The organism is Streptomyces sp. NPDC005648, assembly GCF_040605395.1.
GTDB lineage: Bacteria > Actinomycetota > Actinomycetes > Streptomycetales > Streptomycetaceae > Streptomyces.
This window is the reverse complement of sequence record NZ_JBEXCS010000015.1, coordinates 54,855-111,424: the sequence shown is the minus strand read 5'-3', so window position 1 is coordinate 111,424 and position 56,570 is coordinate 54,855. Positions and strand designations below refer to the sequence as shown.

The following is a 56,570-nucleotide window of genomic DNA, read 5'->3' as shown; positions in this document are numbered from 1 at the left end:
GTCACAGCCCTGCCCTGCGTCTCGCTCGCCGCCTCACCAGCCCGTGTCATACCCACCCCCGTCGTCCTACCTGATCCAACGCCGGCCACCCTCTTGATCGTTCCGCCCCGCCACCCTGAGATCACCCTGAGCCGCACCCTGACACACCCCAGGAACCTCGCGCACCGACACCCGGGTCCTCGACCGCCGTCTCCAGCAAGGGATGCGGGCACGGACGCCGCGGCCGGAGCAGACGCGGGCCCGACAGCGAACCCGCACACCCCCGCCCGCTCCCGGAACACACCCGGCGGCGCCGGGCCTCGCCCCGGTCACCCGGATCCCCCGCGACACCCGGCGCGTCCACGCCCCCCGTGGGCTCCGTTGTCTCTCCGTCATCCGGACCCCAGCGGGGGTGCCGGCCTGCCGCCCGCGTCCAGGTAGGCCTGGGGCGGGTTGAGGCGTTGGCCCGGGAAGCCGCCCTTCTCGTACTTGAGGAGTTTCCTCGCCTTCTCCGGGTCCGTCTCGCCCTCGCCGTACGCCGGGCAGAGGGGCGCGATGGGGCAGGCGCCGCATGCCGGCTTGCGAGCGTGGCAGATGCGGCGGCCGTGCCAGATCACATGGTGCGAGAGGTCCGTCCAGTCGCTCTTGGGGAAGAGCGCTCCCACGGCCGCCTCGATCTTGTCCGGGTCCGTCTCGGCGGTCCACTGCCAGCGCCGCACGAGCCGCTGGAAGTGCGTGTCCACGGTGATGCCGGGGCGCCCGAACGCGTTGCCGAGCACCACGAACGCGGTCTTGCGGCCGACGCCGGGCAGCTTGACGAGGTCCTCCAGCCTGCCGGGCACCTCACCGTCGAACAGCTCCACCAGCGCCTTCGACAGCCCTATCACCGACTTGGTCTTGGCCCGGAAGAAACCGGTCGGCCGGAGGATCTCCTCGACCTCCTCCGGGTTGGCCGCGGCGAGGTCCTCGGGGGTGGGGTACTTGGCGAACAGGGAAGGTGTCGTCTGGTTGACCCTGAGGTCGGTGGTCTGGGCGGACAGGACCGTGGCGACAACCAGCTGGAAGGGGTTCTCGAAGTCCAACTCGGGGTGCGCGTAAGGGAAGACCTCGGCGAGTTCGCGGTTGATACGGCGGGCGCGGCGCACGAGAGCGGTCCGCGACTCGCCCTTCGGCGGCGCGGCGACGGCCTTCGCGGCGGAGGCGCCCTTCACGGCCGCCGTGGCCTTCTTCGGAGCGGCCACCGCCTTTTTGACGGCGGCCGTCTTTTTCACAGCCGCCTTCTTCGTCACGGCCTTCTTCACCGCATCGCCTTTTGTCGTTTTTGCCGGTTTCTTTCCGCCACCGGAGTCTTGTTCGCCCACAGCGGAATCACGACGTACAACCACCCGCCCAGCCCCCTTGGCCTGTGCTCTCACCGGCGATTTGGACACCCGGCCAGCCTAAAGCCCCCCACTGACATCCGCCCCGGACCCAGAAGATCAGCCCCCAATTGGACCCCTGCCGCTTACCTCGGGACATGTGTGCGGCATCCTTGTGACAGATCACACTGTTTGGACCGTCCGGCAAAATGGGGAGCACGGTCCCCTGGTACGAAGGGGAAGCAAGATCCCCTGAGCAGGTCGACAAGGAGAGAACTCGTGGACGACGTTCTGCGGCGGAACCCGCTCTTCGCGGCGCTCGACGACGAGCAGGCCGCGGAGCTCCGCGCCTCCATGAGTGAGGTGACCCTCGCGCGCGGCGACTCGCTGTTCCACGAGGGCGACCCCGGTGACCGGCTGTACGTCGTCACCGAGGGCAAGGTCAAGCTGCACCGGACCTCGCCCGACGGGCGCGAGAACATGCTCGCCGTCGTCGGCCCCGGTGAGCTGATCGGCGAGCTGTCGCTCTTCGACCCCGGCCCGCGTACGGCCACGGCCACGGCGCTGACCGAGGTCAAGCTGCTGGGCCTCGGCCACGGCGACCTCCAGCCCTGGCTGAACGTCCGCCCCGAGGTCGCCGGCGCCCTGCTGCGCGCCGTCGCACGACGCCTGCGCAAGACCAACGACCAGATGTCCGACCTGGTCTTCTCGGACGTCCCCGGCCGGGTCGCCCGCGCCCTGCTGGACCTGTCCCGCCGCTTCGGCGTGCAGTCCGAGGAGGGCATCCACGTCGTCCACGACCTCACGCAGGAGGAGCTGGCCCAGCTGGTCGGCGCCTCACGCGAGACGGTCAACAAGGCGCTGGCCGACTTCGCGCAGCGGGGATGGCTCCGCCTGGAGGCACGGGCCGTCATCCTTCTGGACGTCGAACGACTGGCCAAGCGCTCGCGCTGACGTCGTTCCCGGAGCTCCGCTGCTGTAGTTGAGCCATGTCCGAAAGCGTGCCTTCCAAAGGTCTCGACCCCCAGGGCTACCTCGAGCGCGAAGGCTCTCTGGGCCGCGTCCCGCACGCCTTCCGCCCCGTCGTCGCCGCCGCCCGTGACCAGGTGCTCGGTCTCTTCGGCGCGCGGCTGCACAGCGCGTACCTGTACGGGTCGGTTCCGCGGGGCACCGCGCGCGTGGGGCGGAGCGATCTCGATCTGCTCGTCGCCCTGTACGAGGAGCCGAGCGACGCGGACCGGGAGGGCGTACGCGCGTTCGAGGAGGCGCTCGACAAGCTGTTCCCGCAGATCGACGGGGTCGGCACGCTGCTGTACGGGCGGGACCGGCTGCTGAGCGACATCGAGACGTACGACCTCGGATGGTTCGTCGCCTGTCTGTGCACGCCGTTGCTCGGGGAGGACCTCGCCGAGTACCTGCCCCGCTACCGGCCCGACACGCGGCTGGCCCGCGAGACCAACGGGGACCTCGCCCTGCTGCTGCCCCGCTGGCGGGAACGGATCGCCGGGGCCGAGGACGGCGACGCGGCCCGGCGGCCGATGGTGCGGTTCATGTCCCGGCATCTCGTGCGCACCGGGTTCACCCTGGTCATGCCCCGCTGGAACGGCTGGACCAGTGACCTGGCGGAGATGGCGGAGGCGTTCGGCGCGTACTACCCGCAGCGGGCCGAACAGATGAGCGCGGCGGCCGTACGGGGCTACGAGCCGACCGGTGACGCCGCCGTGCTGCGTTCCTACGTCGAGGACCTCGGGCCGTGGCTCGCCGACGAGTACGCGCGCGTGCACGGCGTGAAGGCCCCCAGGCCCGAGCGGTAGACCCCGGAGAAGCGCCAGGGCCAGGGCCGACCGGAAGGGCTAGATCAGGCCGTGCTCCTCCAGGTAGTCCAGTTGTGCCCGTACCGACAGCTCCGCCGCCGGCCACAGGGCGCGGTCCACGTCCGCGTACACGTGGGCGACGACCTGGGACGGGGTGCGGTGGCCGTCCTCGACCGCCGTCTCGACCTGGGCCAGGCGGTGGGCGCGGTGGGCGAGGTAGAACTCGACGGCGCCCTGGGCGTCCTCCAGGACGGGGCCGTGGCCGGGGAGCACCGTATGCACGCCGTCGTCGACGGTCAGCGAGCGCAGCCGTCGTAGCGAGTCCAGATAGTCGCCCAGGCGGCCGTCGGGATGCGCCACGACCGTCGTGCCGCGGCCGAGGACGGTGTCGCCGGTCAGAACGGCCTGATCGGCCGGGAGATGGAAGCACAGGGAGTCCGAGGTGTGCCCCGGTGTCGGGACCGCCCTCAGCTCCAGGCCGCCGACCGTGACCACGTCGCCCGCGCCCAGGCCCTCGTCGCCGAGCCGCAGCGCCGGGTCCAGGGCCCGCACCTTGGTCGCCGTCAGCTCGGCGAAGCGGGCGGCACCCTCCGCGTGGTCCGGGTGGCCGTGGGTGAGGAGGGTGAGGGCGATACGCCTGCCGGCCTTCTCGGCCGTGTCGACGACAGTGCGCAGATGCCCCTCGTCCAGCGGACCGGGGTCGACCACGACCGCCAGGCCGGAGTCCGGCTCGGCGAGGATCCAGGTGTTGGTGCCGTCGAGCGTCATCACCGAGGCGTTGGGCGCCAGGACGTTGACGGCCCGGGGGGTGGCGGGGCCCGTGAGAACCCCGCCCCTCGGGCGGCCTGGGAGAGCTGCTGCGTCGGTCATGCGGAGGCTCCACCGGTCGGAGGGGCGGTCGGGGCGTCGGTCGGAGGGGCGGTCGCGGCATCGGTCGGGATGTGTTTGGTGAACTCGTCGTGGCCCGGCCAGGTCAGCACGATCCGGCCGTCCTCCAGGCGGGCCCGCGCCAGTACGGGGGTCATGTCGCGGCCGGGGGCGGCGGCGAGCGCCTCCCCGGCGGTGGCGTACGCGGCCAGCTGACGCAGCGTGGCGATCGTGGGCGGCATCATCGTCAATTCGCCCTTGTCATAGCCGTCGGCGGCCTCCTGGGGGCGGATCCACACCGTGCGGTCGGCCTCCGTGGAGGCGTTGCGGGTGCGCTGGCCGTGCGGAAGGGCGGCGACGAAGAACCAGGTGTCGTAGCGGCGCGACTCGAACTCCGGGGTGATCCAGCGGGTCCAGGCGCCCAGCAGGTCCGACCGCAGGACCAGGCCCCTGCGGTCGAGGAACTCGGCGAAGGAGAGCTCCCGGGCGGCGACGGCCGCCCGGTCCGCCTCCCAGTCCTCGCCCGTGGTGTCGTCGACCACGGAGTCGGCGGAGGAACCGGCGAGCAGGACGCCCGCCTCCTCGTACGTCTCCCGTACGGCCGCGCAGACGATCGCCTGGGCCTCCCGCTCGTCGACACCCAGCCGCTCGGCCCACCACGCGCGCGTGGGGCCCGCCCAGCGGATGTGGTGCTCGTCGTCGCGGGGGTCCACGCCACCGCCCGGATACGCGTACGCGCCTCCGGCGAAGGCCATGGAGGCGCGTCTGCGCAGCATGTGGACGAAGGGACCGGAGTCGGTGTCCTTCAGGAGCATGACGGTGGCCGCGCGCCGGGGGGCGACCGGAGTGAGGGTGCCCTCCGCCAGCGCACGGATGCGTTCCGGCCAGTCCTGCGGAAACCACTGCCCATTCGCCATGGGCGGAGGCTATCCCGTGGTGCGCGAATGTTCGAGAGGTGCCCGGTGGCCGTACTGCCCGGTGGCCGTACCAGGGACTACGCCTCGGTCAGCTCCACCTGGATCTCCACCTCGACGGGCGCGTCCAGGGGCAGCACCGCCACGCCGACGGCGCTGCGCGCGTGCACGCCCTTGTCGCCGAGGACCGCGCCGAGCAGCTCGCTCGCGCCGTTGACCACTCCGGGCTGACCGGTGAAGTCCACGGCGGAGGCGACGAAGCCGACGACCTTCACCACGCGCGCGATGCGGTCCAGGTCACCGGTGACGGACTTCACGGCGGCCAGGGCGTTCAGCGCACAGGTGCGGGCCAGGTCCTTGGCCTCCTCCGCGGTGACCTCGGCGCCGACCTTGCCGGTGACGGGCAGCTTGCCGTCCACCATGGGGAGCTGGCCGGAGGTGTACACGTAGGAACCCGTCCGCACGGCCGGCTGGTAGGCGGCCAGCGGCGGCACGACCTCCGGCAGGGTCAGGCCGAGTTCGGCGAGCTTCGCCTCGACCGCGCCCATTACGGCTTCTCCCGCTTCAGGTAGGCCACCAGCTGCTCGGGGTTGTTCGGCCCGGGCACGACCTGGACGAGCTCCCAGCCGTCCTCGCCCCAGGTGTCCAGGATCTGCTTCGTCGCGTGGACGAGCAGCGGCACGGTCGCGTATTCCCACTTCTTGGTCATGTGGCCGACTCTAGCCCCTGGTCGCGCACGTTCCGTGGCCGAGTTGTCCACAGGCTGCCGCGTGATCGGCACAGGGACTGGTTAGGCTCGAAGACGTGAGCAGGCTCCAGGTCGTCAGCGGCAAGGGCGGGACCGGAAAGACCACGGTCGCCGCCGCCCTCGCGCTGGCCCTCGCGACCGAGGGGAAGCGGACGCTTCTCGTCGAGGTCGAGGGGCGCCAGGGCATCGCGCAGCTCTTCGAAACGGAAGCGCTGCCCTACGAGGAGCGGAAGATCGCCGTCGCTCCAGGGGGCGGGGAGGTGTACGCCCTCGCCATCGACCCCGAACTGGCCCTTCTGGACTACCTCCAGATGTTCTACAAGCTCGGGGGCGCCGGCAGAGCCCTGAAGAAACTCGGCGCGATCGACTTCGCCACCACCGTCGCGCCGGGCCTCAGGGACGTCCTGCTGACCGGCAAGGCGTGCGAGGCGGTACGCAGGAAGGAGAAGAGCGGACGGTTCGCCTACGACTACGTCGTGATGGACGCCCCGCCGACGGGCCGTATCACCCGCTTCCTGAACGTCAACGACGAGGTGGCCGGCCTCGCGAAGATAGGGCCGATACACAATCAGGCACAGGCCGTGATGCGGGTGCTGAAGTCGGCCGAGACGGCCGTGCACCTGGTGACGCTGCTCGAGGAGATGCCGGTCCAGGAGACCGCCGACGGCATCGCCGAACTGCGCGCCGCGAAGCTGCCGGTGGGACGGATCATCGTCAACATGGTGCGTCCCGAGGTGTTGGACGGGGCGGACCTGGAACTCGTAGGGGACGTGCCGCGTTCCTCCGTCGCGAAGGCACTGTCGGCGGCGGGGCTGGGCGGGGCGCGGCGGGGCGGCAACGCCGAGAAGCTGGTGGACCCGCTGCTGAGGCAGGCCGAGGAGTACGCCGAGCGGTACGCGCTGGAGCAGGAACAGCGCTCGGTGCTCGGCGGGTTGGACCTGCCGCTGCACGAACTGCCGCTGCTCGCCGAGGGCATGGACCTGGCGGGCCTGTACGAGCTGGCCACGGAGCTGCGGAAGCAGGGGATGTCATGAGCCCGAACCCGGACCGTGCGCAGCACGGCCTGTCCTCCGCACGCGTGCTCGACGTCGACCCGTTGATCGACGACCCGGGGACCCGGATCGTGGTGTGCTGCGGCTCGGGCGGTGTGGGCAAGACCACCACGGCGGCGGCGCTCGGGCTCAGGGCCGCCGAGCGCGGGCGCAAGGTGGTCGTCCTGACCATCGACCCGGCCCGCCGGCTCGCCCAGTCCATGGGCATCGACTCGCTGGACAACACCCCGCGCCGGGTGAAGGACGTCGAGGGCGACGGCGAACTGCACGCCATGATGCTCGACATGAAGCGCACCTTCGACGAGATCGTCGAGGCGCACGCGGACCGCGAGCGGGCGGCCGCCATCCTGTCGAACCCCTTCTACCAGTCGCTCTCCGCGGGCTTCGCCGGCACGCAGGAGTACATGGCGATGGAGAAGCTGGGCCAGCTGCGCGCGCGGGACGAGTGGGACCTGATCGTCGTGGACACCCCGCCCTCCCGCTCGGCGCTGGACTTCCTTGACGCGCCCAAGCGGCTCGGCTCGTTCCTCGACGGCCGGCTGATCCGGCTGCTGACGGCGCCGGCCAAGCTCGGCGGCCGGGCCGGAATGAAGTTCCTGAACGTCGGGATGTCGATGATGACCGGCACTCTCGGCAAGCTGCTGGGCGGCCAGCTCCTCAAGGACGTCCAGACGTTCGTGGCCGCGATGGACACCACCTTCGGCGGCTTCCGCACCCGCGCGGACGCCACGTACAAGCTGCTGCAGGCGCCCGGGACGGCGTTCCTGGTGGTCGCGGCGCCGGAGCGGGACGCACTCAGGGAGGCCGCGTACTTCGTGGAGCGGCTCGCGGCCGAGGACATGCCGCTCGCCGGACTGGTGCTCAACCGGGTCCACGGCAGCGGCGCCGACCAGCTGTCGGCCGAGCGTGCGCTCGCCGCCGCGGAAAATCTTGTGGAGCCCCGCATTGTCGATCAGGACGGCGGGAAAGCTGGACTTCGTAACTCTCCCGACACGTACGGCAGTTCAGAATCTCCCGCATCCGGGCCCGCAGAGCCCGCCGATACCGACGCCCCCCGGCCCACCGCGTCCGCCGCGTCCGAGACCAACTCCCCCGGTCCGGACGCCGAGGACCAGGGCGTGGACCGGCTCACGGCAGGCCTGTTGAGGCTGCACGCCGAACGTATGCGGCTGCTCTCGCGCGAGCAGCGCACGCGTGACCGCTTCACCGCGCTCCACCCCGAGGTGGCGGTGGCCGAAGTAGCCGCGCTGCCCGGTGATGTGCACGACCTCGCGGGGCTGCGGAACATCGGTGACCGGCTCGCGGCCAACCGGCCGGAGCTGCCCGAATCCGTCGTCGACTGAGCCGAGGGGTGCCCTCAGCTCACCGCCGCGTAGTTCTCGTACACCTCGTCGTCGTCGAGCGGCAGGATGCCCACGCCGCGTTCGTATTCCACCCGAGCCGTCTCAAGGAGCCGGCGCCAGGAGGTCACGGTGGGCCGCCTGCGCAGCAGTGCGCGGCGCTCCCGCTCCGTCATGCCTCCCCACACGCCGAACTCGACGCGATTGTCCAGCGCGTCAGCCAGGCATTCGGTGCGTACCGGACATCCGGTGCACACCGCCTTGGCCCTGTTCTGCGCTGCTCCCTGAACGAACAGTTCATCCGGATCGGTAGTGCGGCAGGCGGCCTGCGCACTCCAGTCGGTTACCCAGCCCATACCGGCGCCGTCCTCTCCCGAATCGAGGCTCCCCCACGGCGGCAGCGGCATATTCACCGCCGCCAGTTGAGGACGTTACGGAAGGTGGGCACAGCGCAACACCCCCAGCGGGCCCAATCTTGAATGGCCCGAACGGACTATGCGTAAGCGGCAGATCACCCGGGGGAGTGAGCTGGCGACATGCGTGACTTTCCCGGCAAACCGGGACAGTTCCATGGAGTCACAACGGACACCACCCGACACACAAGGCGGATTCGGACACGTCCCCCTCAAAAAAATCGGGGAACCTCCGGAACGATTCGGGGTCGCCGGACGTATTGATACGTGGTCCTACTGCTGTGACAGTTGAGAGCAGCTTAGGCCAAGGCATATACGCGTGTCCGGCGATTGAGAACGTAGGCTGCCCTCATGCCAAAGAAGCGCTCGGGCGGTGGTCTGTCCTCAACTCAGCAGGCCGCCAAGTTCCTCGGTGTCAGTGTGCTCGCCGGTGCCGTCATGGCCGGGATCGCGCTGCCCGCCTTCGGCGCGCTCGGCCTGGCGGCCAAGGGGTCGGTGGAGAGCTTCGACGAGCTCCCGGCCAACCTCAAGACGCCGCCGCTGAGCCAGCGCACCACCATCCTCGACGCCGACGGCGGCCAGATCGCAACGGTGTACTCGCGCGACCGTACGGTCGTCCCCCTCAAGGACATGTCGCCGTACATGCAGAAGGCGATCGTCGCGATCGAGGACGCGCGCTTCTACAAGCACGGCGCGATCGACCTGAAGGGCGTCCTGCGCGCCCTCAACAAGAACGCGCAGAGCGGCGGGGTGTCCCAGGGCGCCTCCACGCTCACCCAGCAGCTCGTGAAGAACGTCGCGATCGAGGAGGCCGGCGACGACCCGACGAAGGTCGCCGAGGCCACCCAGCAGACGATCGGCCGCAAGATCAAGGAGCTGAAGTACGCGATCCAGCTCGAGGAAGAGCTCGGCAAGAAGAAGATCCTCGAGAACTACCTGAACATCACGTTCTTCGGCGAGCAGGCCTACGGTGTCGAGGCCGCCTCCCAGCGCTACTTCTCCAAGCACGCCAAGGACCTCAACGTCCAGCAGGCGGCCCTGCTGGCGGGCATCGTCCAGTCCCCGAGCCGCTACGACCCGGTCAACGACGCCACGGAGGCCACCAAGCGCCGTAACGTCGTGCTGCAGCGCATGGCGGACCTCGGCGACATCTCCCAGGCGGAGGCCGACACGGCCAAGAAGACACCGCTGGGCCTGAACCCGAGCCAGCCGAAGAACGGCTGCATCACCGCCGTGAAGGGCGCCGGGTTCTTCTGCGACTACGTCCGCGAGGTCTTCCTCACCGACCCGATCTTCGGCAAGACCAGGGAGGCTCGGGCCAAGGTCTGGAACCAGGGCGGTCTGACGATCCGTACCACCCTCGACCCGCAGTCCCAGAAGTCGGTCCAGGCGTCGATCAAGGAGCACGTCTACAAGACCGACGCCGTGGCCACGGCCGCGACCATCGTCGAGCCCGGCACCGGCAAGATCCTCGCGATGGGCCAGTCGCGGCCGTACGGCTTCGGGAAGCACGAGACGCAGATCAACCTGTCGGTGAACCAGGCCTCGGGCGGCGGCGCGGGCTACCAGCCCGGTTCGACGTTCAAGCCGATCGTGGCCGCGGCCGCCATCGAGGGCGGCACACCGGCGACCCAGTCGTACTCCTCGCCGTACAAGATGAACTACCCGAGCCCGGTCTCCATCTGTGACGGCAAGCAGTGGCGGGACGACCCGTACAAGCCGACCGAGCTCACGAACGAGAGCGAGTCGGAGCACGGGCCGTACAGCATGAAGCAGGCGACGGCGAAGTCGGTCAACACCTACTACGTGCAGCTGATCAGCGACATCGGTATCTGCCCGGTCATCGAGATGGCCAAGAAGATGGGCGTGGAGCGCGCGGACGGCGCGAAGATGCGGCAGGCGCCCTCCATCGCGCTCGGCACCCAGGAGATGTCACCGCTGACGATGGCGAACGCGTACGCGACCTTCGCCTCGCGCGGCATGTACTGCACGCCGGTCGCCATCGAGTCCATCAGCCAGCGGATCGGCGACAAGACGAAGTCCCTGGAAGTCCCGAAGTCGACCTGCTCGCGCGCGATGTCGGAGAAGACCGCCGACACCGTGACGACGCTGCTCAAGGGCGTGGTCGAGGACGGTACCGGTCAGCAGGCCGGCCTCAGCGACCGCCCGAGCGCCGGTAAGACCGGTACCACGGACAACCGCTACGCCGCCTGGTTCGTCGGCTTCACCCCGAACATGGCGGGCGCTGTCTGGGTCGGCGACCCGTCCCACAAGCGCCAGATGAAGAACATCAGCATCGGCGGCGTCTGGAACGAGAAGGTCTACGGCGGTCAGGTCCCGGGCCCGATCTGGCGCGACATGATGACCGGCGCCCTCGACGGCAGGCCGGTGGAGCAGTTCAACCTCGTCAACATCCCCGACGGCAACAAGGGCAAGGGGAACGGCAACGACGACGGCAACAACGGCGGCAACAACGGCAACACCGACGGCGGCCTGACCAACGGCGGCAACGACACGGCCGGCACCGGCTTCCCGTCCCCCACCTTCTCCTTCCCGGACAACCTGTTCCAGGGCACGAGCAACGGGAACGGCAACGGGAACGGCGGCCGCAGGGGCTAGTCGCCCTCCGGCACGAGCGGACCTGATGCGGACGGCACACTGTCACGCGAGGACGTGGAGCAGGTCCTCGCGACGGAGACGGGCAACGGGCACGGCAACGGCCTGTTGTTCGGGCTCCGCGAGGCGGACAGCCGTACGCGGGCCGTCGTCCGCTTCTCCCGCCTCTACCGGCGCTCCGCCTCCCTCCTCGGCCCCGCCCAGACCATGGCCGACCGCTGCTTCACGGTCGGCCTCCCGACGACGGCGGCCAAGCGAGGACAGGTCCGCGTCGTGGCGCATGGGGCGGGCGAGTCTTGTACGGCGGTGGCGGCGACGGGGCTTGAGGGAAGGGGCGGGGCGGAGGGTGCTCGAGGGAGCCGGGGCGGGGTGCGAATGTCGGCCTGAGAGCGGGCCCGGTTGCCGTACGGCTGTGTCACAGTCGTCGTATAGCTGATCAGTTGCCGTATGGCCGATCAGTTGCCGTACGGCCGACCAGTTGCCGTATTGGCCGAGCAGTCGGCGTAGTAGTCCCTCAGTCGGCCAACTGCTTCTTCACCGCGGCGGCGACACGCCCGCCCTCGGCCAGGCCGGCCACCTTCGGGTTCACGATCTTCATGACGGCGCCCATGGCCCGCGGCCCCTCGGCACCCGCGGCCTTCGCCTCCTCGACGGCGGCGGCGACGATCCCGCCCAGCTCCTCGTCGCTCAGCTGCTTGGGCAGGTACTCGGCGAGCACCTCGCCCTCCGCCTTCTCCCGCTCGGCGCTCTCGGCGCGACCACCCTGCGCGAAGGCGTCAGCCGCCTCGCGACGCTTCTTCGCCTCCTTGCCGATCACCGTGAGCACCTCGTCGTCGGAGAGTTCGCGCTTCGTCTTGCCCGCGACCTCCTCCTTGGTGATCGCGGCGAGCGTCAGCCGGAGCGTCGAGGAGCGGAGCTCGTTGCGCTCCTTGATCGCGGCGTTGAGGTCTTCCTGCAGCTTCGACTTGAGCGTGGTGGTCATGGGTTTGATTGTCGCAGGTGCGGATGGGCCGATGCCCGCCGATTTACGGGCGGGACCTGAGGGGTGGTGTGGCAGAGGCCCCTGCCCCTGTTTTGAGGGACCGTGGGGCTCGGGGGCCCTGTCCGGTCTGACACGATGGAAGTATGCGCGCTCGATACGGAGTACCTCTGGGGATCGCGGCGGCCGGCGCCGCCGGTGTGGCTTACGCGGCGGGTTTCGAGGCCCGTTCCTTCCGGCTGCGACGGGTGACGGTCCCCGTCCTCCCCGACGGGATGCGCCCGCTGCGTGTCCTGCAGGTCTCCGACATCCACATGGTGAGCGGCCAGCGCAAGAAGCAGCGCTGGCTGCGCTCGCTGGCCGGGCTGCGCCCCGACTTCGTGATCAACACGGGCGACAACCTGTCCGACCCCGAGGGCGTTCCGGAGGTCCTGGACGCGCTGGGCCCGCTGATGGAGTTCCCCGGCGCGTATGTCTTCGGCTCGAACGACTACTACGGCCCCCGGTTCCGCAACCCGGCCCGCTACCTGGTGGAGAAGGCCGTCGGCCGCCATGGTCTGAACGGCAACCCGCCGGTCGTCGGCGCGATCCACAACCCGTGGGAGGACCTGCGGGACGGCTTCGACGCGGCGGGCTGGCTCAACCTGACGAACACGCGGGGCACGCTGAAGATCGAGGGCGCGTCGGTGGAGCTGACCGGCCTGGACGACCCGCACATCAAGCGCGACCGGTACCACGAGGTGGCGGGTGGTCCGTCCGGATCGTCGGACTTCTCGATGGGGGTCGTGCACGCGCCGTATCTACGCGTCCTGGACTCGTACGCGGCCGACGGCTACCCCCTGATCCTCGCCGGCCACACCCACGGCGGCCAGCTCTGCATCCCTTTCTACGGCGCTCTGGTCACCAACTGCGACCTGGACACGGAAAGGGTGAAGGGGCTGTCACGGCACACGGCGGAGGGTCGGACGTCGTACCTCCACGTATCAGCGGGCTGCGGCACGAACCGCTTCACACCGGTGCGGTTCGCCTGTCCGCCTGAGGTGACGTTGTTGACGTTGGTGGGGCGGGGGAAGTGAGGGGCGGGGAGTAGGCCCAGGCCCGGCAATAGGGGGCGGCGACGACCGTAGCCGCGAGCGCCGGCGCACGCGATGACCGTAGTCGTGGGGCGCGGGGGCGGGTCGTTTGCGCTGCATGCCGGATGCCGAGCGTTGCCGGGGTGTCCGCTCTAGCCGTGGGGCCACAGAACCGCACGATCAACCCGCACGGGTCGCCCCCACGATTAACCCGCACGGCTCGCCCGCCTCGCCCGATATGCCCCCTATGTCTACCTTGGGGTCATGACCGCCCCGATACCCAGGGACATCCCGGACCTCCCCGCGGTCCCGGGCGTGCCCGCGCTGCTGCCCTCTCCCGTCCCCGCCACGGCGGTGGTGGCCCCCGTACGACGCCCCCTGACCGCGATCTTCCGCCTGCTGGTCGCCCTGGCGGCGGCAGGGGCGGTGACGATCGATCTGCTGCTGGGCAGCCCGGTACGGGTGCTGAGCTACTTCACGATCCAGAGCAACGTGCTGCTGGCGCTGGTCTTCGCGGCGTCGGCACGCCGGGCGTGGACGGCCCGGCGCCCCCTCTCCTCGACACTGACCGGCGCGACGCTCCTCTACATCACGATCACGGCCCTGGTGTACCACCTGCTGCTGGCCAAGGCGTCCACGCCGTTCTCCATGACCGGTGGGACGACCCCGCCGACCGGCTGGCACTGGGTCACCAACCAGGTGCTGCACACGGCGGTGCCGATCGCGGCGGCGCTGGACTGGCTGCTCCTGACGGCCCCCGGTCGCCTGCACCTCCGCCAGGCGGCGCCGTGGCTGCTCTATCCCCTGGCCTACCTGGCGTTCTCCTTCGTCCGAGGCGAACTGATCGTCCCCGGCACGCCGGGGCGCTACCTCTACCCCTTCCTGGACGTCGACCTGCACGGCTACAAGAGCGTTCTGGGCAACGCCCTCCTCCTCGGCCTCGCCTTCTACGCCCTCGCGGTCCTCCTGATCGCCATCGACCACGCCCGCCCGAACCCCGTCCGCCACCGCGTCCATCACCGCGCGAAAACCGGATTTCGTCTACAGCCACCGGTGGGCTAAAGTAAACGACGTCGCCACGACAAGCAGGCCATACGGACTGTGAAGCGCAGCGACATCGGGGTGTAGCGCAGCTTGGCAGCGCGCTTCGTTCGGGACGAAGAGGTCGTGGGTTCAAATCCCGCCACCCCGACAGTCGTAACACGGGTCAGGCCCGGCGCTGAGAGATCAGCGCCGGGCCTGACCTGTGTTGCGGGCCCCGCTTCGGGAGCAATTGGGGAGCCGACTTCCAACGATCGACACGCTCCGATGGTCTCCGTCAAATGACGGGCAGTTCGCACTGGTCACCCGCATCGGGGCCGGAGCCGACCCCGTCACGTCGGACATTGCGACGGGGCACTTCTACCTGGAGCACAGCCATCACCCGGACCGGCTGCTCCCGCATAGCTTCAAGCACCGGGGTCTCCCTGCCAACCGACAGGGTGCCCGACTCCGACTCCGTATGCCAACCGGCGCCGGGCACCGGAGCCGCCGCCGCAGGCGAGAAATGCCGCCCACGTTCCTGGCCCCCGCCGTCTCGCCAACCGTTCTACGGATGAGCGGATGAGCGGATCGTATGGCTGGGGCGCGGGCCGCTACTTCCCGAACGAGCGCGGCGTCAGATCCCTGAGGTGTTTCGCATACGCGATCTCATGCCTCGGATGCCAGGCGGAGGCTCTCCTCCACCGCCCTCCGTATGTCCTCGATCGGGAACAGCGCGTGGCGGACTGTCTGGGTGGCGTCGATGATCAGGATCAGGCGTTTGTGGCGGAGGCGGTCCGCGGCGCGGAACGTGGGGAGCCTCAGGGCGGCGGTCAGTTTGTGGGTGGTGTCGGAGAGGAGGGGGTAGGGGATGTTCTCGGCCTGGATGAACTCCGCCTGTTCGTACGGGAGTTGGGTGCTGACGCCGCGTAGCGCCACGCCTGCTCGGCGGAAGTCCGGCCAGGCGTCCGTGAAGAGGCGGTGTTCCAGGGTGCAGCCCGCCGCTCCCGGGATCGGGCCCCACTCGACTCCCGTGCCGGGGTAGGTGAAGAGGACCGTGGCGGTCGACTCCGGTGGGGCGATCGGCAGTGACTTGCCTTCGGGGCCCGGGAGTTCGAGGTCGGAAGGCAGGCGGTTGCCCACCAGGCTGTGCACCCGGGCGTGTTCCGCTCCGTCCGCCTCCGCCGTTGCCGTCAGGGTGCCGTCCCCCAGCAGCCAACGGTCGCCCCAGTCCTGCATCGCGACCAGCAAAGGCAACAGGGCCACCCCCGCGTCGGTCAGCAGGTACTCGTAGCGCACCGGGCGGCGCTGGTAGAGGCTGCGGCTCAGGACTCCGCTCGCGACCAGGCGGCCCAGGCGCTCGGTCAGCACCTTTCGCGACAGGCCGATCTCGGAGGCGAGGGCGTCGAAGCGGACATGGCCGCGGGCGATCTCGCGCAGCACCAGGACATTCCACCAGTCGCCCAGGACCAGGGCGGCCTGGGCGATGCCGCAGGTCTCGTCGGCGTTGTGCATCCTCATGCGCCCATAGTAAGTTCCTTTTCGGGACTCACTTTGTTTCATTAATGAACTTAGGAGTGACAGCGTGACCGTCATCAGCCGGGTCGTCGCACGGGAGATCATCGACAGCCGGGGGAATCCGACCGTCGAGGTGGACGTCGAACTCAGGGACGGGTCGCTCGGTCGCGCGGCCGTCCCCTCCGGGGCCTCCACCGGGGCCCGCGAAGCGGTCGAACTGCGGGACGGCGATCCGACCCGCTACCACGGCAAGGGAGTTCGACGGGCCGTCGACGCCGTGAACGAGAGCATCGCGGACGCCGTGATCGGGCTCGACGCCGAGGACCAGGCGACCGTGGACCGCACGATGATCGAACTGGACGGCACCGACACCAAGTCGCGGCTCGGCGCCAACGCCCTCCTCGGCGTCTCCCTCGCCACCGCCAAGGCCGCCGCTGCAGCGCACCGCCTCCCCCTGTACCGCTACGTCGGCGGGGTCGACGCCCGTCTCCTCCCGGTGCCGATGATGAACATCGTCAACGGCGGTGCCCACGCCGACAATCCGCTCGACTTCCAGGAGTTCATGATCGCGCCGGTCGGCGCGGCCACCTTCGCCGAGGCCGTCCGTATGGGGTCCGAGGTCTTCCACACCCTGCGCCGGAACCTGCTCGCCGCCGGCCACAGCGTGAACGTCGGCGACGAGGGCGGCTTCGCACCCGATCTGCGCACGGCGGACGAGGCGTTGGACTTCGTCGTACGGGCCATCGAGCAGACCGGGTACAAGCCCGGCACCGACATCACCCTCGTCATGGACCCGGCCACGTCGGAGTTCTTCCGTGACGGGGTGTACGACTACGCGGGCGAGGGAGTACGCCGTACCCCCGCCGAACACATCGACTATCTCGCCGCCCTCGTCGACCGTTATCCCGTCGCCTCCATCGAGGATCCGATGGCCGAGGACGACCACGAGGGCTGGCGGGAGCTGACGGGGCGCCTCGGGGGGCGCTGCCAGCTCACCGGTGACGATGTCTTCTGCACCAACGAGACCCTGCTGCGGGCCGGGATCCGCGACGGCGTCGCCAACTCCGTCCTGGTGAAGGTCAATCAGATCGGCACCCTGACGGAGACGCTGGCGACCGTGGGCACGGCGCATCGTGCCGGGTACACCGTCGTCATGTCCCACCGTTCCGGTGAGACCGAGGACACCACTATTGCCGATCTCGCCGTCGCGACGGGGTGTGGGCAGATCAAGACGGGGTCGTTGTCCCGGGCGGACCGGACTGCCAAGTACAACCAGCTTGTGCGGATCGAGGAGGAGTTGGGGGCGCAGGCTCGGTACGCGGGGCGAGAGGTGTTGGGGTTGCGGGGGTAGCGGGGGTGCGGTGAGGGGTTGTTGGGCGAGTGCGGGTGGGTGGGGGCTGGTGGGTGGGGGCTGGTCGCGCAGTTCCCCGCGCCCCCTGAAAAGCAGGGCGTGCAGCCGTCGTCGGTCAGCGGTCCGGGTGGCGTTTTCACAGGGCGCTCCACTGGAGCGTGTCGTTGACGAGTCGGGCCACGTCGGAGAGCAGGGTCAGCCTGGCCGCGCGGACCTCCAGGTCCGGGTCCATGACCAGTACGCCCTCGAAGAACGCGTCGATCGCCGTGACCAGCGGGGCGGATGCCTGCACCAGCGCGGTGAGGTCGTCCTCCTGGCCCTGGAGGGTCTGGCGGACGGAGTCGGTGGCCTCGGCGAGGGCCAGTTCGGCGGGGGCCGTGAGGAGGGTGCGGTCGGCGTCCTTCGCCGGTTCCTCCGGGAGGATCCGCACCACCCGCTGCAGGGCCGCCACCAGGGCCGTGAACTCCTCGGAGTCCACGTGCCGTTCGAGCGCCGCCAGGACGCGGTCGCCCTGTGCCGGGCGGTCCGCCCACACCCGTACGGCCTGCACCAGTCGGTGTTCGTGGCCCGCGTCCACCAGCTGCTGCTCATAGCGGCGGGCGATCAGCTCGGCGGCCTCGGTGAGGCGTTCTGCCGGGACCTCGATGCCCTGGGCCGCGTAGCGGGCGGCCGCCGCGCGCAGGCCGTCGGTCACCGCGAGGCCGGCGGTCGCGGGCGCCGCGCGCAGAACGTTGACGAGGCCGATGGCGGCCCTGCGCACCCCGTACGGGTCGGAGCTTCCCGTCGGCACGGCGCCGATCACGAACATGCCCGTGACCAGGTCGAACCGGTCCGCGAGGGAGAGGATCGCGCCCGCCTCGGACGTGGGCAGCGCGCCGCCCGCAGCCCGTGGCATCTCCATCTCGGCCAGCGCGCGGGCCACCGCCTCCGGTTCACCGGCGCGACGGGCGTACTCCTCCGCCATCACCCCCGCGAGCCCGGAGAACTCGACGACCATCTGCGAGGCCAGATCGAACTTCGCCAGTTCACCGGCCCGGCGGACGGTGGCCAGGGTGTCCTCCGGCAGTCCTGCGGCGGAGGCGAGTTCGAGGGCGAGTGCCGCGATGCGGGTGGCGCGGTCCGCCACCGTGCCCAGCCGGTCCTCGAAGGTCAGCTGGTCGAGCCGTCCCCGGAACTCGGCCGGCGCCACCTTCAGATCGGCCCGCCAGAAGAAGGCCGCGTCCTCGTAACGCGCCCGCAGCACCGCCTCGTTGCCCGCCCGCACCACGTCGTCGTCGCAGGCGCCGTTGGCGAAGGTGATGAAGTACGGCATCAGACGGTCGTCCGCCGCCAGCACCGGCAGATAGCGCTGGTGCTTGCGCATGACCGTGGTCAGGACGCTCGCGGGCAGATCGAGATAGCGCTCCTCGAAGGAGCCGAGGACCGGGTGCGGGAACTCCAGGATGTCGGTGATCTCGTCGATCAGCCCGGCCTGGGCCTCGGCGTCGATACGGCCCCCGGCCTCGACGGCCAGCCGTTCCGCGCCGCGTACGACGGCGTCGAGGCGGACCTCCCGCTCCAGCACGATGCCGTGCATCCGCAGGAAGTGGGAGTAGCCCTCCGCCGTCGTCACCTGGACCACCGGGTCGGCCGCGGTGCGGTGGACGCGGGTGGTGGTGCCGGAGACGAGCGCGGAGACCGTCACGGGGAGCGGGGTGCGGCCCAGCAGGGCGAGCAGCCAGCGGACCGGGCGGGAGAAGGAGAGGTTCGGGTCGCTCCAGCGCATGTTGCGGGAGGCCCGCAGCCCGGAGACCACCTCCGAGAGCAGGTCGCTGAGCACCTCGGGCGCCGGGCGGCCCGGCTCCTCGCGGGTGACCGCCACGTACTCGACGCCCTTGACCTGGACGGTCCGTACGGCCTCCGGCTGGACGCCCTGGCTGCGGGCGAAGCCCAGCAGGGCCTGCGTCGGAGCGCCCTCCTTGTAGGCGGCGGCCGCCTTCGGGCCCCGTACCGTCTTCTCGGTGTCCGCCTCGCGCGGTTGCACCGCCTCGACCGTGACGACGACCCGGCGCGGGGTGGCCATCACGGTGATGTTCCCGTGCTTGAGGCGGGTGGCGGCGAGCTTGCCGGTGATCGACTCCCGTACCGCCTCGGTAGTGGTGACCACGTCGGCGTACGGAAGTTCCTCCAGGCCGATCTCGAACAGCAGTGTCTCGGGGCGGGACATGGCCGGCAGCGCGGCCCGCACCGCCGGGGCCGGGTCCGGGGTCACGCCGAGCGGGTGGCCGAGGTCCGTGCGGCGCTGTGCCCACAGCTTGGCCGACTCATGGGTGAGACCGCGCATCAGGGAGAACGACTTGGCGCGCTCGGTGGTGCTGATCGCTCCGCGCGCGTCCAGCACGTTGAAGGTGTGGCTGCACTTGAGGACGTAGAGGTAGGCCGGGACCGGGAGTTCGAGGTCCAGCAGGCGCCGCGCCTCGGCCGCGTACGCCTCGAAGAGCCGGTGGTTGGTGTCCACGTCGGCGTCGTCGAGGTAGTAGCGGCTCATCTCGTACTCGTTCTGGCCGAACACCTCGCCGTAGGTGATGCCGGGCGCGTAGACGATGTCCTTGAAGTGGGAGACGCCCTGGAGGTTCATCAGGATGCGTTCGAGGCCGTAGGTGATCTCGACCGACACCGGGTTCAGGGAGACGCCGCCGACCTGCTGGAAGTAGGTGAACTGGGTGATCTCCATGCCGTCCAGCCACACCTCCCAGCCCAGGCCCCAGGCGCCGAGCGCGGGCGAGGCCCAGTTGTCCTCGACGAACCGGATGTCGTGCGCGGTCAGGTCGACCCCGAGGGCCCGGAGGCTGCCGAGGTACAGCTCCTGCGGGTTGCCCGGGTCCGGCTTGAGGATCACCTGGAACTGGGTGTGCGTCTGCAGGCGGTTCGGGTTCTCGCCGTAGCGGGAGTCGTCGGGCCGCACGCTGGGCTCGACGTAGGCCACGCTCCACGGCTCGGGGCCGATCACCCTGAGGGCCGTGGAGGGGTTCGCCGTACCCGCGCCGACCTCCGTGTTCAACGGCTGCGTGATCATGCAGCCGTTGGCGCTCCAGTAGTTCTGGAGCGTGAGGATGGCGTCCTGCATGGTCAACGGGGTCTGGCCGGTCGTCATGGGGCGTCATGATGTCATAGCGCCGACTTCCGTGACCTGGCGTTTCTCGCCGTGGACAGCTCTGTACAAAGGCGCATCACTGTACAAAGGCGCGTCAGTTGTTCCAGCTCTCGTCGTACGGGTCCTTCGGCGTCGGCACCGGGGAGGCGGACGTCACCTGGAAGTACGGGATGGGGCCGTTGTTGACCGGGTCCTTGGTCCGCCGGGCGGTGTAGGTCCCGGTGACCTCAAGCCACTTGTCGGGCTCCAGGACGGGCGGGATCTTGCCGGTGAGCGCGATCTTGACCGGCTGGGCGTCCGCCGCACAGCAGTTGAGCGCCATGCGGACCAGGTACGGGGCGCCCGCGCGGTCGAGGGCGACGAAGCCGGTGATCCTGATCGGACGGCCCGCTATGGAGCGGCCGTGGTCGTAGACGGCCCGGGTCGCGTAGTCGACCACGTTCAGATCGAGGGGACCGCGGGCCGGCAGCTTGTTGTAGCCGTACGGCTGCTGCAGGGCCGTACCGGTCCGCATCGCGCTGTACGAGCCGAGGGCGGGCGGGGCGACGAGGATCAGGGCGAGGAGGGGGAGGACGAGGAGCCAGGAGATACGGGGTTCACGGTGGACATGCCCGTGTTCGTCCCCGTGGACGTGCCCCTCCCCATGATCCTGAGCCTGTCCATGGTCCTGGGCCCCTCCGTGGTCATGCCCCCCTCCATGAGCAAGGTCCGCGGCATCCGCGTTCCTGCGGCCTCGCCACTCGTACCAGACCGTCGTCAGTGCCGTCACGATCAGTACCGCGCCGGAGGCCAGCAGCAGCGGCTGCAGTCCGGCCTTGACGTAGCGCAGATAGAGGTTGGTGAAACCGGCGTGCAGCAGGGCCGCGCCGGTGAGGAACAGGATCGCCGCCTGGGCCTGCCGGTTCACAGGAGCACCGCCCCGGTCAGGACCGCGCCCGCGATGGCGAGGCAGAAGGTGGCGGGAGCGAAGCGCAGGGCGAAGCCGCGGCCGAAGGTGCCGGCCTGCATCGCGAACAGCTTGAGGTCGATCATCGGGCCCACCACCAGGAACGCCAGCTTGGCCGTCAGCGAGAACTGGGTCAGGGACGCCGCCACGAACGCGTCCGCCTCCGAGCAGATCGACAGCAGGACCGCCAGGACGGCGAGCGCCAGGATCGCCACCAGCGGGTTCTGCGCCGCCGTACGCAGCCAGCTCGCCGGGGCCACGGCCTTGAGCGTCGCGGCGGCCATCGCGCCCACCACCAGGAAACCGCCCGCGTGCATCACGTCGTGCCGCACCGAGTTCCAGAAGGCGGCGCCCTTGCTGGGGCCCTCGTAGTGGGAGCGTTCCGGTGTGCGCAGCCAGTCCGTGCGGCCGAGGCGCTGCCACAGCCAGCCCATCACGCACGACACGAGCAGACTGGCGACGAAACGGCCCACGACCATCTCGGGGTTGCGGGGGAAGGCCACCGCGGTCGCCGTCAGCACGATCGGGTTGATCGCCGGGGCGGACAGAAGGAAGGCGAGGGCCGCCGCGGGGGTCACGCCCCGGCGTACCAACGCCCCGGCCACCGGCACCGACGCGCACTCGCAGCCCGGCAGCATCGCGCCCGCCATCCCGGCGACCGGCACCGCGAGGGCGGGCCGGCTGGGCAGGGCGCGCGCGAAGAACGCCGGCGGCACGAACACCGCGATCGCCGCCGAGAGCAGGACGCCGAGCACCAGGAAGGGCAGCGCCTGCACCAGCACCGCCACGAAGACCGTCATCCAGCTCTGCATCACGGGCGCGGAGAGGGCGCCGCGGATGGGGCCCTGCAGCAGCACGAGCAGAAGCAGCACCATGGTCAGGACGAGAGAGGACCGCGACTCCTTGGAGTCCGCCGAACCCTTGGTCTCCACCGAGTTGCTGGTCTCCGGTGGGTCCGTGGCTTTCGGTGGGGCCGGAATTTCGTGGGCGGTCCGAGGGGGCTCGGGGGGCTTCGGTCCCGGCGCGGTGCGCACCGGCTCATGGCGGTCCGCCCCCGTGGGGGCCGGCTTGGTGATGGCCACAGGCTCGGTACCTCCGGTGGTGCGCTGTGTCGGGGCGCTGCTGTCCCTTCCCGTCCGTACGACGGGCCGCCCGGGGATGTTCAGGACCATACGGTTTCTTTGCTGGAACCACCCGTCCCGGTGAGGCAGTCTGTCCCCTCGTGGGGAGCGTTCCGAATCAGGGTCAGCCGGACGGTGCGGCGGGGTACGCGCACATGGTCGTGTGCGGGGACGACGGGCTGGCGCACCGTCTCGCCGCCGAACTGCGCGGTGTCTACGGCGAACAGGTCACCCTCGTCGTACCGCCCTCCGAGCGCAACGTCCGCCTCCCGGTGGTGGGCCGGGCCCGCGCGACCACGACGGCACTGCTCGACCGGGTGACCGCGGCCGTGGGCCGGGCCGGCGGCAACGGCGCCGAACCCGTCGGCACCCAGCAGATCATCGAGGCCGCCGAGGCGACCGACGCCGTCCTCTCCGACGCCGGTGTGGAACGCGCCGCCGCCCTCGCCCTCGTCTATGACGACGACGAGACCAACATCCGCGCCGCTCTCACCGCCCGCCGCCTCAACCCCCGGCTCCGCCTCGTCCTGCGCCTGTACAACCGCCGCCTGGGCCAGCACATCGAGGAACTCCTCGACCAGGCGGCCACGTTGGCCGCGGGCGGCGGCGACGGCTTCGACGCGTCCACGACCGTGCTGTCCGACGCCGACACGGCAGCGCCGGCACTGGTGGCCACCGCCGTCGCCGGCACCAGCAAGGTCGTGCAGACCGACGGGCTGCTGCTGCGCGCGGTGGAGCGCACACCGCGTCCCGGACAGGTGGCCCAGCCGGGCCTCGCCACCCTCGCGGTCCTCTCCAGCAACGACCCGCCCGGCACTGTGGACCCGGAACTCGCCGAGGAGCAGGGGCCGTCGCTGCTCCCCGACGCGGAGACGGTACGCGGCGCCACCGGACGCGGGACCGTCGTGCTGGAACAGGTCTCCTACACCGGCCCCGCCCTGCCGCCCGCGCGCGGCGCCGTACCGTTCGCCTCGCTGTTCTCGCGACGGCTGCGGTGGTCGCTGGCGGGCATGGTGGCGTGTGTGGTCGCGCTGGCCGTCGCGCTGTCGGCGGTGGCGGACATCCATCCGCTGAAGGCCTTCTATCTGACGCTGCTGGACCTCTTCGCGATCGACGACCCGGCCATCGGGCAGCCCATCGGCCGCCAGATCCTCCAACTCCTGTCCGGACTGGTCGGGTTGCTGCTGCTCCCGGTGCTGCTGGCCGCGGTGCTCGAAGCGCTCGGCACCTTCCGCACCGCGTCCGCGCTGCGGAAACCGCCTCGGGGGCTGGGCGGGCATGTGGTCCTCCTGGGGCTCGGCAAGATCGGCACCCGGGTGCTGACCCGGCTGCGGGAACTGGACATTCCGGTGGTGTGCGTCGAGTCCGACCCCGACGCCCGAGGGCTGGCCACCGCCCGACGGCTGCGGGTGCCGGTCGTCCTCGGTGACGTCACCGAGGAGGGTGTCCTGGAGGCCGCCAAGATCCACCGCGCCTACGCGCTGCTGGCGGTGACCAGCGCCGACACGACGAATCTGGAGGCCGTGCTGTACGCCCGTGCCGTGCGGCCGGATCTACGGGTGGTGCTGCGGCTGTACGACGACGACTTCGCGACCGCCGTGTACCGCACGCTGCGCGCCGCCCATCCGCGGGCGTCCACCCGGTCCCGGAGTGTGTCCCATCTGGCGGCTCCCGCCTTCGCCGGGGCGATGATGGGGCGGCAGATCCTGGGGGCGATCCCGGTCGAGCGGCGGGTGCTGCTGTTCGCGGCGGTGGATGTGGGCGGGCATCCGCAGCTGGAGGGGAAGACGGTCGCGCAGACGTTCCGGGCGGGCGCGTGGCGGGTGCTGGCGCTGGACCGGTCGGCCGGGGCGGCGGGGTCGGCCGGGTCGACCGGGCGGGATCGTCAGGAGACGGCCACGGAGGAGGCGTACGAGGACGGGGGGCGGGCGGGGTTGGTGTGGGACCTGGATTCCTCCTATGTGTTGAAGGGGACGGACCGGGTGGTCCTGGCCGCGACGAGGCGTGGGCTGGCCGAACTGCTGGGGCGCCGTCCCTCGCAGCAGACGCTGCGAGGGGCTGCCGCCCCCAGCCCCCCGCATCGGCCCTGAACGGGCGCCGAGAACGGACCGTCGTCAGCCCAAATGCCGCTCCGCGAACTCCAGTTCCAGCCGTACCTGCTTGATCCGCTCGTCCACCACCAGCGATCCGTGACCGGCGTCGTAGCGGTACACCTCGTGGACGGCGCCTCTGTCCTTCAGCCGCTCCACGTAGTTCTCGATCTGGCGGATCGGGCAGCGCGGGTCGTTGACGCCGGCCGAGATGTAGACCGGGGCCTTGACCTTGTCGACGTAGGTCAGCGGCGAGGACGCCTCGAAGCGGTCGGGGACCTCCTCGGGGGTACCGCCCAGCAGCGTGCGGTCCATGGCCTTCAGCGCTTCCATCTCGTCGTGGTACGCCGTGACGTAGTCGGCGACCGGAACCGCCGCGATGCCCAGGGTCCACGCGTCCGGCTGGGTGCCGAGGCCGAGGAGGGTGAGGTAGCCGCCCCAGGAACCGCCGGTCAGGACCAGGCGGTCGGGGTCGGCCAGGCCCGAGTCCACCGCCCAGGCGCGGACCGCCTCGATGTCCTCCAGCTCGATCAGGCCGACCCGGTGCTTCAGGGCGTCCGTCCAGGCACGGCCGTATCCCGTCGAGCCGCGGTAGTTGACGCGGACCACCGCGTACCCGTGGTCGACCCAGGCGGCGGGGCCGGCCGCGAAGGCGTCGCTGTCGTGCCAGGTCGGGCCGCCGTGGATGTCGAAGACCGTGGGCAGGGGGCCGCTCGCGCCCGCCGGCTTCTGCACCAGGGCGTGGATACGGCCGCCCGGCCCCTCCACCCACACGTCCTCCACCGGCACCGAGCCCGGGGACTTCAGGCCGGGCGGGTCCAGGACGACCTCTCCGGTCGTCGAGCGCACCGCGGACGGCTCGGCGGCCGACGACCACAGGTACTCCACGCTGCCGTCGGGGCGGGCCGTGGCGCCGGAGACCGAACCGGGCGGGGTCGGCACCCGCTCCAGCGCGCCGCTCGCGAGGTCGTAGCGGAAGAGTTCGCTGCGGGCCTCGAAGCTGTGCACGACCAGGAGGCCGGTGCCGTCCGGGTACCACTCGGCGCTGACGTCTCCGGGCAGGTCGAGGGCGAGGTCGCTCTCCGCGCCGCTCGCCACGTCCCACACCAGCGGCTCCCAGCGCCCCCGGCGCTGGTGGCCGACGAGCAGCCGGGTGTCGCCGTCGACCGGTGCGAAGCCCAGCACCTCCAGGCCCAGCTCCTCGGTACCGCCCTTGGTGTCGTCGAGTTCGGCGACCGCGGTGCCGTCGGGGCGCAGGACGCGCAGCGCGGAGTGCATCGCGTCGCCGTGCTCGGTGTGCTCGACGGCGATCAGGGAGCCGTCGTGCGAGAGGTCTCCGACGCCGGCCGACTCGCGGTGCCGGTAGATCTCCACCGGGTCCTCGCCGGCGCGGACGAGGTGGATCGTCGTACCGTCCTCGTCGGTCGAGCGGCCGACGATCGCCGTGGAGCCGTCGCGGCCGATGGCAAGGCCCGCGGGGTAGGAGGCGTCCAGGCCCGGGGCGGCGAGGTCGTCCGGTCCGCCCTCGAAGCGCTGTCTGCGCCAGACGCCGAACTCGTCGCCGTCCTTGTCGTCGAACCACCAGATCCACGCGCCGTCCGGGGAGAGCACGCCGTCGGTCGTGCCGTTGGGCCGGTCCGTCACCTGCCGCTGTTCACCGGACGAGCGGTCCCAGGCATACAACTCGTACGTCCCCGTCGCGTTCGACACGAACAGGGAGCGGTCGGGGGCGTCCTCGGCCCAGTCGGGCAGGGACACCCGGGGCGCCCTGAAGCGCTTCTCCCAGTCCGGCATCTCTTCGTTCCGCTTGGGGGCGGCGGACCCGTTGCTCTCAGTCATGACCCCATACTGCCCGCCCTCACGGACAATGCGCTGGCGAGGTCCTCAGCCTGTGGATAACTTCTACCGGGGATTTACCGAACACACGTCCAGGCAGTCCGGGGACGGGGGAGATTCCAGGTCAGGGCCGATTGTCAGTGGCGGGGTGCAGACTCGTCGGCATGAGCGATCTACGCAGGACCGTCGAGAGGTTCTGGGCCGCCGCCGAGGCCCGGGACTGGGACACGTTCGCCGACACCCTGGCCGAGGACGTCCTCTACACGCTCCCGCAGACCCGCGAGCGCATCAGCGGCCGGGTGCGGTACGTCCAGTTCAACCGGGAGTACCCCGGCGACTGGCATCTGCGGACGGAGCGGCTGGTCGCCGAGCCGGGACAGGTGGTCAGCTGGGTGCACTTCAAGGTCGGGCTGGAGGAGATGTACGGCATCTCCTTCTTCACCGGGGACGAGGAGGGCCGTATATCCGCCGTCACCGATTTCTGGCCCGAGCCCTACGAGCCCCCGGCCGGCCGGGACCATCTCACCGAGCGGTACTGAACCCCCGCGGCCCGGCCCGCCGCGGCGGCCCCGTACCGTGGATGGCGTGTACCGGTTTCTGCTGACGCCCCGTTGGTGGGGGATCAACGTCTTCGTGCTGCTCGCCATCCCGTTCTGCCTCTTCATGGGGTCATGGCAGCTGAGCCGCTTCGAGGGCCGGGTGCAGGACCATCGGGACGCGACCCAGCAGGTCGCCGAGAGCAAGCACGAGGCGGCCCGGCCGCTGCGGGAGCTGCTGCCGGTGGACAAGGGGACGTCCGGCAAGCAGGTCACCGCGACCGGCCGGTACGGCAAGCAGCTGCTCGTGCCGGACCGCACGCTCGACGGCAGGAACGGCTTCTACGTCCTGACGCTGCTGCGCACCGACGGCGGCGAGGCGCTGCCCGTGGTGCGGGGCTGGCTGCCCGGCGCGGCGGATGCCGCCAGGGCGCCCGCCGCGCCGGCCGGCGAGGTCACCGTCACCGGCGCGCTGCAGGCGTCCGAGACACCGGGTGACAACGGGGTGAGCGCCCAGGGCGGTCTCCCGGCCGGCCAGACGGCGGCGATCAGCTCGGCGTCGCTGGTGAACCTCGTGCCGTACGACGTGTACGACGCGTGGGTCACCTTGGACAAGGCGGACGCCGGGATGACGGCCGTGCCGGCTACGGCACCGGCCGACTCCGGTCTCGATCTGAAGGCGTTCCAGAACCTCGGCTACACCGGTGAGTGGTTCGTCTTCGCCGGCTTCGTGGTCTTCATGTGGTTCCGACTGCTGCGCCGCGAGGTCGAGTTCGCGCGGGACGCGGAGATGGGGCTGCTGGCCGAGTCCGGTCAGGAACCGGCCAGCACCCCGGTGTAGTAGACGACCCCGGCACACGCGTTGGACACCGTCGCCGAGACCGTCGGCGACCCCGCCTCCGTGGTGTGGGACACGATCACGCTGCCGTCCGCCGTGCCGCCGTCCTCGGTGAACATCTGCGTGGTCACACCGCTGTCCGTGCCGCTGGACGTGGACCCCGTGGTGCCGGTGTCCGGCGTGGGCGTCGGTGTGGGGGTGGAGCCGCCGTCCGTCGTGCCGCCGGTCGTGCCACCGGTGGTGGGGCAGGTCTCCGAGGGCACCCAGGCGAACTTGACCTGGTAGGACGCGCCCGGCGCCAGCACCAGCGAGGCGACCTCGGTGGACGGGTCGGGCAGCGAGGCCGCCGCGTCCCCGGCCGCGTGCCGCTTGACGCTGATCTTGGTGGCGTCCGCCGCGCCCGTCGCCTGGAAGGCCACGGAGCCGGGGCCGCCGACCGTACAGGAGGTGGAGGAGACGTTGACGATGCTGAAGGTGCCGTACACCGCGCCGCCGGCGTCCGGCGAGCCCAGGGTGTCGGTCGGCGAGCCGAGCTGCGAGGCCGTACAGACGGGAGCCGCCGCGAGGGTGGACGCGGAGTCGGTGCCGGTGCCGCCGGCCGTCGACGCGCCGCCGTTCTTCCCCTTGCCGTCCCCCTTGCCGCCGGCCTTGTCGGTGGCCTGGGACTGTCCGGAGGAGCCGCCGGCAGTGGACTCACTGCCGTCGGCGTTTTTTCCCTGGCTCGCCCCGCCCTGGGCCTGGGAGGCCTGCCCCGCCATCGACGGGTTGACGTCGGAGCCGGTGGAGTTGGAGACATGCACGAGGGCCGGCACGGCGGTGCCGATGAAGAGCGCGGCGGCCGCCATGCCGACCATCGCCTGCCGTTTGCGGGCGCGTCGGGCGGGCACGGCCCGCCGCAGGTGGTCCAGCGTGCCGTCGCGCGGCTCGACCGTCTGCACCGCCTGGTGCAGCATCCTGCGCAGGGCTTGCTCGTCCGAGTCGAACCCGCCGGGGTTCTGGTCGTCGAGGCCGTGGTTCACAGTTCCGTTCCCAGCGTGCGATTGCGTGTGGTCTTGCTCTTGCGGTCCAGTCGGCTCCCGCCAGGCGAACGGCTCATGGCGGTCGTGGGAGTCGGGTCCCTGGGCGTCCCGGTTCATGCCGGCGTCTCCATCGCGATCCGGAGGGCGGCGATCCCGCGGGAGCCGTACGCCTTCACCGAGCCCAGCGATATGCCGAGCGTCTCGGCGACCTGTGCCTCGGTCATGTCCGCGAAGTAGCGCAGGACGAGGACCTCGCGCTGGCGGCGCTGCAGGCCCTTCATCGCCTTGATGAGGGAGTCGCGCTCCAGCTGGTCGTAGGCGCCCTCCTCGGCGCTCGCCATGTCGGGCATCGGCTTGGACAGGAGCTTGAGTCCGAGGATGCGGCGGCGCAGGGCGGAGCGGGAGAGGTTGACGACCGTCTGGCGCAGATAGGCGAGCGTCTTCTCGGGGTCCCGGACACGTTTGCGCGCCGAGTGCACCCGGATGAAGGCCTCCTGGACGACGTCCTCGCAGGAGGCGGTGTCGTCGAGCAGAAGGGCGGCGAGACCCAGCAGCGAGCGGTAGTGCGCGCGGTAGGTCTCGGTGAGATGGTCGACGGTGGTGCCGGCCGCCGCGGTGTCCTCGGCGTACTCGGCCCCGTCGCGCTGATTGGGTATGCGGGCGGGCCGCGCTGCGGGCATGGGCGCGATCACCGGCATGCCGCCGGACGCGCCGGGCATGCGGGGCCGGAGCGACGGGCGGGGCCGTAGGGCCGTACCGCGGGTCGCCGCTTGGAAGTCGAGAACCTCTGCCACGCCAGTTGGACCCGCTGCCCCCCGGGAGGGTTGTACGCGCCGAGCGTCACTTTTGCGTCATGTGCCGCAAGCGGCCGTCTGATGTCAGGCAGCACAACCGACCGTGCGTCAAACGCCCTCATGCCTACCCGCTCTTCCCCTGTGTCCCGAATGGACGAGATGTCCCCACATCTCGTATCGCATCCCCGCACGCCCCCTGAAGCGCGTTCGCAAAGACGCTCCCCGCCCTGTACGCGGTTGCGCAGGACGGGGAGGAAAATCTTCGGACGCGAGGGGTGTCCGCAGCAAGTGGTCCGGACCATCGACCGGCTCACATTTCGTTGACCGATCTTACAAACTCGGCCGGTTCAGCGGCCCGCGAGTTCCGCCGCGACCAGTTCCGCGATCTGCGCGGTGTTCAGGGCCGCCCCCTTGCGGAGGTTGTCGCCGCAGACGAAGAGTTCGAGCGCGGTCGGATCATCGAGCGCCCGCCGCACCCGGCCCACCCAGGTCGGATCGGTGCCCACGACATCGGCCGGGGTGGGGAACTCCCCGGCCTCCGGATCGTCGAAGAGGACGACACCGGGCGCGGTGGCCAGGATCTCGCGCGCCTTGCCGACGGTGACCTCGCCCTCGAAGCGGGCGTGGACGGTCAGCGAGTGCACGGTGACGACCGGCACCCGGACACAGGTGACAGCGACGGGCAGTCCGGGCAGCCCGAGGATCTTGCGGGACTCGTCCCGCACCTTCATCTCCTCCGACGACCACCCGTCCGCCCGCGGAGAACCGGCCCACGGTACGACGTTCAGCGCGACCGGCTCCGGGAAGGGCCCGGTGTTGTCGCCGACGGCCCGCCGTACGTCACCGGGCTGTGTCCCGAGTTCGGTGCCCGCCACCAGCGACAGCTGCTGCCGCAGCGTCTCGACCCCGGCGCGCCCGGCCCCGCTCACCGCCTGGTACGAGGAGACGACCAGCTCACGCAGCCCGAACTCGGCGTGCAGCGCGCCCAGCGCCACGATCATGGACAGGGTCGTGCAGTTCGGGTTGGCGATGATCCCGCGCGGCCGGCGCCGGGCGCAGTGCGGATTGACCTCGGGGACGACCAGCGGCACCTCCGGGTCCATCCGGAAGGCGCCGGAGTTGTCGACCACGACCGCGCCCCTGGCTGCGGCGACGGGCGCCCAGTGCGCGGCCACCTCGTCGGGTACGTCGAACATGGCGACGTCGATCCCGTCGAAGGCCTCCTCCGACAGGGCCACCACCTCGACCGCCTCGCCGCGCACGGTCAGCTTGCGGCCGGCCGAGCGCGGGGAGGCGATCAGACGGATCTCGCCCCAGATGTCCGCGTGCTGGGACAGGATCTGGAGCATGACCGTGCCGACGGCTCCGGTCGCGCCCACGACCGCGAGCGTCGGCCGTCCGGCCCCGGACCCCGTCCCGGCCATCAGCGTCCCGTGCCCCCGTAGACGACGGCCTCGTCACTGTCGGAGTCCAGACCGAAGGCGCTGTGCACGGCGCGCACGGCGTCCGGCACGTCGTCGGCGCGGGTGACGACCGAGATACGGATCTCGGAGGTCGAGATCAGCTCGATGTTCACGCCCGCGTCGGACAGCGCCTCGAAGAACGCGGCGGTGACGCCCGGGTTGGTCTTCATACCGGCGCCGACCAGGGAGATCTTGCCGATCTGGTCGTCGTAGCGCAGCGAGTCGAAGCCGATGCCGACCTTCGCCCGCTCCAGGGCGTCGATGGCCTTGCGGCCCTCGGTCTTGGGCAGGGTGAAGGAGATGTCGGTCAGCCCCGTGGACGCGGCCGACACGTTCTGCACGATCATGTCGATGTTGATCTCGGCGTCCGCGATCGCGCGGAAGATGACGGCGGCCTCGCCCGGCTTGTCCGGCACGCCCACGACCGTGACCTTGGCCTCGGAGGTGTCGTGCGCGACACCGGAGATGATGGCCTGCTCCACCTTCTGGTCCCCAATCGGCTCACTGCTGACCCAGGTGCCCTGCAGCCCACTGAAGCTGGAGCGGACATGGATCGGGATGTTGTAGCGGCGGGCGTACTCCACACAGCGGTGGAGCAGCACCTTGGAGCCGGAGGCCGCGAGCTCCAGCATGTCCTCGAAGGAGATCCAGTCGATCTTCTTCGCCTTCTTCACCACGCGCGGGTCGGCGGTGAACACGCCGTCCACGTCGGTGTAGATCTCGCACACCTCGGCGTCCAGCGCGGCGGCCAGCGCGACGGCGGTGGTGTCGGACCCCCCGCGGCCGAGGGTGGTGATGTCCTTCTTGTCCTGGCTGACGCCCTGGAACCCGGCGACGATCGCGATGTTGCCCTTGTCCAGCGACTCCCGGATACGGCCGGGCGTCACATCGATGATCCGGGCTTTGTTGTGGACGGAGTCGGTGATGACGCCCGCCTGGCTGCCGGTGAACGACTGGGCCTCGTGGCCCAGGTTTTTGATGGCCATGGCCAGCAGGGCCATGGAGATCCGCTCTCCGGCGGTCAGCAGCATGTCGAACTCACGGCCGGCAGGCATCGGAGAAACCTGCTCGGCGAGATCGATCAGCTCGTCCGTCGTGTCGCCCATCGCGGAGACCACGACAACCACCTGGTTGCCGTTCTTCTTGGCTTCCACGATCCGCTTGGCGACGCGCTTGATGCCCTCGGCATCGGCTACGGAGGAGCCTCCGTACTTCTGCACGACAAGGCCCACGTGCGCTCCTCGCTCAGTCCCGTATATGTCGGCTCAGTTTAACGAGCGTCCGAATTCCACCGGAGTGGAACCACATGGTGAGACCGGACGCTCCCCCACCTCCCTGCCCGCGCCGGCCCCCGCCACTCCGAAAGTGCCCCGGGTCACAGTGAAGATTGTGAATTAAGTTTCAAGCACTAATGTGCGTTGCGTGCGCGTACTCCTGGTGGAAGACGATGAACCGGTCGCCCAGTCCCTGCGCCGTGGCCTGACCCGCTACGGCTTCGAGGTCGAATGGGTCTCGACCGGCGGCGCGGCACTCGCCCACGAGGGCCCCTACGACGTCGTACTCCTCGATCTCGGTCTGCCCGACACCGACGGGCTGGACGTCTGCAAGGCGCTGCGTGAGCGGGGTGATGTGCCGATCATCGTGATCAGCGCGCGCAGCGACGAGACGGACCGGGTGGTCGGGCTCGAGCTCGGCGCGGACGACTACGTGTCCAAGCCGTTCGGGGTGCGGGAGGTGATCGCCCGGATAAGGGCGGTCATGCGGCGCGTGCGTCCTCGTACGAACCCTTCCTCCTCCTCGGGGGAGACCGCGGCGGACGAGTACGGCACCCGGCTCACCATCGACCGCAAGGCGGCCCGGGTCCGGCTCGACGGCGAGGAGGTGGCCCTCGCCCCCAAGGAGTACGACCTGCTGTCCTTCCTCACCGAGGAGCCGGGCGCGCTGATGACGCGCGAGCAGATCATGGAGGCGGTCTGGGACGCGAACTGGTTCGGGCCGACCAAGACGCTGGACGTCCATGTGGCGGCGCTGCGGCGCAAGCTCGCGGGCGCGGTCACGATCGAGGCGGTACGAGGGGTCGGGTTCCGTCTGGAGATCGTGAACGACGTGGGCGCGAGCGGGGCCTCGTGAACCGGCAGCTCATCCGGAGTTACATCCTGCTGGTCGCGGTGGCGATCTTCCTGTTCACGGTGCCGGTCGCGTTCACGCTCACCCAGCAGCTGCGGGACGACACCAAGCAGTCCGTGCTGCGCGAGGCCAACACGATGGCGCTGCTGCTGGGGGGCGGCGACCGCATCTCGTGCGGGGCGCTGACCGAAGTGGCCAGGGCCTACCGGGAGAGGACGCCCGGCTATGTCGAGGTGACCGCGACCGCCGACTGCGCCCCCGACCTGCCGCGGCCGTCCGGCGACGCGGCGCTGACCCGGGCCGTGGAGCGGAACGAGCCGACGACCGACTGGGGCTCGGACTTCATCTGGGGCAGGCATCTGACGGTGACCGTCCCCGCACAGGGGGACGCGGCCGTACGGATCGTGTACTCGACCTCGGACATGACCCGGCGGCTCTGGCAGATCTGGGGTTTCAGGGCGGGGCTCGCCGTACTGGTGCTGGGTGCCGCGGCGGCGATCGGCGCGGTCGCGGCCCGCCGTATCACCCGTCCGCTGCGCCAACTCAACGACATGGCCAGCAAGTTCAGCGACGGCGACCTGACGGCCCGTAGCCCGGTGGAGGGTCCGCCGGAGACCCAGACCCTGGCCCGCACGCTCAACCAGGCGGGCGAACGCCTCGACACCCTCATCGCCTCGCAGCGCATCTTCGTGGCCGACGCCTCGCATCAACTCCGCACACCACTCACGGCGTTGAGGCTCTCCCTGGACAACATCGCGGACGGCGTCGACGACGAGTTCGTCCGCGAGGACGTCGAGCAGGCGACGGCCGAGGTGGTGCGGATGAGCCGTCTCGTCAACGGACTTCTGGTCCTCGCCCGGGCGGAGGCGAAGGTGACGGCGGCGGAACCGCTGTCCCTCGTGGACATCGTGCGGGAGAGGCTGTCGGTGTGGAGGCCGGCCGCCGACGAGCGCGGAGTCACCATCGCGCTCAGGGGGAGTGGTGTCGACGGCCGGCCGGCTGTGCTGACCAGCCCCGGTCATCTGGAACAGGTGCTGGACAACGTGCTCTCGAACGCGCTGGAGGTCTCGCCGGACGGCGGCACGATCACCGTCCGGGTCGAAACCGTCCGGGCCGAACCCCAGGGCGAGGAAGTGGTGTTGTCGGTCCTCGACGAGGGTCCGGGCATGTCCGACGCGGAGAAGTCCCGCGCCTTCGACCGCTTCTGGCGCGGTCAGGGCCTGACCGGGCGCTCCGGTTCGGGCCTCGGCCTGGCCGTCGTCAGACAACTGGTGACGGACGACGGCGGCACGGTGGCCCTCAGGGACGCGCCCGACGGCGGTCTGTGCGTGGTCATCACCCTTCGGGCATCTTCGAGGAGTGGTGGTTGACGATCAGCCACTTCCCGCCCCGCTTCTCGTACTCGTACGTGTAGCGGGCCTTGACCACGCTCTTCTCACCGGTCTTCGGGTCGGTGAGCGTGAACTGGTAGATGCCGGTGTCGATCGCCGAGTTCTTGTCGAGCACGTTGACGATCGTGTCGATCTTCTTGCCGACCGGCTTGTTCTGCAGGAAGTGCTCGAAGTAGTCGACTATCCCGGTGTGATCGGTTCTGATCCTGTTGGAGACGGTGGGCAGCAGCACCGCGTCCTTCGCGTAGAGGTCCGCGACCTTCTCCGGGTCACCGGTCTGCAGCGCCTTGTTCCAGGTGTTGAACAGCCCGGCGATCTGCGCCTTGCTGGGCTTGCTGTCGTTGTGCTGCGGCCCGGCGGTCGCGGCGACCGTACCGACGGTACCGACGGTGAGAAGGGCGGTGGCGGTGACGAGGGCCGCGCGCTTGGTCGCGGTACGACGGGTCATCGTGGCTCCAGTTCGAGGCGGTTCCGGCTCTTTCGACTCCCCGCTGGGGGAGTGACTCCAGCCTCGCTTCTCGCTGGTTAGGGCCCGTGCAGGCGAGGTACAGCGCAGATCCAGGAGACACCCAATTCACAGGACGTGAGCGCGTGGTCACCGATCTTCTGCTGGCCGGGGCGGTGTTGCTCGGCTCGTCCGTGCAGTGGCTGACCGGCATGGGCTTCGCGCTGGTCGCCGTGCCCGCCCTGGCGCTGCTGCTGGGGCCGACGCAAGGGGTGGTCCTCGCCAACTGCGCGGCCGGGGCGATCTGTCTCCTGGGGCTCGCGGGCGGCCTGCGGAGCGTACGGCCCGCCGCGATGGTCCCCCTGTGCGTGGCCGCGGCCTGCACGGTACCGGCCGGGACCTGGCTGACCCGCCGACTCCCCGCGCCCTGGCTGCTGTTGGTCATGGGCGGTCTGGTCACCGTGGCCGTCCTGCTGGTCATGCGGGGCGCGCGGGTGACCGCGCTGCGCCACACCCGGGGCGCGATCGCGGCCGGCGCGGTGGGCGGCTTCATGAACGCCGCGGCGGGGGTGGGCGGCCCCCCGTTCTCCCTGTACGCCGTCAACGCGGGCTGGACGACCCGGGAGTTCGTCCCGAACGCGATGTTCTACGGCGTGGTGGTGAACGCCTTCTCGGTGGCGTCGAACGGGGTGCCGGAGCTGAGCGCGCGCAGGTGGGTCGCGGTGGTCGCGGCGATGGCGGCGGGCGGTGTGATCGGCCGGCAACTCGCCTCACGGATACCGGAGAGGGGGGCACGGTTGCTGGTGCTGTGGCTGGCGTTGGCGGGTGGGGTCACGGCGGTGGGGAAGGGGGTTTGGGGACTGTGAGGGCTTACCCCGCGCAGTCCCCGGATAGCTCAGTCCACGAGCCCCTTCAGTGGTCCGGTGTCGAAGGTGATGCTCACCGGGTCCGGAAGCTTGACTGTCGCTCCGAAAGGCAGCTTCTCCTCACGGCGATATCGGCCGTCCTCCGGCTGGCTGAACACGATGACAGAGCAGTCATCCCTGTCGACCAGGAGATAGACCGGGATGCCGGCAGCCGCGTAGCCCTCGGGCTTCTCCACCCGATCGCGCTGGTGGGTATCGGAATCGTGCGACGTCACCTCGACGGCCATGAGCGCGCCTGCCGCCTCGGACCAATCCCCATGGCCTGACGGGAAACCGAACGGCGCGAGAACGCCGTCTGGGCGAGCCCGTCCCTTACGGTAACGCTCGACCTTCATCCCACGGTCGCCGTACAGCCAGAGTTCGGGGCGATGCTGCATGCAAAGCCTCTGCAACCAGGCGATGATCTGGTCATGGTTGCCGTCAGTCACCGGCTTGACCTGGACCTTTCCCTTGATGAACTCCAGCCGCACGTTCTCCGGGGCATGGCGTTCCAGCTCCTCGAACTCCTCGACGGACATCTGCGGCCGGTGCTCGGTCCTGGGGGTCATGGCGTCGCCTCCTCGACTCCATGGTGCCCTGACCGGCACGTCCTGCACGCTCACAACAGCCCCGCCGCGCGGCGCAGGGCATCGACCCGCTCGGTCACGTCGATGACCTCGTCGGCGCCGGGGAGGCCTCCGGAGTCACGCGGACCTGGCAGGAACGTCTCAGGGACGGCCCCCCGCACGTACACAGGGCCCTCGGCCTCGATCTCGGCCAGGCACTCCTCGCACAGCCCGCTCACGATCCTCGTCGTCCGCTCGTCCGCGTCACACAGACCGCAGGCCATGATCACGCGGCTGACCCGGCCCCGCCGGGCGGCCTTCTGCCGGATCTTCGCCTTCGGGGGCATCTTGCTCTCCAATCGGTTACGGGCGAACCCGCCCGGGTTGGTGACGACGGGCGGGAGCCCATCGGTCAGGGCCTTCGTGAGGTCGTACGTCGTCGCACCACGCGCCAGCCATTCCGCCGCGAGGGACTCAAGGGCCCGGCAGTCGCGGTCGGACAGGGGCATACGGGCGTCGAAAGCCTGGAGTTCGGCGAGGGTGAGAAAGGCGGCGCTCGGCTGTTCCACGGAGGGTTCGTCCGGAGTCGACTCGGCAGCCGGCTGCTCCGCCACGACCTCCGCCTCCGCCACCGCCTCTTCCTCGACCCGCGCGAGCCCTGGCATGTAGCGCTCGGTCACGTCCTTGCCGTGCCGCTCCCGGGCGAAGTCGGCCCACCACTCGGCCGACCTGCTCGTACGCGACCAGTACGTGCGTGTCACCCAGCGCATTGAGTTGTCCTCGCTGGTGAGGTGCTCCTTGATCCAGCGGAGGTGGCCGGCGAGGGTGATGCGCCCCAGCGAACTGCGTACGGCCTGCTGGCCGTAGCGGGGGTGGGCGGCGGCGATCGCCTTGTAGCCCATCGCGTGGCCCTCGTCGAGATGGTCGACGAAGACGGCGATCTCACGGTCACGGGGGCTCAGATGTGCGAAGTCCGAGTCCGCGTGCGGGTCTTCGTCACCGGCAGGGCGTTTTCCGTAACCCGTTTTGGCCATCGGGTGCGACGGAGAAGGTAGGGCGGGGCTAGTCTGGTTGTAAGCCACGGTCGAAGGCTCTCGATCGTCAGGTCAGGCCCCGGAGCCGGTGTTGGCGCACCGACCGGGGCCGAACTATTTGCACGTTTGCCGCGAACCTAGAGCGACTTTACGCTCCGGCGCAACTCGATCACGGAAAGTAATACTATCGAGGCGTGCCGTCTCAACTCACGTGCAGACTCTGTTAGTTGGGTTGGATTTCAACCAACCCAGAAACCCAAAACCCAATGGAGGAGCTCGAAGCCCGAGGCTCAAGCTCCGGGCTGAACAGCGGAAACGAACGCCTTTCAGGCGTAACTCCGTGTCCGCAGTCAGGGTGTGCCGGGAGGTGACGAGGACCGCCGGCGGGACTCCCAGGGCCAGCAGCATGGGTTCGAGGGCCAGAGCCCCGCCGGAATGGTGGCCACGCCCACGACCGGCGCGTGGAACTCGGCGCCCTTGAAGTCGATGTGGTCCTTGTCGTCGCGGTCCTCGTCGTCCGACACGATGAGACGCCGTCCGGGCCTGGGAGGGGAGGCCCCCTAGTGTCCCGGCCGCATCCCCAACGGCCCCCCGATCTCCTCCGCCATCACCTGGCCCGCCTCGAACTCGAGGGTCTCGTCGCCCATGGGGGGCTGGTCCGTGTCGAGGCCGTCCAGTTCCTGGAGGGGCTGGTTGAGGCGGACGTGGATCAGGACGGACTGGAGGGCGCGCAGGGCGGCGGAGGCGGTGGGGCCCCAGTTGGAGAAGTAGGAGAACTGCCACCACCACAGGGCCTCGGTGACACGGCCGGCGCGGTAGTGGGCCATGCCGTGGCGGAGGTCGGTGATGACGTCGGAGAGGTCGTCGGAGAGACGGGCCGGGACCGGGGCCTTGCGGGGCTCGTAGGGGTCGAAGACCTCCGAGTACACGTCCACCGGGTCCAGCAGCCGCGCCAGGTTCTCGCGGAGTTCGTCCACGTCGGCGTCCGGACCCGTGTCGGGCTCGTAGCGCTCGTCGGGGACGATGTCCTCGTGCGCGCCGAGGCGGCCGCCGGCCAGCAGGAGCTGGGACACCTCCAGGAGGAGGAAGGGCACGGCCGAGTCGGGCTCGTCGCCCTTCGCCACCTCCGTGACGGCGACCAGGAAGCTCTCCACCTGGTCCGCGATCTGGACCGCGAAGTCGTCCGGGTCCTGCGTGGTGTCGTGCAGCGTGGCGTCAGACATCTAGAAGTCGTCTCCCCTCGAAGGCGCGGCCGAGGGTGACCTCGTCCGCGTATTCCAGGTCGCCACCCACCGGGAGGCCGCTGGCCAGGCGGGTGACCTTGAGGCCCATGGGTTTGATCATGCGGGCGAGGTAGGTGGCGGTGGCCTCGCCCTCCAGGTTCGGGTCCGTGGCCAGGATCAGCTCCGTGACGGTACCGTCGGCCAACCGCGCGAGAAGTTCTCGTATACGCAGATCGTCGGGTCCGACACCCTCGATCGGGCTGATGGCCCCGCCGAGGACGTGGTAGCGGCCTCTGAACTCACGGGTGCGCTCGATGGCGACCACGTCCTTCGGCTCCTCCACCACGCAGATGACGGAGAGGTCCCGGCGCGGGTCGCGGCAGATGTTGCACAGCTCCTCCTGCGCCACGTTGCCGCAGATCGCGCAGAAGCGGACCTTCGCCTTCACTTCGAGAAGTGCCTGGGCCAGCCGCCGGACGTCCGTGGGCTCCGCCTGCAGGATGTGGAAGGCGATCCGCTGGGCGCTCTTGGGACCGACGCCGGGCAGCCGCCCCAGTTCGTCGATCAGGTCCTGCACCACGCCTTCGTACAACGGACTGCCCTTTCTGGAGTCTTCCAGTACGTACGGTAGTTGGCCGCGGCCCCTCTTAGAAAGGCAGGCCCGGGTCCTAGAACGGCAGGCCCGGGATGGCGCTGCCGCCGCCCAGGCCCTGGGCCAGCGGGCCGAGCTTCTGCTGCTGGAGGGTCTGCGCGTTCTCGTTGGCGGCCTGTACGGCGGCGACGATCAGATCGGCGAGGGTCTCGACAGTCTCTTCCATGGATGCGGCGTCCGGGTCGACCGCCTTGGGGTCGATCTTCAGGGCGCGCAGTTCGCCGGAGCCGGTGACGGTCGCCTTCACCAGACCGCCGCCCGCCTGTCCGTCGACCTCGGTCTGTGCCAGTTCCTCCTGCGCCCGCTGCAGGTCCTGCTGCATCTTCTGGGCCTGCTGGAGCAGCTGCTGCATATTGGGCTGGCCACCACCGGGAATCACGATCAGCTCCTGGTCTCGTCGTTTCATCCGCTGTGCTTCATGTGTGCTTCACGCACCGCTTCCGTTGTGCACGAGCCTACGTGGTCCGTGCGGCCATCGCCCCGCCACTCTTTCGAGTGAGATCGCCGTGACTCCCATACCTGATCAAGACCCTCTTGCGGGCGGAAAAGAGGCGAAAGGCGCGCCCTCGCCACCCATTGGGCGGTAGGAAGGTCCCGCGTCGACAACGAGGCAAGATCCGTTGTCACGCAACGTGAGCGGCCGTGATCAGTAGGGAGTGCCGGGTGGGTCAGCCGGAGATGCAGCCCGAGGGTCCGCCTCAGGACGGTCGGGGCGAGGGGGCGGCCGGGGTGCGGCCGGGCGATCTGATCGGGCGTTCGTTCCCGCTCGGGGACTGGGGCGAGCCGGCCGAACGGCTGTACGACCTGTACCGGTGGGTGGAGCGTGGGGCGCTGGAGACGGCGGCCTGGTATCTCGCGGACCGGGTGTGGAAGCGGCGGGGCGCACGGGTGCTGCGGGGCGGGGCGGCGGCGGGTGCGGTGACCGGGGCCGCGCTGCCGCTGCTGGATCTGACCGGAGTGGTCGGCGGGGTCGCCGCGTGGGGGTATCTGGCGCTGCTGCTGGCGGTGGCGTGTGTGGCCGTGGACCGCTTCTTCGGGGTGACGTCCGGGTGGATAAGGGATGTGGCGACGGCGCAGGCGGTGCAGCGGCGGCTGCAGGTGTTGCAGTTCGACTGGGCGACGGAGAGCGTGCGGGAGGTGCTGGGGCCGACGGAGGGCACGGCCGGCGAGGCCGCCGAGCGGTGCCTGGCCGTGCTGCGCCGCTTCTCGGAGGACGTGACGGAGCTGGTGCGCACGGAGACGGCCGACTGGATGGTGGAGTTCCGCACGGGCTCCGCCCCGATGGGAATCCAGTCGGCGGGCACGGGCGCGGTACGCCAGGAGGCGACCGGCCCCCAGGGCCGCTTCACGGTGCCGCCGGGCACGAACGGCCGCCCGAACATGCCGAGGCAGCGGCCGCCGGAGCCGCGATGACGGGACCTGAGCCGCGGGTCCCCCGGCTCCGGCCCCCTCAGTCCCGTGCGCACAGGCCTGACGACGCCGTCGCCGAGCAGGGCAGGTGGCCGTGGGCTCGGATGATGTTCTCGCTGGTGCCCTCGCCCAGGTAGGCGAGGAAGGCGGAGGCGAGGGAGCCGGAGGGGACCCGGCCGTAGGTGTAGGCGTACTCGACGCCCCGGTAGGGGTAGTCGCTGCGGCCGTACTCGATCGCCTCGACGGAGGGCGCCGCGCCGTCGAGGGGGACCGGGTGCAGGCCGCGGCGGCCGGTGGCGAGGGTGAGCTCCGAGTAGCCGATGGCGCCGGGGAGTTGGGCGACCTTCGCCAGCACGGCGTCCGTGGAGTCGAGTTCGCAGCGCATGACCGGTGCGGAGGTGTCGTCCTTGTGGACGCAGTCGAGTGAGGTGCTGGGCACCCGCTCCCAGGTGCCGAGCACCCGGCGCTGGAAGATCTGCCGGGTGCCGGAGTCGGCGTTACGGCTGACCAGGACGATCGGGGTGTCGGGGAGGGAGGCGCCGAGCTGTCTCCAGCGGGTCACCTCGCCGCGGTAGATCCGCCGTACGTCGTTCAGGGACAGCCCCCCGGCGGGCAGCCGGATGCCGTCGTTGACGACCAGGGTGAAGACGGAGAGCGCGACGCGCGTCCCGAGCAGCTTGCTGGTGTCGGCGCCGATCGCGGGGCCGTCGGAGAAGGCGATGACGTCATGAGCGCCCGGGGTGAGGGCGTTGACACCGGCCGAACTGCCGCGCGCGTCGACCGTGATGGCGGAGCCCGGGCACTTCTTCTCGTAGGCCTTCGCCAGCTCCTCGACGACGGGGGCGAAGGCCGTCGAACCGGTCACCTTCAGCGTGCCGGTCTCGCAGCCGATCGGCGCCGGGGTGTCGTCGCGGGCGACGACGATGACCGCGAGGGCGAGGACGCTGAGGGTGAGAGTGAGGGTGATCAACCGGGCGGCACGGCTGAACAGGGGCGGCTTGTCGTCGGGCGTGGCGCTGCGGTTGCTGTGCACCTGGCCCTCGCGGATGCCGCCGCTCAGCTGGACCGGGCTGCCGACGGGGCCGCCGGACAGCAGCACCAGCAGCTTGTAGTGGTCGCCTCGGTTGAGGGGGACGGGCGGGATGTGCAGGGTGTTGGTGCCGTCCTGGTAGTGGAAGCCGCGCTCGGCGGTGAAGTGGTCCATCAGATGGGCGGCGTCGGAGGGCTGGGTGACCGAGACGCCCTTGATGGTGCGCTCGCCGAAGACCGCGGTCAGCCCTTGTGCGCCGGGGCTGGTGTAGTCGTCGCGGTCGATGCCCTGCGAGCCGTCGTTCTCGACCCGGATCAGGACGAGAGTGGCGCCGGGCAGGGCCTGGCCCAGCTGGAGGCCGTCGCCTATGGGACTGTCCATCTGCACCCGGTAGCCGATCCGTCTGCGGCGCGGTACCCGGCGCTCGTACCAGACCGTGACCGCGGACGCGGCGATGCCGAGGACCGCGGTGCCCACGGCCACGACGTTCTCTGCGCTCAGCCATCCCACCGACACGACCGTACGGTCGTATGGCTCCAACAGGCTTGCGGCCAGCGGTACTTGGGGTTACTCCCTCGTGTACTTCAGGCTCTCCCCGTTGCTGGTGTTGACGCGCTGGAGGCTGCCGTCCGCGAGGAGGCTGATCTCGGTGGGGTCGCCGGGCTTGCAGTAACCGGCGTCGCCCGAGGCGACGGTGGAGGGGCCGAGCTCCAACGGCCCGTCGCCGCCCGGGTCCTGGGTGAGCCGGGCCTGGAAGACGCAGTGGTAGGTGCCGCTGGAGGTGGGGCCGTCGGCGACCAGGGACAGCACCGCGTCGCCCACCTTGCCCTGCTGGATGGTGAGTTGGCGGGTGTTCTCGCCGTCCTTGTTGGTGATGGTCGCGGTCCAGGTGCCGAGGTAGCCGGTCGGGACGGCGCCGTCGGCGGAGGCACCGGAGGCGGAGGCGGAGGGAGAGTCGGAGGGGGTGCCCTGGGACGGCTGCGGGCCGGTGCCGCCAGTGCCTCCGGTGGCCGGAGACGCCGTGACGTTCGGGCCCGGGCCCGCCTTGTTGTCGTCCTTGCTGTCACCGCCGCCGTTCATGAGGGCGTAGACCGAGGCGCCGGCGCCGAGCGCGACGACCAGGGCCACGGCGACCAGGGCGATCGTGGAGCGGCCGCTCCTACGGGCCGGCTCCTGGGGCGCTGGGGTGAGGGGGCCGGTGTAGGGAGCGGGGCCGTAGGGCGGGGTGGGGCCCATGGGGCCGTAGGCGGTGGGTTGTTGGGGGTAGCCGTAGGCGGGCGGCTGCTGCGGGTAGCCGTAGCCGGGCTGCTGCTGGGGCGTGCCGAAGCCGGGCTGCTGCGGGGAGGTGCCGTAGGCCGGCTGCTGCTGGGGGTAGCCGTGGGCGGGGTGGCCGGACGGGGGTGTCTGTGCGGGGCCCTGTGGGGTGGGCGCCGGGGGCTCGGCGGCAGGCCGGCCCGCGATCTGCGTCGGCGGGTGGGCGGGGGGCGCGCCGGTGGGGGGCAGGCCGGGCGGGGGCGGACCCATGGGCGTCCCGGCGCCGGGCTCGGACACGGAGCCATGCTCGGGGGACGCCTCGGGCGCGGGCTGCCCGGTGGGCACCTCACCCGTCCGCTCGGGGTCCTCCGCGTCCAGCAACTGAACGGCGTGACGCCCGAGTTGGGCCACCAGCGCGCTCGGCAGCCAGGGGTCGCGGGAGCGTCCGCCCAGTACGGTGTCCTCCGCGCCGCTGCGCTCCAGGACCTGGTCGAGGCCCGGCCGGGCGGCCGGGTCCTTCCTCAGACAGTCCCGTACGAGGTCGGCGATGCCCTCCGGCACCCCCTCCAGGTCGGGCTCCTCCTGCGCGATGCGGAACATCAGGGCGTGCACACCGCTGTTGGCGGTGCCGAAGGGGAGGGCGCCGGTGGCCGCGTAGGCCAGTACGGACCCCAGGCAGAAGACGTCGCAGGCGGGTGTGATCCGGTCGCCGCGCACCTGCTCGGGCGCCATGAACCCGGGCGATCCGACGAGCGCGCCGGTGCGGGTCAGCCCCCCGTCGGTGACCGTCTCCAGCGCCCGCGCGATCCCGAAGTCGATGACCCGGGGCCCGTCGATCGTCACCAGCACATTGGACGGCTTCAGATCCCGGTGCACGATCCCGGCGGCGTGGATGTCCTTGAGCGCGTGCGCGAGCCCGGCCGCCAGAATCCGCACGGACCGCTCGGGCAGCGCGCCGTGGTCGTGGCCCACCACCTGCTGCAGGCTCGGCCCGGCGACATACCCGGTCGCCACCCACGGCACGGCCGCCTCGGTGTCCGCGTCCAGCACGGGCGCCGTCCAGTACCCGCCGACCTGCCGGGCGGACTGCACCTCCTGCCGGAACCGCGCCCGGAACTCTTCCTGCGCGGCCAGCTCCTCGCGCACCAGCTTCACGGCGACGGTACGGCCGCGGTCCGACCGGGCGAGATACACGTACCCCATCCCGCCGGCCCCCAGCCGGGCCAGCAGCCGATACGCCCCGATCCGCCGCGGATCACCACCCGCCAGCTTCTCCATCCCAGGCCCCCCGAAATCCCCCGATACGCACCGGTGCGACGACCCCACGATAGTGCGGGCGTAAGAGGAGGTGACGGGGGCGGTGTCTACGGTTCCGTAACGGGGGGGAGCGGTCGCGTGGGCGGGAGCGGTTCCCGACGGGGCGCACGACGGGAGGCCGGATCGATCCGGTGTCGACAACCTGTCGCGGAAACGCTCGGACCGCAGACATGACGCCGATGTCGTCCGGTCCCACCGGGCTCCTACGCTCCCCCGCATGACCCCTCACCCCACCCCCGAGGTCGGCGCCGCCGTGAAGGCCGCGGACCGTGCGCATGTGTTCCACTCCTGGTCCGCGCAGGAGCTCATCGACCCGCTCGCCGTCGCCGGCGCGGAGGGGTCGTACTTCTGGGACTACGACGGCAAGCGGTACCTCGACTTCACCAGCGGGCTCGTCTACACCAACATCGGCTACCGGCATCCGAAGGTCGTCGCCGCGATCCAGGAGCAGGCCGCGACCCTGGCCACCTTCGCGCCCGCCTTCGCCATCGAGGCACGGTCGGAGGCGGCACGGCTGATCGCCGAGCGGACGCCCGGGGATCTGGACAAGATCTTCTTCACCAACGGGGGCGCGGACGCGGTCGAGCACGCGGTACGGATGGCCCGGCTGCACACCGGGCGGCCCAAGGTGCTGTCGGCGTACCGGTCGTACCACGGTGGTACCCAGCAGGCCGTCAACCTCACCGGCGATCCCCGGCGTTGGGCATCCGACAGCGGTGCCGCCGGGGTGGTGCACTTCTGGGCGCCCTTCCTGTACCGGTCGCGGTTCTACGCCGAGACGGAGGAGCAGGAGTGCGCCCGGGCGCTGGAGCACCTGGAGACGACCATCGCCTTCGAGGGGCCGGCCACCGTCGCCGCGATCATCCTGGAGACCATCCCCGGGACCGCCGGGATCATGGTCCCGCCGCCGGGCTATCTCGCCGGCGTACGGGAGATCTGCGACAAGTACGGGATCGTCTTCATCCTGGACGAGGTCATGGCCGGGTTCGGGCGGACCGGGGAGTGGTTCGCGGCGGACATCTTCGGGGTCGTACCGGATCTGATGACCTTCGCCAAGGGCGTGAACAGCGGATATGTGCCGCTGGGGGGTGTCGCCATCTCCGGTGCCGTCGCCGAGACCTTCGGGAAGCGGCCGTATCCCGGCGGGCTCACGTACTCCGGGCATCCGCTCGCCTGTGCCGCCGCCGTGGCGACCATCGGGGTGATGGCGGAGGAAGGTGTCGTCGACAACGCCAAGCGGCTCGGGGAGGGCGTCCTCGGGCCCGCCCTGCGCGAACTCGCCGAACGGCACCCCAGCGTCGGCGAGGTCCGCGGGGTCGGCATGTTCTGGGCGGTCGAGCTGGTGCGGAACAGGGAGACGCGCGAGCCGCTCGTGCCCTACAACGCGGCCGGTGAGGCGAACGCCCCGATGGCCGCCTTCGGGGCGGCGGCCAGGCAGCACGGCATCTGGCCGTTCGTGAACATGAACCGCACCCATGTCGTGCCGCCCTGCAACGTGACCGAGGCCGAGCTGAAGGAGGGCCTCGCGGCGCTGGACGCGGCGCTGACCGTGGCGGACGAGTACACGGTGTAGGGCCTGTGGCGGGGGGTGCGGCCGCTCGGGCGCCGCACCGCATCTCCACAGCTACGCGGGTAAACGGCGGGAACCCGAACGCGTAAGGTGGCGTGCTCGTACATATAGCCGTGCACGCCACCCCACCGCGACGAGGAGACGCCCATTCCATGCCCGCCAGCAGCGGCAACGGCGCCGTCACCCGAAGCACCCTGCGACAGCAGATCGCCGACGCGCTGCGAGACGAGGTGCTGGCGGGGCGGTTGCAGCCCGGGCAGGAGTTCACCGTCAAGGAGATCGCCGAGCAGTACGGGGTCTCCGCCACGCCCGTGCGCGAGGCGCTGGTCGACCTGTCCGCGCAGGGGCTGCTCGACGCCGACCAGCACCGCGGCTTCCACGTCCGTGAGTACTCGGTCGCCGACTACCGGGGCATCGTCGAGGCCCGCAGCCTGATCACCGACGGCATGTTCCGCGCCCTGGACGGCGACGAGAGCCGTTTCCCGCCGCACGACGACGCCCGCGCCACGGCCGCCCTCGCGGGGGTACGACGGCGCGGAGAGGAGGCGCAGCGGGCCTCGCTGGCCGGTGACCTGACCGTGCTGATCGGCTACGACCTGCGCTTCTGGCACGAGCTCGGCATCCTCTTCGGCAACCCCTACCTCGCCGACTTCCTGCACCGGCTGCGCGTCCAGTCCTGGGTCTGCGCGGTCCAGCACCTGCGCCGTCTGACCGATCTGCGCGGCGCCCTGTGGTCCGGTCACACCGATCTGGTCGACGCCCTCTCCCACCGGGACACCCCCCGGGCCCGCTCGATCGTCGACGGCTACAACGCCCACTCCCTGGCCCTGATCGAGAGACTCGCCGAGCGATGAGCGCGACAGACACCGAGGCGCTGGAACTCCCGGCGGACGACGGCACGGTGGACCTCTCCGTCGTCATCCCCGCCTACGACGAGGAGCACCGCCTCGGCCCCACCCTGGACGCGGTCACCCGCTACCTCTCCGAGAACCAGGGCCACTGGGGCAGCTGGGAGATCGTCGTCGCCGACGACGGGTCCACCGACGGCACCCGTGACGTCGTCTCCGCGCACGCCGACGCCCGCATCCGGCTGATCACCAGCCCCCGCAACCGCGGGAAGGGCAACGCGCTGCGGATCGGTGTCGCCGCCTCGCGGGGCCGGCGGGTGCTGGTGACGGACGCCGATCTCGCCGCGCCCATCGAGGAGCTGGAGAAGCTCGACAAGGCGCTCAGTGAGGGCAACTCGGCGGCGATCGGCTCCCGTTCGGTGCCGGGCGCGGTCATCGGGGAACGGCAGCATCCGGTACGTCAACTCCTGGGCCGCGCCGGGAACTTACTGATACGCCGTGCCGCCCTGCCCGGCATACGCGACACCCAGTGCGGCTTCAAGCTCTTCGAGGGCGACCGCGCCCGTGAGGCCTTCGCCGCCTCCCGGATCGACGGCTGGGGCATAGACGTCGAGGTGCTGCGTCACCTCCACCGCGCCGACCTGCGGATCGCCGAGGTGCCCGTGCACTGGTCCCACCAGCCGGGCTCCAAGGTCCGCACCCTGGACTACCCCCGCGTCCTCGCCGAACTGATCGTGCTGCGCGCCCGCGCCCTGCGCCCCGCCGACCTCTTCGCCATCCTCCTCTTCCTGCTGATGGCGATGGCCCTGTACTCGGGCCGCCTCTTCGACCCGAACCACCGCTACCTCCCCGACTCCCTCCAGGACCAGAACCAGTGGGAGTGGTTCTTCGCGGTCACCGCCCACAACCTGGCCCACCTCCACAACCCCCTCTTCTCCGACCTCCAGGGCTTCCCCGACGGCGTCAACCTCATGGCCAACACGGTCATGCTCGGCGTCACCGTGCCCTTCGCGCCGCTGACCCTGCTCGCCGGCCCCGCCGTCGCCCTCAGCACCGCCATGACCCTGGGCCTCGCCGCGACCGGCGTCGCCTGGTACTGGCTGATCAGGAAGCGGGTCGTACGCCACCGCCCCGCGGCCTTCCTCGGTGCCTCGCTCGCCGCCTTCGCCCCGCCCATGGTCAGCCACGCCAACGCGCACCCCAACTTCGTGATCCTCTTCATGATCCCGCTGATCATCGACCGCGCCCTGCGGCTGTGCGAGGGCGACGGCCGGGTGGTGCGCGACGGGGTCGTGCTGGGCCTGATGGCGACGTACCAGATCTTCCTCGGCGAGGAGCCGCTGCTCCTGTCGACCATCGGCCTGGTGCTGTTCGCCGGCGCCTACGCCGTCGTACGGAGGGATGTGGCGAAGCGGGCGTGGCGGCCCCTGCTCAAGGGCCTCGGGGTGGCGGCCGCCGTCTGCCTGCCGCTCGTCGCCTACGCCCTGACCTGGCAGTTCAGCGGGCCGCAGAGCTACAAGAGCATCCTGCACGGCGACAACGCCGGCAACAGCCCCCTCGCGCTGCTCTCCTTCGCCGAGCGCTCCCTGGTCGCGGGCAGCGCGGAACGCGCGAACGCCCTCTCCCTCAACCCCACCGAGCAGAACGCCTTCTACGGCTGGCCGCTGGTCGCCCTCGCCTTCGCGATCGTCGTACGGCTGTGGGAGCGGGCCCTGGTCAAGGCGCTGGCGGTGACGGCGGTGGGCGCGGCGCTGCTCTCCCTCGGGCCGAGGTTCCGTATCCCGATGACGGACGAGGTCTACCCCGGCCCCTGGGCGCTGCCGGCCAAGATCCCGCTGTTCGAGTCGGTGATCGAGGGCCGGGTCGCGATGGTCTGCGCGCCCGCGCTGGGCATGCTGCTCGCGCTCGCCCTGGAACGGCTGGCGGCCACCCGCGAACGGGGCGCGCAGTATCTCGGCCTGCTGGGCGTCTGCCTCGCCCTGCTGCCCCTGATCCCGGCCCCGCTGAAGACGGTCGAGCGCCCGGTGACCCCCGCCTTCTTCACCGACGGGACCTGGAAGTCGTACGTCCGCACCGGGGAGTCCCTGGTCACCGTGCCGCTGCCGGACTCCGGGTACGCGGAGCAGCTGCACTGGCAGGAGCAGGCCGGCCTCGGCTTCAGCATGCCCGGCGGCTACTTCAACGGCCCCTACGGCAAGGACCGCATCGGCATCTACGGCGCCGCGCCCCGCTACACCTCGCAGTTGCTGCGTGACGTCCGCTACACCGGCGTGATCCCGGAGATCGGCGAGAACTGGCGGGCGCAGGCGAAGCGGGACCTCGCGTACTGGAAGGCGGGCGCGCTGGTGGTGGCCCCGCAGCCGAACGACGACCGGCTGCGCAGGGCCGTGACGGAACTGGTGGGCCGTGACGGGAAGTGGGTGGACGGGGTGTGGGTATGGGACCTGCACAAGGGCACCTGAACCGTACGAACCGGGCCGCCCGAACCGTAGGAAGGGGGTCGCCCACGGGCCGCACCGACTACCCTGCCTTGACCACCCTCGATAGGTGATTGCTGCGTGTGAGGAGCCCTCTTTGGCCTGTGACCTGTGGCTGGTACCGCTCGTCGACGTGTTGTGCCACACCCCCGACAATCCGTTCGCCGACGAACTCGCGCAGTACAACACCGTGCTCGCCGCGGCCGGGCTCCCGCCGGTGCCGGTGTACCAGTACATGCCGGGCCTGTCCGGCGAGGTCGCCCCGGTGGCCGGCTTCGACTACGACGCGCTGCACTTCCTGCGCCGGGTCTACCTGCTCCAGGTGTGCGGCCTTCCGGTGACGCCGGTCGACGAACTGGGCGGCGACTACGAGCAGTTGCTGGAGATGTTCGAGTCGACGGCCCAGCAGTCGCACCTGGTCTGGCACTACGACCACGCGGGCGCCTACGTCCCCGTCGACTTCCCCCAGCCGCTGTCCAACGACGAACTCCTTGCGGGCGGCGGCCCCTTGGGCAGCGCCCAGGCCCTGCTGCGGGAGCTGGAGTACGTGGCGCCGTCGATCGGCATCGACCCGGCGAACCCCCCGGCCCCGCCGGAACCGCCGCGCGCCCCCACGGAGTTGGAGGAGCCGGCCGTCCCGGCGCCGTACGATCCCAGCCCCTTCGCGCGGGAGCGCCACGTGTGGCTCGGCCTGCACGCGGCGGCGACGCGGAGTCTGGCGCAGGGGTCGATGATCGTCTTCAGCTGAGACGGCCGAGGTCAGCCGCCGATCTGCGACAGCCCCTTCTGCAGGTCCTCGACGTTCATGACCGGGGTGTAGGTGACCTCGGCGTCCATGTCGAGGAAGAACGGCTCCGCCAGGGCCGGCATCTGCGAGCTGTCCTGCATGTCGAAGAACAGGAACGCGGTGCGCTTGCCGTGATCGGTGGTGAAGTAGGCCGCCTCGGGCTTGATGTGTTCGAGCGACTCCTGCATCAGCTTGCCCAAGGTGCCGTTGCGGATGGCGTCGTTCGTCTTCTCGGTGTTCATACAGACCTTCAGCATTACGCGCATCGCACTCACCTTCTTCTGTCGACCGATACGCGCCTTTCACATCGTAAGCCCGAAATGCCCGGCACTCCTCCGGGAGGCCCGGAGGAGCCTCCCGGAGGGCCCGTGCCCGGCGGGCGGGGGTCCTAGAACACCGCCGTCCCGTCCTGGGTGAGCTTCCAGTTGGTCGCGGCGAACGTCGACGGGTCGATCGTGCCCTTCGCCGTGGCGTAGGCGACCATCAGGTCGCGGACCTGGTTGGTGGAGCTGTACGCGGCCTCCGCGCCGGCGATGTGCGGGTAGCCGCTGCCTCCGTTGGCGCGGTAGTTGTTGACCGCGACGACGAAGACCTGGTCGTCGGCGACGGCCGTGCCGTTGTAGGTGAGGTTCTTGATCCGCGAGCCCTCGGCCTGCGCGATGTCGATGTCGTACGAGACGCCGGACGCCGTGTCGTACATGTAGTCCCAGAAGCTGTTGGCGTTGGTCAGCGTCGAGGTGTCGACCTTCGTGCCGGACGGCACCTGGTGGTAGTACTTCGCCGCGTACTCCAGGTAGTCCTTGAGCTGGGCGCCCGTCAGCTTCTTGCCGTACAGCGTGTTCTCGTAGATGTAGAGACCGGCGACGTCGCGGATGGTCACGTCGCCCTTCGGGATGTCGGCGGTGCGGCTGAAGCAGGCGGCGACGGAGATCAGCGGGAGGGCCGCGTCCGCCGTCGACAGGCCCGCCTTCACCGCCTCGATCTGCACCTGGTGGATGAAGTCGATGGCGGGTACGTCCTTCCAGCAGGCCTCCGCCGTCGACATGTCCTCGGTGCAGGTGCCGATCGCCGTGTTGACGTACTTGACGACCAACTCGTGGTCGGCCTCCAGGAGTTCCGTGATCCGCGCGTCCTCCGCGACCGTGTTGCTGTTGAGCGTGGTCGCCGTCTTGCCGGTGACCTTCCAGCAGCCGTGGTGGAGTTCGAGCTCGAAGTCGAAGACGGAAAGGCGGTAGCCGTAGCAGTAGGGCTCGGACAGCAGGACGTCCTCGCCGGTCTCCTCGTTCTTCACCGTGTACGTCGGGACGTCCACGTGGGTGTGGCCGACGAGGATCGCGTCGATGCCGGGGACCTGCTCGGCGACCAGGTTGGAGGCGTTCTCCACGTACGGGAGTTCGTCGCCCCACGAGGTCGAGCCGTCCAGGCCGGAGTGGTCGGTGAGGAAGACGACGTCACAGCCGAGGGCGCGCAGCCTGGGCACGTACTTCTTCGCCTGCTCGACAAGGCCCGGGAAGACCATCTTGCCGCTGACGTTGTCCTTGTCCCAGAGCGCGATGCCCGGGTTGGTGAGGCCGAGGATGCCGACCTTGATGTCGGGCGCGCCCGGCACCTTGATGCGCTTGACGGTGTACGGCGGGAAGGCCGGCCGCAGGGTCTTGGCGTCCAGGGCGTTGGCGCCGAGCAGGGGGAAGTGACACTGGCGCTCGAAGGCGCGCAGCACGTCGATGCCGTAGTTGAACTCGTGGTTGCCGAGGGCGGCGGCGTCGTAGCGCATCTCGTTCATGGCCACGGCCATGGGGTGCTTCGGGCCCCGCCTGCCGTCCTTGCCGGTGATGGGGTCGACGTTCGCGTAGTAGTACGCCAGCGAGGTGCCCTGGATGATGTCGCCCGCGTCGACGAGCAGCACCCGCTCCTCGCCCTTCTGCTCGCGCAGCTGCTTGACCAGGGTGGCGATCCGGGCGACGCCGTAGGTGTTGCCCTTGCTGTCCGAGTAGGCCTTGTTGCTGTAGTAGTCCCAGTTGAAGACGTGGCTGTGCAGGTCGGTGGTGCCCAGGATGGAGAACGACCAGGTCTTCGGGGTCTTCTCGGGCTTGCCGAGCTCGGCGGCCTGGGCGCTGCCGGCGCCGACCGCACCCGCGGCGGCGACGGCCGCGCCGGTGACGGCCGACTTCTTCACGAACTGCCGACGGTTCATGGGACTGACGGGCATGCGAGGCTCCTGGAACGGGAGAGGACGAGAGAGGGAGCGGAATGCGGGGCTACCCGCGTAGATAGTTACGTCCCTCTATTACGCGCGGAACCAGTAACAAGTCATGGACAGGTCAAAGATGCGCATGACCTGACCAACAAGTCGGGACCTCAGGTGAGCAACTCCCGTCAAGGGGCGGCAAATTGAGGGCCAAGTAAGAAGTAAATGTGAAGGTTAGGTGTTGGTGTGACTTGCGGGGCGGTTTAGCGTGAGCCGCTCCTCGCATCAGGGGGAAATCGAGCCACGGGGGTTCCGTATGCGACTCACCCGAACTTTGTCATGGTCCAGACATTTCACATCCCGTATCGCCGTACTCGGCCTCGGCCTGACACTCACCGCGACCGGCGGCGGCATGACGGCGACCGCGTTCGCCGACGGGGCAACGCACTCCACGTCGGCGGCCGCCGCGACCTCCGAGCCCGACACCGGTTCCGCCCTGGCCGCGGCCAGGGAGCGGGGATCCCGGGTCGAGGTGACCGGAAAACGCACCGAGACCTCGACGACCTGGGCCAACCCGTCCGGCACTCTGACCACGGATGTTTACGACGCTCCGATCCGGGTCCGCAAGGACGGGGCGTGGACCCCGGTGAACACCACGCTCGCCGACACCGGCACGGCGGTGACACCCGACGCCACACCGGCCGAACTGCACTTCTCGGACGGCGGATCCGGACCTTTCGCCGAGCTCCAGGACGGGGCCAAATCCCTGTCGCTCTCCCTCGGCAAGGACCTTCCGGCACCGGAACTGGAAGGAAACATCGCCACTTACGGGGACGCCGCCGCGGGCGGCGACCTCCTGGTGACCGCGCTCCCGAGCGGGTTCTCGGAACAGGTCATCCTGCACAAGCGGCCGGACGGTCCGCTGACCATCCGGATACCGCTGACCACGTCGGGCGGACTCAAGGTCTCTCAGAACGAGGCCGGCCACCTGCTGTTGACCGACGCCACCGGCAAGACCGTCGCCGACGCGCCCGCCCCGCACATGTGGGACTCCTCCCTCAACGCAACCTCCGGTCTGCCAGCGCACGACACCAAGGTCGAGTCGAAGATCGAGGACACCAGCTCGGGCCAGGTCCTTGTCCTCACTCCGGACTCCGGCTTCCTGGACTCGACGAAAGTGACCTACCCGCTCACCATCGACCCGACCACCACGCTCGCGGTGACCACGGACACCTGGCTGGAAGACCCCAACTACACGGACTCGCAGCGCTCTTCCGGGGAGCTTCGCGTCGGAACCTACGATGGCGGAACCCACCGAGCCCGCGCCTTCCTCAAGTTCGACACCTCCGAGTTCACCGGCACCCACATCGTCGACACCGACCTCAAGCTGTACTCCTACTGGTCCTCCACCTGCTCGACCGCGGGCTCCGGGGTCCGCGTGCGGCGCATCACCTCAGACTGGGATCCCTCCGCGATCACCTGGAGCGCGATGCCGACCGTCACGAGCGCGGGTGAGGTCGTCAACAAGGGTGCCCACGGCTACTCCTCCTCCGACTGCCCGGCCGCGTACAGCCATTGGGACATCGACGGCATCGTGCAGGCCTGGGCCGACGGCGCCCCGAACTACGGCCTCCAGTTGCGGGCCGTGGACGAGACCGACTCCCTCACCTGGCGGCGCTACCGCTCGGCGAACTACATCGCCGGGGACGACTCGGTCGAACCGCACCTGAGCGTCACGTACGAGGAGGCAGAACTCGCCGGCATCACCGACTCCGCTTCCCTCAGCACCCCCGTGGTCAGCAGCGGCACCGTGCAAAAAGCGGATGGTACGGCTGTGGCGGGCGCTGACGTCGTCCTCTACGCATGGCCGGACAACGAGACGGACGCAGCCCTCCAAGAAGGCGACTCGGTCAAGCTGCAGCCCGTGGCCAAGGCGATCGCCGACAGCTCCGGGAACTACACGTTGAGACTTGCCTCGGCCGACTTGGCGGCACCGGAGGCGGCGAGCGACGGCACGGTCAACTTCGAGACCGTCGCCTACTCGGGAGACGACGAGGCGACCTTCAACTTCCCGCGGAAATTGGTTGGTTCAGGGACCGCGACCGCCTACCTGGCCGCCACCACCACGAATCCCGATACCGACAGCAGCATGTCGAGCGCCGACACCCAGACCCCGGTGAGCGCCACGCTCGTCCTGGAGTCCGCGCCGGTCACGACGTCCGACACCGACGAGACGTCCGCCACGGCCGAAGACACAACCGACACGCCCGTCTCCGTCAGCGACAGCCCGGACAGCGCGGACCCTTCCGCCGCCGATGACGCCGCCGCGGCGGCGAGCGCGGCCGACACCTCCGACTCCGCCGGCGTGGCCAAGGCCTGCACCGGAACCCTCACGAAGGACCTGGGCCCGAAATGGGTCATCGTCGGCCAGACGTACAGCGCCACGACGGGCGTGCAACACACGCTCTCCTACACGAAGGGCGCCTCCAGCTCGCTTGGCGTCGGCAGCTCCATCACCGGGGCCTACGGCAGCTTCGACGCCAGCGGAAGCGTCTCCAAGGAGAGCACCGTCACGAACGACTACCCGACGTATGGGAACCACAAAGGCGTCTACTACAAGTCCGAGTACGACTACGGCAAGTACAAGATGGCCTGCGTGAGCGGTGGACATGGCAGCGTCATCACCTACCACTACGAGGTGCGGGCCCGGTACTACTACGGCGGCGAGAAGATCGTCTCCGCGTCGACGCCGAAGGCGACGACCTGCGCTCAGTATCCCAAGGACGCGAAGTTCACCCGGACCACGTCCAAGGCCGTCACGTGGACGGACGGGGCGAGTACCGGCGACGCCATCGGAATCAACCTCTCGGCGGAGACCGGCTACTCCTCGGAGACGACCGTGGTGTACACGTTCAAGGCCAACCGCTACATCTGCGGAACCGGCGGGGCGCCCGGCAGCCAGCATCCGTACAACTTCGTGGCCACCACGACGGTGAGAGGGTACAAGCCGTGATCACCACTCCGCCACGACGGCGGCTGCTAGGGCGGGCCAGCGCTCTGGCCCTGGCACTCGTGCTGGGGACAGGCTGCTCGTCCGCTCCCGGCACCCCTTCGGGGGACGGTCCGCTCAACGGGCCGGACTACAACGACGCCGGATCGGGCGACGTGTGCCTGCCGGCCAAGCCGGGTGCCACGCTGACGTTCGGCGGGGACGAACTGCACAACTACGGGAAGAGCAAGGTCGTCGTCGACAGCGTCGGCCTTACCGAGGCACACGGCGTGCGAGTGGTCGATGCAGTCATCGTGCCCGCCGCGAACACTTTCATCGGTTACGCACTCCACTACCCGCCGCCGAAGTCCAACCTCGACGACGTCGGTACGGGCTGGCAGCACCGCCGACAGGCGACGGGGGCGACCATCGCACCGCAATCCGACAAGTCGAAGCTCACGCACAACCTCGTGGTGGCGATCCGCGTGACGGGAACCTCCCATGTAGGGATGAAACACGTGATGGTGGACTACCACGTCGGCAGCAAAAGGTACCGCTGGTACAACGTCCTGAGCCTCAGCGTGGAAACCAGAAAGAAGGCGTGCTGAAGCACCTACGGCTCGTCGTAGCGGCGCTGCTGATGACGCTCGGGATGTCGGTCACGTCCGCCGACACCCCGGGCGTCACCGCCACCACCGCGCCGACGGGACCGGACACGAGCCCGGTGGTCGCCCTGGTCAACGCCTCCTCGCCCGCCGGCGACCTGTTCAACGGGCAGTTCTGCGGAGGCGTGCTCATCGCCTCCGACCTGGTGCTCACCGCCGCGCACTGCGTCCGGGTGCGGCGGCCCGGCACGGTGGACGCCGTCGTGGGAGCGGACAACCTGTGCCGCAACGCCCCCGTGCCGGGCAGCCGGATGCACGTCCGCCGGATCATCCTGTACCCGTCCGGCAGGGGCACGGACGCCGCACTCCTCGTCCTGACCGGCCGGGCGAGGACCACTCCGGCCCGCCTGCCCGCGCGTGGGGACCAAACACCCGCCACGGCAACCGAGTTCGGCTGGGGCAGGAACGGCTACGGCGGGGTGGCACCCTGCCGCCGCACAGCCGTGCCCCTGCGGTTCGTGCCCGCGAACCGCTGCACCGCGGCTCAACGCGCCCTGGGCATCACCCCGTACCCCGACCGTCAACTCTGCGCCGTCCCCGGTCCCGACGCGACCCGCAACACCTGCACCGGCGACTCGGGCAGCCCGCTCCTGAGCGGGGGAAGCCCGGCGGCCGTGCTGGGGATCGTCAGCTGGGGCCCGAGCTGCCGGGTGAACGACGTGGGGGTGTATGTGCGGGCGGGCTCGCTCGGAGGGTGGGTACGGGGGCGCTGAGCGGTTGCGCCGACGGCGGCCGACCACTCACCAAGGCCATCGAGCGCGAATTCCAACGCCCGCCGCCGTACGCCCGTACCCCCTTGGTGCTGGCTGAAGGAATGCCGGTCCGGGCGTCAGCGGCCGCTCTGTGGCCGCGACTTCCGCGCCGTCAGGAACAC

General features: G+C 70.3%; 52 protein-coding genes and 1 tRNA gene (2 of these 53 cut by a window edge). 24 read left to right on the top strand and 29 right to left on the bottom strand.

Annotated elements, in window-relative coordinates:
* Together ABZT17_RS11825 and nth are read right to left on the bottom strand one after the other, a co-directional pair.
* Positions 1 to 50 carry the start of a CoA pyrophosphatase gene (locus tag ABZT17_RS11825; protein WP_356346941.1) on the bottom strand. It extends 658 nt beyond the left edge of the window, so the window shows 50 of its 708 coding nt (coding positions 1-50); its start codon is at positions 48 to 50; the stop codon falls past the left edge of the window.
* Positions 51 to 371: 321 nt separating this feature from the next.
* Positions 372 to 1,364 carry an endonuclease III gene (gene nth / locus ABZT17_RS11820; protein WP_356346939.1) on the bottom strand — a complete coding sequence of 331 codons (993 nt, stop codon included), beginning with the start codon at positions 1,362 to 1,364 and terminating at the stop codon, positions 372 to 374.
* Positions 1,365 to 1,616: 252 nt separating this feature from the next.
* On the opposite strand from nth, the gene ABZT17_RS11815 reads away from it, so the two are divergent.
* Together ABZT17_RS11815 and ABZT17_RS11810 are read left to right on the top strand one after the other, a co-directional pair.
* A complete protein-coding gene (locus tag ABZT17_RS11815; RefSeq protein WP_058924095.1) occupies positions 1,617 to 2,291 on the top strand; it encodes a Crp/Fnr family transcriptional regulator in 675 nt (224 codons plus the stop codon).
* A 35-nt stretch (positions 2,292 to 2,326) separates the two neighbouring features.
* Entirely contained in the window at positions 2,327 to 3,151 is an 825-nt protein-coding gene (locus tag ABZT17_RS11810; protein WP_356346935.1) for a nucleotidyltransferase domain-containing protein, read from the top strand.
* Positions 3,152 to 3,190: 39 nt separating this feature from the next.
* On the opposite strand, the gene ABZT17_RS11805 is transcribed toward ABZT17_RS11810, so the two are convergent.
* The 4 genes from ABZT17_RS11805 to ABZT17_RS11790 form a co-directional block, all read right to left on the bottom strand.
* Entirely contained in the window at positions 3,191 to 4,021 is an 831-nt protein-coding gene (locus ABZT17_RS11805; RefSeq protein ID WP_356346933.1) for an MBL fold metallo-hydrolase, read from the bottom strand.
* Positions 4,018 to 4,935 (bottom strand): NUDIX hydrolase, encoded by a 918-nt coding sequence (locus ABZT17_RS11800; protein WP_356346931.1) that lies wholly within the window; start codon positions 4,933 to 4,935, stop codon positions 4,018 to 4,020. Before ABZT17_RS11800 ends, ABZT17_RS11805 begins: the two co-directional genes overlap by 4 nt.
* A gap of 77 nt (positions 4,936 to 5,012) precedes the next feature.
* Positions 5,013 to 5,480, bottom strand: coding sequence for a RidA family protein (locus ABZT17_RS11795; protein ID WP_356346929.1), 468 nt, complete (start codon positions 5,478 to 5,480; stop codon positions 5,013 to 5,015).
* On the bottom strand, positions 5,480 to 5,641 hold the full coding sequence (locus ABZT17_RS11790) for a DUF4177 domain-containing protein (RefSeq protein ID WP_229348326.1): 162 nt from the start codon (positions 5,639 to 5,641) through the stop codon (positions 5,480 to 5,482). Before ABZT17_RS11790 ends, ABZT17_RS11795 begins: the two co-directional genes overlap by 1 nt.
* Before the next feature lie 95 nt (positions 5,642 to 5,736).
* Between ABZT17_RS11790 and ABZT17_RS11785 the strand changes: the two genes are divergently transcribed.
* A complete protein-coding gene (locus ABZT17_RS11785) occupies positions 5,737 to 6,714 on the top strand; it encodes an ArsA-related P-loop ATPase (protein ID WP_356346925.1) in 978 nt (325 codons plus the stop codon).
* A complete protein-coding gene (locus tag ABZT17_RS11780) occupies positions 6,711 to 8,075 on the top strand; it encodes an ArsA family ATPase (protein WP_356346923.1) in 1,365 nt (454 codons plus the stop codon). The genes ABZT17_RS11785 and ABZT17_RS11780 overlap by 4 nt, the downstream gene beginning before the upstream one ends.
* A 14-nt stretch (positions 8,076 to 8,089) precedes the next feature.
* Here ABZT17_RS11780 and wblA read toward each other — a convergent pair whose 3' ends face one another.
* Positions 8,090 to 8,428 (bottom strand): transcriptional regulator WblA, encoded by a 339-nt coding sequence (wblA, locus tag ABZT17_RS11775; protein ID WP_058924101.1) that lies wholly within the window; start codon positions 8,426 to 8,428, stop codon positions 8,090 to 8,092.
* Between the two features lie 408 nt (positions 8,429 to 8,836).
* Between wblA and ABZT17_RS11770 the strand changes: the two genes are divergently transcribed.
* Together ABZT17_RS11770 and ABZT17_RS11765 are read left to right on the top strand one after the other, a co-directional pair.
* Positions 8,837 to 11,104 (top strand): transglycosylase domain-containing protein, encoded by a 2,268-nt coding sequence (locus ABZT17_RS11770; protein ID WP_356346920.1) that lies wholly within the window; start codon positions 8,837 to 8,839, stop codon positions 11,102 to 11,104.
* A 54-nt stretch (positions 11,105 to 11,158) separates the two neighbouring features.
* Positions 11,159 to 11,488 (top strand): hypothetical protein, encoded by a 330-nt coding sequence (locus tag ABZT17_RS11765; RefSeq protein ID WP_356346918.1) that lies wholly within the window; start codon positions 11,159 to 11,161, stop codon positions 11,486 to 11,488.
* Between the two features lie 127 nt (positions 11,489 to 11,615).
* On the opposite strand, the gene ABZT17_RS11760 is transcribed toward ABZT17_RS11765, so the two are convergent.
* Entirely contained in the window at positions 11,616 to 12,083 is a 468-nt protein-coding gene (locus ABZT17_RS11760) for a GatB/YqeY domain-containing protein (RefSeq protein WP_356346915.1), read from the bottom strand.
* Positions 12,084 to 12,226: 143 nt separating this feature from the next.
* On the opposite strand from ABZT17_RS11760, the gene ABZT17_RS11755 reads away from it, so the two are divergent.
* The 3 genes from ABZT17_RS11755 (at position 12,227) to ABZT17_RS11745 (ending at position 14,345) form a co-directional block, all read left to right on the top strand.
* Positions 12,227 to 13,156 (top strand): metallophosphoesterase, encoded by a 930-nt coding sequence (locus ABZT17_RS11755; RefSeq protein ID WP_356346912.1) that lies wholly within the window; start codon positions 12,227 to 12,229, stop codon positions 13,154 to 13,156.
* 261 nt (positions 13,157 to 13,417) lie between these two features.
* Entirely contained in the window at positions 13,418 to 14,215 is a 798-nt protein-coding gene (locus ABZT17_RS11750; protein ID WP_356346910.1) for a Pr6Pr family membrane protein, read from the top strand.
* A 56-nt stretch (positions 14,216 to 14,271) separates the two neighbouring features.
* A tRNA-Pro gene (locus ABZT17_RS11745) sits at positions 14,272 to 14,345 on the top strand.
* A gap of 497 nt (positions 14,346 to 14,842) precedes the next feature.
* Here the strand turns inward: ABZT17_RS11745 and ABZT17_RS11740 are convergent.
* Positions 14,843 to 15,694, bottom strand: coding sequence for a winged helix-turn-helix transcriptional regulator (locus ABZT17_RS11740; RefSeq protein ID WP_356346907.1), 852 nt, complete (start codon positions 15,692 to 15,694; stop codon positions 14,843 to 14,845).
* 64 nt (positions 15,695 to 15,758) lie between these two features.
* Here ABZT17_RS11740 and eno point away from each other — a divergent pair, with 64 nt between their 5' ends.
* Positions 15,759 to 17,042: a phosphopyruvate hydratase gene (eno, locus tag ABZT17_RS11735; RefSeq protein WP_356346904.1), complete on the top strand. Its 1,284-nt coding sequence runs from the start codon at positions 15,759 to 15,761 to the stop codon at positions 17,040 to 17,042.
* Positions 17,043 to 17,178: 136 nt separating this feature from the next.
* Here eno and ABZT17_RS11730 read toward each other — a convergent pair whose 3' ends face one another.
* From ABZT17_RS11730 to ABZT17_RS11720, 3 genes are all read right to left on the bottom strand, one after another.
* Entirely contained in the window at positions 17,179 to 20,175 is a 2,997-nt protein-coding gene (locus tag ABZT17_RS11730; RefSeq protein WP_356346901.1) for a glycine--tRNA ligase, read from the bottom strand.
* Between the two features lie 94 nt (positions 20,176 to 20,269).
* Positions 20,270 to 21,082: a TIGR03943 family protein gene (locus ABZT17_RS11725; RefSeq protein ID WP_356346899.1), complete on the bottom strand. Its 813-nt coding sequence runs from the start codon at positions 21,080 to 21,082 to the stop codon at positions 20,270 to 20,272.
* Complete coding sequence (locus tag ABZT17_RS11720) at positions 21,079 to 22,203, bottom strand: permease (protein WP_356347006.1); 1,125 nt, start codon at positions 22,201 to 22,203, stop codon at positions 21,079 to 21,081. Before ABZT17_RS11720 ends, ABZT17_RS11725 begins: the two co-directional genes overlap by 4 nt.
* Positions 22,204 to 22,397: 194 nt before the next feature.
* Between ABZT17_RS11720 and ABZT17_RS11715 the strand changes: the two genes are divergently transcribed.
* Positions 22,398 to 24,332 (top strand): NAD-binding protein, encoded by a 1,935-nt coding sequence (locus tag ABZT17_RS11715; protein ID WP_356347004.1) that lies wholly within the window; start codon positions 22,398 to 22,400, stop codon positions 24,330 to 24,332.
* 24 nt (positions 24,333 to 24,356) lie between these two features.
* Here ABZT17_RS11715 and ABZT17_RS11710 read toward each other — a convergent pair whose 3' ends face one another.
* Positions 24,357 to 26,171, bottom strand: a complete 1,815-nt coding sequence (locus ABZT17_RS11710; RefSeq protein WP_356346897.1) for a prolyl oligopeptidase family serine peptidase — start codon at positions 26,169 to 26,171, stop codon at positions 24,357 to 24,359.
* Positions 26,172 to 26,332: 161 nt separating this feature from the next.
* Here ABZT17_RS11710 and ABZT17_RS11705 point away from each other — a divergent pair, with 161 nt between their 5' ends.
* Positions 26,333 to 26,707 carry a nuclear transport factor 2 family protein gene (locus ABZT17_RS11705; RefSeq protein WP_356346895.1) on the top strand — a complete coding sequence of 125 codons (375 nt, stop codon included), beginning with the start codon at positions 26,333 to 26,335 and terminating at the stop codon, positions 26,705 to 26,707.
* 46 nt (positions 26,708 to 26,753) lie between these two features.
* The gene (locus tag ABZT17_RS11700; RefSeq protein WP_356346893.1) at positions 26,754 to 27,545 is read left to right on the top strand and encodes an SURF1 family protein; all 792 of its coding nucleotides are present in this window, start codon (positions 26,754 to 26,756) and stop codon (positions 27,543 to 27,545) included.
* Here the strand turns inward: ABZT17_RS11700 and ABZT17_RS11695 are convergent.
* The 4 genes from ABZT17_RS11695 to ABZT17_RS11680 all read right to left on the bottom strand — a co-directional run bounded on the left by ABZT17_RS11695 (position 27,518) and on the right by ABZT17_RS11680 (position 32,050).
* The gene (locus ABZT17_RS11695; protein ID WP_356346891.1) at positions 27,518 to 28,678 is read right to left on the bottom strand and encodes a hypothetical protein; all 1,161 of its coding nucleotides are present in this window, start codon (positions 28,676 to 28,678) and stop codon (positions 27,518 to 27,520) included. The two genes, ABZT17_RS11700 and ABZT17_RS11695, sit on opposite strands and share 28 nt — an antisense overlap.
* Positions 28,675 to 29,355: a SigE family RNA polymerase sigma factor gene (locus ABZT17_RS11690; protein ID WP_356346889.1), complete on the bottom strand. Its 681-nt coding sequence runs from the start codon at positions 29,353 to 29,355 to the stop codon at positions 28,675 to 28,677. Before ABZT17_RS11690 ends, ABZT17_RS11695 begins: the two co-directional genes overlap by 4 nt.
* Positions 29,356 to 29,702: 347 nt before the next feature.
* Positions 29,703 to 30,779 (bottom strand): aspartate-semialdehyde dehydrogenase, encoded by a 1,077-nt coding sequence (locus ABZT17_RS11685; RefSeq protein ID WP_356346887.1) that lies wholly within the window; start codon positions 30,777 to 30,779, stop codon positions 29,703 to 29,705.
* Positions 30,779 to 32,050, bottom strand: coding sequence for an aspartate kinase (locus ABZT17_RS11680; RefSeq protein WP_356346885.1), 1,272 nt, complete (start codon positions 32,048 to 32,050; stop codon positions 30,779 to 30,781). Before ABZT17_RS11680 ends, ABZT17_RS11685 begins: the two co-directional genes overlap by 1 nt.
* Positions 32,051 to 32,240: 190 nt before the next feature.
* On the opposite strand from ABZT17_RS11680, the gene ABZT17_RS11675 reads away from it, so the two are divergent.
* Positions 32,241 to 32,948 (top strand): response regulator transcription factor, encoded by a 708-nt coding sequence (locus ABZT17_RS11675; protein ID WP_356346882.1) that lies wholly within the window; start codon positions 32,241 to 32,243, stop codon positions 32,946 to 32,948.
* Complete coding sequence (locus ABZT17_RS11670) at positions 32,945 to 34,315, top strand: HAMP domain-containing sensor histidine kinase (RefSeq protein WP_356346880.1); 1,371 nt, start codon at positions 32,945 to 32,947, stop codon at positions 34,313 to 34,315. Before ABZT17_RS11675 ends, ABZT17_RS11670 begins: the two co-directional genes overlap by 4 nt.
* Here the strand turns inward: ABZT17_RS11670 and ABZT17_RS11665 are convergent.
* Entirely contained in the window at positions 34,281 to 34,784 is a 504-nt protein-coding gene (locus tag ABZT17_RS11665) for an SgcJ/EcaC family oxidoreductase (protein ID WP_356346877.1), read from the bottom strand. The two genes, ABZT17_RS11670 and ABZT17_RS11665, sit on opposite strands and share 35 nt — an antisense overlap.
* A 143-nt stretch (positions 34,785 to 34,927) precedes the next feature.
* Here ABZT17_RS11665 and ABZT17_RS11660 point away from each other — a divergent pair, with 143 nt between their 5' ends.
* A complete protein-coding gene (locus tag ABZT17_RS11660; RefSeq protein ID WP_356346874.1) occupies positions 34,928 to 35,647 on the top strand; it encodes a sulfite exporter TauE/SafE family protein in 720 nt (239 codons plus the stop codon).
* Positions 35,648 to 35,676: 29 nt separating this feature from the next.
* Here the strand turns inward: ABZT17_RS11660 and ABZT17_RS11655 are convergent, their stop codons facing one another.
* From ABZT17_RS11655 to ABZT17_RS11630, 6 genes are all read right to left on the bottom strand, one after another.
* Positions 35,677 to 36,255, bottom strand: coding sequence for a Uma2 family endonuclease (locus ABZT17_RS11655; RefSeq protein ID WP_356346871.1), 579 nt, complete (start codon positions 36,253 to 36,255; stop codon positions 35,677 to 35,679).
* A 50-nt stretch (positions 36,256 to 36,305) separates the two neighbouring features.
* Positions 36,306 to 37,286 (bottom strand): hypothetical protein, encoded by a 981-nt coding sequence (locus ABZT17_RS11650; RefSeq protein WP_356346869.1) that lies wholly within the window; start codon positions 37,284 to 37,286, stop codon positions 36,306 to 36,308.
* A gap of 350 nt (positions 37,287 to 37,636) precedes the next feature.
* Positions 37,637 to 37,810 carry a hypothetical protein gene (locus ABZT17_RS11645; RefSeq protein WP_356346866.1) on the bottom strand — a complete coding sequence of 58 codons (174 nt, stop codon included), beginning with the start codon at positions 37,808 to 37,810 and terminating at the stop codon, positions 37,637 to 37,639.
* Between the two features lie 36 nt (positions 37,811 to 37,846).
* Positions 37,847 to 38,509, bottom strand: coding sequence for a DUF5063 domain-containing protein (locus tag ABZT17_RS11640; protein WP_356346863.1), 663 nt, complete (start codon positions 38,507 to 38,509; stop codon positions 37,847 to 37,849).
* Entirely contained in the window at positions 38,502 to 39,101 is a 600-nt protein-coding gene (recR, locus tag ABZT17_RS11635; protein ID WP_356346860.1) for a recombination mediator RecR, read from the bottom strand. Before recR ends, ABZT17_RS11640 begins: the two co-directional genes overlap by 8 nt.
* A gap of 76 nt (positions 39,102 to 39,177) precedes the next feature.
* Positions 39,178 to 39,540 carry a YbaB/EbfC family nucleoid-associated protein gene (locus ABZT17_RS11630; RefSeq protein ID WP_356347002.1) on the bottom strand — a complete coding sequence of 121 codons (363 nt, stop codon included), beginning with the start codon at positions 39,538 to 39,540 and terminating at the stop codon, positions 39,178 to 39,180.
* 284 nt (positions 39,541 to 39,824) lie between these two features.
* Here ABZT17_RS11630 and ABZT17_RS11625 point away from each other — a divergent pair, with 284 nt between their 5' ends.
* A complete protein-coding gene (locus ABZT17_RS11625) occupies positions 39,825 to 40,574 on the top strand; it encodes an SLATT domain-containing protein (RefSeq protein WP_356346857.1) in 750 nt (249 codons plus the stop codon).
* A gap of 37 nt (positions 40,575 to 40,611) precedes the next feature.
* Here ABZT17_RS11625 and ABZT17_RS11620 read toward each other — a convergent pair whose 3' ends face one another.
* Positions 40,612 to 42,111: a substrate-binding domain-containing protein gene (locus ABZT17_RS11620; protein ID WP_356346855.1), complete on the bottom strand. Its 1,500-nt coding sequence runs from the start codon at positions 42,109 to 42,111 to the stop codon at positions 40,612 to 40,614.
* A 57-nt stretch (positions 42,112 to 42,168) separates the two neighbouring features.
* Positions 42,169 to 44,133: a protein kinase gene (locus ABZT17_RS11615; RefSeq protein ID WP_356346852.1), complete on the bottom strand. Its 1,965-nt coding sequence runs from the start codon at positions 44,131 to 44,133 to the stop codon at positions 42,169 to 42,171.
* A 256-nt stretch (positions 44,134 to 44,389) separates the two neighbouring features.
* Between ABZT17_RS11615 and ABZT17_RS11610 the strand changes: the two genes are divergently transcribed.
* The 4 genes from ABZT17_RS11610 to ABZT17_RS11595 all read left to right on the top strand — a co-directional run bounded on the left by ABZT17_RS11610 (position 44,390) and on the right by ABZT17_RS11595 (position 49,815).
* The gene (locus tag ABZT17_RS11610) at positions 44,390 to 45,745 is read left to right on the top strand and encodes an aspartate aminotransferase family protein (RefSeq protein ID WP_356346850.1); all 1,356 of its coding nucleotides are present in this window, start codon (positions 44,390 to 44,392) and stop codon (positions 45,743 to 45,745) included.
* A gap of 149 nt (positions 45,746 to 45,894) precedes the next feature.
* Positions 45,895 to 46,596, top strand: a complete 702-nt coding sequence (locus ABZT17_RS11605) for a GntR family transcriptional regulator (protein ID WP_356346848.1) — start codon at positions 45,895 to 45,897, stop codon at positions 46,594 to 46,596.
* Positions 46,593 to 49,052 (top strand): glycosyltransferase, encoded by a 2,460-nt coding sequence (locus ABZT17_RS11600; RefSeq protein ID WP_356346846.1) that lies wholly within the window; start codon positions 46,593 to 46,595, stop codon positions 49,050 to 49,052. The genes ABZT17_RS11605 and ABZT17_RS11600 overlap by 4 nt, the downstream gene beginning before the upstream one ends.
* Positions 49,053 to 49,164: 112 nt before the next feature.
* The gene (locus tag ABZT17_RS11595; protein ID WP_356346844.1) at positions 49,165 to 49,815 is read left to right on the top strand and encodes a hypothetical protein; all 651 of its coding nucleotides are present in this window, start codon (positions 49,165 to 49,167) and stop codon (positions 49,813 to 49,815) included.
* A gap of 11 nt (positions 49,816 to 49,826) precedes the next feature.
* On the opposite strand, the gene ABZT17_RS11590 is transcribed toward ABZT17_RS11595, so the two are convergent.
* A complete protein-coding gene (locus ABZT17_RS11590) occupies positions 49,827 to 50,120 on the bottom strand; it encodes a hypothetical protein (RefSeq protein WP_356346842.1) in 294 nt (97 codons plus the stop codon).
* 122 nt (positions 50,121 to 50,242) lie between these two features.
* On the bottom strand, positions 50,243 to 52,063 hold the full coding sequence (locus ABZT17_RS11585) for a 5'-nucleotidase C-terminal domain-containing protein (protein WP_356346839.1): 1,821 nt from the start codon (positions 52,061 to 52,063) through the stop codon (positions 50,243 to 50,245).
* A 391-nt stretch (positions 52,064 to 52,454) separates the two neighbouring features.
* On the opposite strand from ABZT17_RS11585, the gene ABZT17_RS11580 reads away from it, so the two are divergent.
* From ABZT17_RS11580 to ABZT17_RS11570, 3 genes are read left to right on the top strand one after another with little or no spacing between them, the layout of a single operon-like run.
* Positions 52,455 to 55,055, top strand: a complete 2,601-nt coding sequence (locus tag ABZT17_RS11580; RefSeq protein ID WP_356346837.1) for a DNRLRE domain-containing protein — start codon at positions 52,455 to 52,457, stop codon at positions 55,053 to 55,055.
* Positions 55,052 to 55,639 (top strand): hypothetical protein, encoded by a 588-nt coding sequence (locus tag ABZT17_RS11575; RefSeq protein WP_356346835.1) that lies wholly within the window; start codon positions 55,052 to 55,054, stop codon positions 55,637 to 55,639. The genes ABZT17_RS11580 and ABZT17_RS11575 overlap by 4 nt, the downstream gene beginning before the upstream one ends.
* A complete protein-coding gene (locus tag ABZT17_RS11570; RefSeq protein WP_356346833.1) occupies positions 55,633 to 56,409 on the top strand; it encodes a trypsin-like serine protease in 777 nt (258 codons plus the stop codon). Before ABZT17_RS11575 ends, ABZT17_RS11570 begins: the two co-directional genes overlap by 7 nt.
* Before the next feature lie 116 nt (positions 56,410 to 56,525).
* Here ABZT17_RS11570 and ABZT17_RS11565 read toward each other — a convergent pair whose 3' ends face one another.
* Positions 56,526 to 56,570, bottom strand: partial view of a hypothetical protein gene (locus ABZT17_RS11565; RefSeq protein WP_356346829.1) — the 3' end only. Its footprint extends 1,533 nt past the window's final position; 45 of the gene's 1,578 nt are visible here — the last part of the coding sequence; its start codon lies off the right edge, out of view — the gene reads right to left on this strand; its stop codon occupies positions 56,526 to 56,528.

Excerpts from the sequence above, each read along its gene's own strand:
- ABZT17_RS11810 (WP_356346935.1), top strand. The coding sequence starts at position 2,327 with ATGTCCGAAAGCGTGCCTTCCAAAGGTCTCGACCCCCAGGGCTACCTC.
- ABZT17_RS11805 (WP_356346933.1), bottom strand. The coding sequence starts at position 4,021 with ATGACCGACGCAGCAGCTCTCCCAGGCCGCCCGAGGGGCGGGGTTCTC.
- ABZT17_RS11800 (WP_356346931.1), bottom strand. The coding sequence starts at position 4,935 with ATGGCGAATGGGCAGTGGTTTCCGCAGGACTGGCCGGAACGCATCCGT.
- ABZT17_RS11795 (WP_356346929.1), bottom strand. The coding sequence starts at position 5,480 with ATGGGCGCGGTCGAGGCGAAGCTCGCCGAACTCGGCCTGACCCTGCCG.
- ABZT17_RS11790 (WP_229348326.1), bottom strand. The coding sequence starts at position 5,641 with ATGACCAAGAAGTGGGAATACGCGACCGTGCCGCTGCTCGTCCACGCG.
- ABZT17_RS11780 (WP_356346923.1), top strand. The coding sequence starts at position 6,711 with ATGAGCCCGAACCCGGACCGTGCGCAGCACGGCCTGTCCTCCGCACGC.
- wblA (WP_058924101.1), bottom strand. The coding sequence starts at position 8,428 with ATGGGCTGGGTAACCGACTGGAGTGCGCAGGCCGCCTGCCGCACTACC.
- ABZT17_RS11770 (WP_356346920.1), top strand. The coding sequence starts at position 8,837 with ATGCCAAAGAAGCGCTCGGGCGGTGGTCTGTCCTCAACTCAGCAGGCC.
- ABZT17_RS11760 (WP_356346915.1), bottom strand. The coding sequence starts at position 12,083 with ATGACCACCACGCTCAAGTCGAAGCTGCAGGAAGACCTCAACGCCGCG.
- ABZT17_RS11755 (WP_356346912.1), top strand. The coding sequence starts at position 12,227 with ATGCGCGCTCGATACGGAGTACCTCTGGGGATCGCGGCGGCCGGCGCC.
- ABZT17_RS11750 (WP_356346910.1), top strand. The coding sequence starts at position 13,418 with ATGACCGCCCCGATACCCAGGGACATCCCGGACCTCCCCGCGGTCCCG.
- ABZT17_RS11740 (WP_356346907.1), bottom strand. The coding sequence starts at position 15,694 with ATGAGGATGCACAACGCCGACGAGACCTGCGGCATCGCCCAGGCCGCC.
- ABZT17_RS11730 (WP_356346901.1), bottom strand. The coding sequence starts at position 20,175 with ATGACGACCGGCCAGACCCCGTTGACCATGCAGGACGCCATCCTCACG.
- ABZT17_RS11715 (WP_356347004.1), top strand. The coding sequence starts at position 22,398 with ATGGTCGTGTGCGGGGACGACGGGCTGGCGCACCGTCTCGCCGCCGAA.
- ABZT17_RS11710 (WP_356346897.1), bottom strand. The coding sequence starts at position 26,171 with ATGACTGAGAGCAACGGGTCCGCCGCCCCCAAGCGGAACGAAGAGATG.
- ABZT17_RS11705 (WP_356346895.1), top strand. The coding sequence starts at position 26,333 with ATGAGCGATCTACGCAGGACCGTCGAGAGGTTCTGGGCCGCCGCCGAG.
- ABZT17_RS11695 (WP_356346891.1), bottom strand. The coding sequence starts at position 28,678 with ATGAACCGGGACGCCCAGGGACCCGACTCCCACGACCGCCATGAGCCG.
- ABZT17_RS11685 (WP_356346887.1), bottom strand. The coding sequence starts at position 30,779 with ATGGCCGGGACGGGGTCCGGGGCCGGACGGCCGACGCTCGCGGTCGTG.
- ABZT17_RS11665 (WP_356346877.1), bottom strand. The coding sequence starts at position 34,784 with ATGACCCGTCGTACCGCGACCAAGCGCGCGGCCCTCGTCACCGCCACC.
- ABZT17_RS11655 (WP_356346871.1), bottom strand. The coding sequence starts at position 36,255 with ATGACCCCCAGGACCGAGCACCGGCCGCAGATGTCCGTCGAGGAGTTC.
- ABZT17_RS11650 (WP_356346869.1), bottom strand. The coding sequence starts at position 37,286 with ATGGCCAAAACGGGTTACGGAAAACGCCCTGCCGGTGACGAAGACCCG.
- ABZT17_RS11640 (WP_356346863.1), bottom strand. The coding sequence starts at position 38,509 with ATGTCTGACGCCACGCTGCACGACACCACGCAGGACCCGGACGACTTC.
- ABZT17_RS11615 (WP_356346852.1), bottom strand. The coding sequence starts at position 44,133 with ATGGAGAAGCTGGCGGGTGGTGATCCGCGGCGGATCGGGGCGTATCGG.
- ABZT17_RS11610 (WP_356346850.1), top strand. The coding sequence starts at position 44,390 with ATGACCCCTCACCCCACCCCCGAGGTCGGCGCCGCCGTGAAGGCCGCG.
- ABZT17_RS11605 (WP_356346848.1), top strand. The coding sequence starts at position 45,895 with ATGCCCGCCAGCAGCGGCAACGGCGCCGTCACCCGAAGCACCCTGCGA.
- ABZT17_RS11600 (WP_356346846.1), top strand. The coding sequence starts at position 46,593 with ATGAGCGCGACAGACACCGAGGCGCTGGAACTCCCGGCGGACGACGGC.
- ABZT17_RS11590 (WP_356346842.1), bottom strand. The coding sequence starts at position 50,120 with ATGCGCGTAATGCTGAAGGTCTGTATGAACACCGAGAAGACGAACGAC.
- ABZT17_RS11585 (WP_356346839.1), bottom strand. The coding sequence starts at position 52,063 with ATGCCCGTCAGTCCCATGAACCGTCGGCAGTTCGTGAAGAAGTCGGCC.
- ABZT17_RS11580 (WP_356346837.1), top strand. The coding sequence starts at position 52,455 with ATGACGGCGACCGCGTTCGCCGACGGGGCAACGCACTCCACGTCGGCG.